General features: G+C 40.4%; 68 protein-coding genes and 1 pseudogene (2 of these 69 only partly in view). 53 read left to right on the plus strand and 16 right to left on the minus strand.

Annotation, left to right across the window (positions count from 1 at the left end; genetic code table 11):
* The 9 genes from dxs to O1450_RS01890 form a co-directional block, all read left to right on the plus strand.
* On the plus strand, positions 1–568 hold the 3' portion of the coding sequence (dxs, locus tag O1450_RS01850) for a 1-deoxy-D-xylulose-5-phosphate synthase (RefSeq protein WP_269229502.1). Its footprint begins 1,331 nt before the window's first position; the window shows 568 of its 1,899 coding nt (coding positions 1,332–1,899); its start codon lies off the left edge, out of view; it ends in the stop codon at positions 566–568.
* A 130-nt stretch (positions 569–698) separates the two neighbouring features.
* Entirely contained in the window at positions 699–1,529 is an 831-nt protein-coding gene (locus O1450_RS01855; protein WP_269229503.1) for an inositol monophosphatase family protein, read from the plus strand.
* A 209-nt stretch (positions 1,530–1,738) separates the two neighbouring features.
* Complete coding sequence (locus O1450_RS01860; protein ID WP_099475569.1) at positions 1,739–2,671, plus strand: IS5-like element IS17 family transposase; 933 nt, start codon at positions 1,739–1,741, stop codon at positions 2,669–2,671.
* 651 nt (positions 2,672–3,322) lie between these two features.
* Complete coding sequence (locus O1450_RS01865; protein ID WP_269229504.1) at positions 3,323–5,254, plus strand: DEAD/DEAH box helicase; 1,932 nt, start codon at positions 3,323–3,325, stop codon at positions 5,252–5,254.
* A 445-nt stretch (positions 5,255–5,699) separates the two neighbouring features.
* Entirely contained in the window at positions 5,700–6,518 is an 819-nt protein-coding gene (locus O1450_RS01870) for an ABC transporter ATP-binding protein (protein WP_269229505.1), read from the plus strand.
* Positions 6,515–7,294, plus strand: a complete 780-nt coding sequence (mlaE, locus tag O1450_RS01875; protein WP_269229506.1) for a lipid asymmetry maintenance ABC transporter permease subunit MlaE — start codon at positions 6,515–6,517, stop codon at positions 7,292–7,294. Before O1450_RS01870 ends, mlaE begins: the two co-directional genes overlap by 4 nt.
* The gene (gene mlaD / locus O1450_RS01880; protein ID WP_269229507.1) at positions 7,294–7,971 is read left to right on the plus strand and encodes an outer membrane lipid asymmetry maintenance protein MlaD; all 678 of its coding nucleotides are present in this window, start codon (positions 7,294–7,296) and stop codon (positions 7,969–7,971) included. The genes mlaE and mlaD overlap by 1 nt, the downstream gene beginning before the upstream one ends.
* A 19-nt stretch (positions 7,972–7,990) precedes the next feature.
* Positions 7,991–8,623: an MlaC/ttg2D family ABC transporter substrate-binding protein gene (locus tag O1450_RS01885; RefSeq protein ID WP_269229508.1), complete on the plus strand. Its 633-nt coding sequence runs from the start codon at positions 7,991–7,993 to the stop codon at positions 8,621–8,623.
* Positions 8,624–8,634: 11 nt separating this feature from the next.
* A complete protein-coding gene (locus O1450_RS01890) occupies positions 8,635–8,922 on the plus strand; it encodes an STAS domain-containing protein (RefSeq protein ID WP_004660311.1) in 288 nt (95 codons plus the stop codon).
* Between the two features lie 42 nt (positions 8,923–8,964).
* Here O1450_RS01890 and O1450_RS01895 read toward each other — a convergent pair whose 3' ends face one another.
* Positions 8,965–9,978, minus strand: a complete 1,014-nt coding sequence (locus O1450_RS01895; protein WP_046738987.1) for a CorA family divalent cation transporter — start codon at positions 9,976–9,978, stop codon at positions 8,965–8,967.
* A gap of 172 nt (positions 9,979–10,150) precedes the next feature.
* On the opposite strand from O1450_RS01895, the gene O1450_RS01900 reads away from it, so the two are divergent.
* Both O1450_RS01900 and O1450_RS01905 read left to right on the plus strand, forming a co-directional pair.
* Positions 10,151–10,735 (plus strand): TIGR00730 family Rossman fold protein, encoded by a 585-nt coding sequence (locus O1450_RS01900; protein ID WP_269229509.1) that lies wholly within the window; start codon positions 10,151–10,153, stop codon positions 10,733–10,735.
* Positions 10,736–10,744: 9 nt separating this feature from the next.
* A complete protein-coding gene (locus tag O1450_RS01905) occupies positions 10,745–11,140 on the plus strand; it encodes an NUDIX hydrolase (protein WP_269229510.1) in 396 nt (131 codons plus the stop codon).
* Here O1450_RS01905 and O1450_RS01910 read toward each other — a convergent pair.
* Together O1450_RS01910 and recG are read right to left on the minus strand one after the other, a co-directional pair.
* Positions 11,091–11,777: a ComF family protein gene (locus O1450_RS01910; RefSeq protein WP_269229511.1), complete on the minus strand. Its 687-nt coding sequence runs from the start codon at positions 11,775–11,777 to the stop codon at positions 11,091–11,093. The two genes, O1450_RS01905 and O1450_RS01910, sit on opposite strands and share 50 nt — an antisense overlap.
* Positions 11,770–13,815, minus strand: coding sequence for an ATP-dependent DNA helicase RecG (gene recG, locus O1450_RS01915; protein ID WP_269229512.1), 2,046 nt, complete (start codon positions 13,813–13,815; stop codon positions 11,770–11,772). The genes O1450_RS01910 and recG overlap by 8 nt, the downstream gene beginning before the upstream one ends.
* Before the next feature lie 18 nt (positions 13,816–13,833).
* Here recG and O1450_RS01920 point away from each other — a divergent pair, with 18 nt between their 5' ends.
* Both O1450_RS01920 and O1450_RS01925 read left to right on the plus strand, forming a co-directional pair.
* Positions 13,834–14,652 carry an NAD-dependent epimerase/dehydratase family protein gene (locus O1450_RS01920; RefSeq protein WP_269229513.1) on the plus strand — a complete coding sequence of 273 codons (819 nt, stop codon included), beginning with the start codon at positions 13,834–13,836 and terminating at the stop codon, positions 14,650–14,652.
* A gap of 125 nt (positions 14,653–14,777) precedes the next feature.
* Complete coding sequence (locus O1450_RS01925) at positions 14,778–15,758, plus strand: putative solute-binding protein (RefSeq protein ID WP_269229514.1); 981 nt, start codon at positions 14,778–14,780, stop codon at positions 15,756–15,758.
* Positions 15,759–15,809: 51 nt separating this feature from the next.
* Here the strand turns inward: O1450_RS01925 and plsB are convergent, their stop codons facing one another.
* A complete protein-coding gene (gene plsB / locus O1450_RS01930; RefSeq protein ID WP_269229515.1) occupies positions 15,810–18,365 on the minus strand; it encodes a glycerol-3-phosphate 1-O-acyltransferase PlsB in 2,556 nt (851 codons plus the stop codon).
* Between the two features lie 343 nt (positions 18,366–18,708).
* Here plsB and O1450_RS01935 point away from each other — a divergent pair, with 343 nt between their 5' ends.
* Positions 18,709–19,581: an acyl-CoA thioesterase gene (locus O1450_RS01935; protein WP_269229516.1), complete on the plus strand. Its 873-nt coding sequence runs from the start codon at positions 18,709–18,711 to the stop codon at positions 19,579–19,581.
* 135 nt (positions 19,582–19,716) lie between these two features.
* Complete coding sequence (locus tag O1450_RS01940) at positions 19,717–20,958, plus strand: dicarboxylate/amino acid:cation symporter (RefSeq protein WP_269229517.1); 1,242 nt, start codon at positions 19,717–19,719, stop codon at positions 20,956–20,958.
* Positions 20,959–21,012: 54 nt separating this feature from the next.
* Here O1450_RS01940 and O1450_RS01945 read toward each other — a convergent pair whose 3' ends face one another.
* From O1450_RS01945 to O1450_RS01970, 6 genes are all read right to left on the minus strand, one after another.
* Positions 21,013–21,957 (minus strand): metal-dependent hydrolase, encoded by a 945-nt coding sequence (locus O1450_RS01945; protein WP_269229518.1) that lies wholly within the window; start codon positions 21,955–21,957, stop codon positions 21,013–21,015.
* A 129-nt stretch (positions 21,958–22,086) separates the two neighbouring features.
* Positions 22,087–22,863, minus strand: coding sequence for a ribosome biogenesis GTP-binding protein YihA/YsxC (gene yihA, locus O1450_RS01950; protein WP_004660333.1), 777 nt, complete (start codon positions 22,861–22,863; stop codon positions 22,087–22,089).
* A gap of 74 nt (positions 22,864–22,937) precedes the next feature.
* On the minus strand, positions 22,938–23,390 hold the full coding sequence (locus O1450_RS01955; RefSeq protein ID WP_004660334.1) for an RrF2 family transcriptional regulator: 453 nt from the start codon (positions 23,388–23,390) through the stop codon (positions 22,938–22,940).
* 79 nt (positions 23,391–23,469) lie between these two features.
* Positions 23,470–24,681 (minus strand): NO-inducible flavohemoprotein, encoded by a 1,212-nt coding sequence (gene hmpA, locus O1450_RS01960; protein ID WP_269229519.1) that lies wholly within the window; start codon positions 24,679–24,681, stop codon positions 23,470–23,472.
* Positions 24,682–24,824: 143 nt separating this feature from the next.
* The gene (locus O1450_RS01965) at positions 24,825–26,372 is read right to left on the minus strand and encodes a helicase HerA-like domain-containing protein (protein ID WP_269229520.1); all 1,548 of its coding nucleotides are present in this window, start codon (positions 26,370–26,372) and stop codon (positions 24,825–24,827) included.
* 19 nt (positions 26,373–26,391) lie between these two features.
* Positions 26,392–27,585: a PLP-dependent transferase gene (locus O1450_RS01970; protein WP_269229521.1), complete on the minus strand. Its 1,194-nt coding sequence runs from the start codon at positions 27,583–27,585 to the stop codon at positions 26,392–26,394.
* A gap of 167 nt (positions 27,586–27,752) precedes the next feature.
* On the opposite strand from O1450_RS01970, the gene O1450_RS01975 reads away from it, so the two are divergent.
* The 32 genes and pseudogenes from O1450_RS01975 to O1450_RS02130 all read left to right on the plus strand — a co-directional run bounded on the left by O1450_RS01975 (position 27,753) and on the right by O1450_RS02130 (position 45,252).
* A complete protein-coding gene (locus O1450_RS01975; protein ID WP_269229522.1) occupies positions 27,753–28,481 on the plus strand; it encodes a type 1 glutamine amidotransferase in 729 nt (242 codons plus the stop codon).
* Positions 28,482–28,707: 226 nt separating this feature from the next.
* Entirely contained in the window at positions 28,708–29,019 is a 312-nt protein-coding gene (gene rpsJ / locus O1450_RS01980) for a 30S ribosomal protein S10 (RefSeq protein ID WP_000070912.1), read from the plus strand.
* 57 nt (positions 29,020–29,076) lie between these two features.
* Positions 29,077–29,715 carry a 50S ribosomal protein L3 gene (gene rplC, locus O1450_RS01985; RefSeq protein WP_004660344.1) on the plus strand — a complete coding sequence of 213 codons (639 nt, stop codon included), beginning with the start codon at positions 29,077–29,079 and terminating at the stop codon, positions 29,713–29,715.
* Between the two features lie 11 nt (positions 29,716–29,726).
* The gene (gene rplD, locus O1450_RS01990) at positions 29,727–30,329 is read left to right on the plus strand and encodes a 50S ribosomal protein L4 (RefSeq protein WP_004660347.1); all 603 of its coding nucleotides are present in this window, start codon (positions 29,727–29,729) and stop codon (positions 30,327–30,329) included.
* The gene (rplW, locus tag O1450_RS01995) at positions 30,326–30,646 is read left to right on the plus strand and encodes a 50S ribosomal protein L23 (RefSeq protein WP_004641070.1); all 321 of its coding nucleotides are present in this window, start codon (positions 30,326–30,328) and stop codon (positions 30,644–30,646) included. The genes rplD and rplW overlap by 4 nt, the downstream gene beginning before the upstream one ends.
* An 11-nt stretch (positions 30,647–30,657) precedes the next feature.
* The gene (gene rplB / locus O1450_RS02000) at positions 30,658–31,482 is read left to right on the plus strand and encodes a 50S ribosomal protein L2 (RefSeq protein WP_004660349.1); all 825 of its coding nucleotides are present in this window, start codon (positions 30,658–30,660) and stop codon (positions 31,480–31,482) included.
* 13 nt (positions 31,483–31,495) lie between these two features.
* Positions 31,496–31,771, plus strand: a complete 276-nt coding sequence (rpsS, locus tag O1450_RS02005; protein WP_004641066.1) for a 30S ribosomal protein S19 — start codon at positions 31,496–31,498, stop codon at positions 31,769–31,771.
* Between the two features lie 11 nt (positions 31,772–31,782).
* Positions 31,783–32,112, plus strand: a complete 330-nt coding sequence (gene rplV, locus O1450_RS02010) for a 50S ribosomal protein L22 (protein ID WP_004657676.1) — start codon at positions 31,783–31,785, stop codon at positions 32,110–32,112.
* 1 nt (position 32,113) lies between these two features.
* Positions 32,114–32,930: pseudogene (rpsC, locus tag O1450_RS02015) on the plus strand (30S ribosomal protein S3).
* Positions 32,870–33,283: a 50S ribosomal protein L16 gene (rplP, locus tag O1450_RS02020; RefSeq protein WP_004657678.1), complete on the plus strand. Its 414-nt coding sequence runs from the start codon at positions 32,870–32,872 to the stop codon at positions 33,281–33,283. Before rpsC ends, rplP begins: the two are co-directional and overlap by 61 nt.
* The gene (gene rpmC, locus O1450_RS02025) at positions 33,283–33,480 is read left to right on the plus strand and encodes a 50S ribosomal protein L29 (protein ID WP_004660354.1); all 198 of its coding nucleotides are present in this window, start codon (positions 33,283–33,285) and stop codon (positions 33,478–33,480) included. The genes rplP and rpmC overlap by 1 nt, the downstream gene beginning before the upstream one ends.
* The gene (gene rpsQ / locus O1450_RS02030; RefSeq protein WP_004641057.1) at positions 33,477–33,734 is read left to right on the plus strand and encodes a 30S ribosomal protein S17; all 258 of its coding nucleotides are present in this window, start codon (positions 33,477–33,479) and stop codon (positions 33,732–33,734) included. The genes rpmC and rpsQ overlap by 4 nt, the downstream gene beginning before the upstream one ends.
* Before the next feature lie 92 nt (positions 33,735–33,826).
* The gene (rplN, locus tag O1450_RS02035) at positions 33,827–34,195 is read left to right on the plus strand and encodes a 50S ribosomal protein L14 (protein ID WP_004657680.1); all 369 of its coding nucleotides are present in this window, start codon (positions 33,827–33,829) and stop codon (positions 34,193–34,195) included.
* A gap of 9 nt (positions 34,196–34,204) precedes the next feature.
* Positions 34,205–34,522, plus strand: coding sequence for a 50S ribosomal protein L24 (gene rplX / locus O1450_RS02040; protein ID WP_004641054.1), 318 nt, complete (start codon positions 34,205–34,207; stop codon positions 34,520–34,522).
* A gap of 15 nt (positions 34,523–34,537) precedes the next feature.
* On the plus strand, positions 34,538–35,074 hold the full coding sequence (gene rplE, locus O1450_RS02045) for a 50S ribosomal protein L5 (RefSeq protein WP_004660357.1): 537 nt from the start codon (positions 34,538–34,540) through the stop codon (positions 35,072–35,074).
* Between the two features lie 9 nt (positions 35,075–35,083).
* Positions 35,084–35,389: a 30S ribosomal protein S14 gene (gene rpsN, locus O1450_RS02050; protein WP_004660360.1), complete on the plus strand. Its 306-nt coding sequence runs from the start codon at positions 35,084–35,086 to the stop codon at positions 35,387–35,389.
* Positions 35,390–35,401: 12 nt separating this feature from the next.
* Positions 35,402–35,797 carry a 30S ribosomal protein S8 gene (rpsH, locus tag O1450_RS02055; protein WP_004660361.1) on the plus strand — a complete coding sequence of 132 codons (396 nt, stop codon included), beginning with the start codon at positions 35,402–35,404 and terminating at the stop codon, positions 35,795–35,797.
* Between the two features lie 13 nt (positions 35,798–35,810).
* Positions 35,811–36,344 carry a 50S ribosomal protein L6 gene (rplF, locus tag O1450_RS02060; RefSeq protein WP_004660363.1) on the plus strand — a complete coding sequence of 178 codons (534 nt, stop codon included), beginning with the start codon at positions 35,811–35,813 and terminating at the stop codon, positions 36,342–36,344.
* Positions 36,345–36,358: 14 nt separating this feature from the next.
* The gene (gene rplR, locus O1450_RS02065; RefSeq protein ID WP_004660364.1) at positions 36,359–36,709 is read left to right on the plus strand and encodes a 50S ribosomal protein L18; all 351 of its coding nucleotides are present in this window, start codon (positions 36,359–36,361) and stop codon (positions 36,707–36,709) included.
* Between the two features lie 2 nt (positions 36,710–36,711).
* Positions 36,712–37,209, plus strand: coding sequence for a 30S ribosomal protein S5 (gene rpsE, locus O1450_RS02070; RefSeq protein WP_004657688.1), 498 nt, complete (start codon positions 36,712–36,714; stop codon positions 37,207–37,209).
* Between the two features lie 6 nt (positions 37,210–37,215).
* The gene (rpmD, locus tag O1450_RS02075; protein ID WP_003653652.1) at positions 37,216–37,392 is read left to right on the plus strand and encodes a 50S ribosomal protein L30; all 177 of its coding nucleotides are present in this window, start codon (positions 37,216–37,218) and stop codon (positions 37,390–37,392) included.
* A 3-nt stretch (positions 37,393–37,395) separates the two neighbouring features.
* Positions 37,396–37,836: a 50S ribosomal protein L15 gene (gene rplO / locus O1450_RS02080; protein WP_004660366.1), complete on the plus strand. Its 441-nt coding sequence runs from the start codon at positions 37,396–37,398 to the stop codon at positions 37,834–37,836.
* A 45-nt stretch (positions 37,837–37,881) separates the two neighbouring features.
* Positions 37,882–39,201 (plus strand): preprotein translocase subunit SecY, encoded by a 1,320-nt coding sequence (secY, locus tag O1450_RS02085; RefSeq protein ID WP_171287530.1) that lies wholly within the window; start codon positions 37,882–37,884, stop codon positions 39,199–39,201.
* 20 nt (positions 39,202–39,221) lie between these two features.
* Positions 39,222–39,338 carry a 50S ribosomal protein L36 gene (gene rpmJ / locus O1450_RS02090; protein WP_000867907.1) on the plus strand — a complete coding sequence of 39 codons (117 nt, stop codon included), beginning with the start codon at positions 39,222–39,224 and terminating at the stop codon, positions 39,336–39,338.
* Between the two features lie 107 nt (positions 39,339–39,445).
* A complete protein-coding gene (gene rpsM / locus O1450_RS02095; protein WP_000090816.1) occupies positions 39,446–39,802 on the plus strand; it encodes a 30S ribosomal protein S13 in 357 nt (118 codons plus the stop codon).
* A 19-nt stretch (positions 39,803–39,821) separates the two neighbouring features.
* Positions 39,822–40,208, plus strand: a complete 387-nt coding sequence (gene rpsK, locus O1450_RS02100; protein WP_001040166.1) for a 30S ribosomal protein S11 — start codon at positions 39,822–39,824, stop codon at positions 40,206–40,208.
* A 12-nt stretch (positions 40,209–40,220) separates the two neighbouring features.
* On the plus strand, positions 40,221–40,847 hold the full coding sequence (gene rpsD, locus O1450_RS02105) for a 30S ribosomal protein S4 (RefSeq protein ID WP_004641035.1): 627 nt from the start codon (positions 40,221–40,223) through the stop codon (positions 40,845–40,847).
* 18 nt (positions 40,848–40,865) lie between these two features.
* Positions 40,866–41,873, plus strand: a complete 1,008-nt coding sequence (locus tag O1450_RS02110) for a DNA-directed RNA polymerase subunit alpha (RefSeq protein ID WP_004660372.1) — start codon at positions 40,866–40,868, stop codon at positions 41,871–41,873.
* A gap of 18 nt (positions 41,874–41,891) precedes the next feature.
* Positions 41,892–42,257, plus strand: coding sequence for a 50S ribosomal protein L17 (gene rplQ / locus O1450_RS02115; protein WP_004641032.1), 366 nt, complete (start codon positions 41,892–41,894; stop codon positions 42,255–42,257).
* Between the two features lie 147 nt (positions 42,258–42,404).
* The gene (locus tag O1450_RS02120; protein ID WP_269229523.1) at positions 42,405–42,848 is read left to right on the plus strand and encodes a hypothetical protein; all 444 of its coding nucleotides are present in this window, start codon (positions 42,405–42,407) and stop codon (positions 42,846–42,848) included.
* 283 nt (positions 42,849–43,131) lie between these two features.
* A complete protein-coding gene (locus O1450_RS02125; RefSeq protein WP_241306627.1) occupies positions 43,132–44,622 on the plus strand; it encodes a flavin-containing monooxygenase in 1,491 nt (496 codons plus the stop codon).
* A 123-nt stretch (positions 44,623–44,745) separates the two neighbouring features.
* Positions 44,746–45,252, plus strand: coding sequence for a DUF2059 domain-containing protein (locus tag O1450_RS02130; RefSeq protein WP_269229524.1), 507 nt, complete (start codon positions 44,746–44,748; stop codon positions 45,250–45,252).
* A gap of 54 nt (positions 45,253–45,306) precedes the next feature.
* Here the strand turns inward: O1450_RS02130 and O1450_RS02135 are convergent, their stop codons facing one another.
* A complete protein-coding gene (locus tag O1450_RS02135; protein WP_269229525.1) occupies positions 45,307–46,479 on the minus strand; it encodes an acyl-CoA dehydrogenase family protein in 1,173 nt (390 codons plus the stop codon).
* A 188-nt stretch (positions 46,480–46,667) separates the two neighbouring features.
* On the opposite strand from O1450_RS02135, the gene O1450_RS02140 reads away from it, so the two are divergent.
* The 6 genes from O1450_RS02140 to O1450_RS02165 all read left to right on the plus strand — a co-directional run bounded on the left by O1450_RS02140 (position 46,668) and on the right by O1450_RS02165 (position 52,189).
* Positions 46,668–46,925: an FAD assembly factor SdhE gene (locus O1450_RS02140; protein ID WP_269229526.1), complete on the plus strand. Its 258-nt coding sequence runs from the start codon at positions 46,668–46,670 to the stop codon at positions 46,923–46,925.
* Positions 46,912–47,307 carry a hypothetical protein gene (locus O1450_RS02145; protein WP_269229527.1) on the plus strand — a complete coding sequence of 132 codons (396 nt, stop codon included), beginning with the start codon at positions 46,912–46,914 and terminating at the stop codon, positions 47,305–47,307. Before O1450_RS02140 ends, O1450_RS02145 begins: the two co-directional genes overlap by 14 nt.
* A gap of 210 nt (positions 47,308–47,517) precedes the next feature.
* On the plus strand, positions 47,518–47,724 hold the full coding sequence (locus O1450_RS02150) for a hypothetical protein (protein WP_269229528.1): 207 nt from the start codon (positions 47,518–47,520) through the stop codon (positions 47,722–47,724).
* A gap of 359 nt (positions 47,725–48,083) precedes the next feature.
* The gene (locus O1450_RS02155; RefSeq protein WP_269229529.1) at positions 48,084–49,148 is read left to right on the plus strand and encodes a hypothetical protein; all 1,065 of its coding nucleotides are present in this window, start codon (positions 48,084–48,086) and stop codon (positions 49,146–49,148) included.
* Between the two features lie 76 nt (positions 49,149–49,224).
* Positions 49,225–49,806, plus strand: coding sequence for a rhombosortase (gene rrtA / locus O1450_RS02160; RefSeq protein WP_269229530.1), 582 nt, complete (start codon positions 49,225–49,227; stop codon positions 49,804–49,806).
* Between the two features lie 178 nt (positions 49,807–49,984).
* Positions 49,985–52,189: a TRAP transporter large permease subunit gene (locus tag O1450_RS02165; protein WP_269229531.1), complete on the plus strand. Its 2,205-nt coding sequence runs from the start codon at positions 49,985–49,987 to the stop codon at positions 52,187–52,189.
* A gap of 80 nt (positions 52,190–52,269) precedes the next feature.
* Here O1450_RS02165 and O1450_RS02170 read toward each other — a convergent pair whose 3' ends face one another.
* The 5 genes from O1450_RS02170 to O1450_RS02190 all read right to left on the minus strand — a co-directional run.
* Entirely contained in the window at positions 52,270–53,025 is a 756-nt protein-coding gene (locus O1450_RS02170; RefSeq protein ID WP_269229532.1) for a YegJ family protein, read from the minus strand.
* A 58-nt stretch (positions 53,026–53,083) separates the two neighbouring features.
* Positions 53,084–53,971 (minus strand): DMT family transporter, encoded by an 888-nt coding sequence (locus O1450_RS02175; RefSeq protein ID WP_269229533.1) that lies wholly within the window; start codon positions 53,969–53,971, stop codon positions 53,084–53,086.
* Positions 53,972–54,198: 227 nt separating this feature from the next.
* Entirely contained in the window at positions 54,199–54,645 is a 447-nt protein-coding gene (locus tag O1450_RS02180; protein ID WP_269229534.1) for a hypothetical protein, read from the minus strand.
* A 10-nt stretch (positions 54,646–54,655) separates the two neighbouring features.
* Positions 54,656–54,862 (minus strand): YheV family putative metal-binding protein, encoded by a 207-nt coding sequence (locus tag O1450_RS02185; protein ID WP_004657752.1) that lies wholly within the window; start codon positions 54,860–54,862, stop codon positions 54,656–54,658.
* A gap of 38 nt (positions 54,863–54,900) precedes the next feature.
* A protein-coding gene (locus O1450_RS02190; protein WP_269229535.1) for a M3 family metallopeptidase crosses the window boundary here: on the minus strand, positions 54,901–56,277 show its 3' portion. The gene runs 663 nt beyond the window's last position; 1,377 of the gene's 2,040 nt are visible here — the last part of the coding sequence; its start codon lies off the right edge, out of view; its stop codon occupies positions 54,901–54,903.

Genomic DNA, 56,277 nt, shown 5'->3' on the forward strand with positions numbered 1-56,277 from the left:
GAATATGGTGATCATGGCGCCAAAAGACGAAAATGAATGTCGTCAGATGTTGCATACGGCATATCACTATAATGGACCAACTGCCGTACGTTATCCACGTGGGGTCGGTACAGGTGTTGAAATTCAACAACAGATGACTGCTTTAGAAATTGGTAAAGCTGAAATTGTTGCAGAATTTAATGTAGATGCTGAACAGCAGATCAGTATTTTGGCGTTTGGTAGTCGAGTTGCGGCATCAATTGAAGCCGCAGAACAGTGTGCGAATAAACATGCAATTGGTGTGCGTGTGGTCAATATGCGTTTCGTGAAACCACTGGATGAACAAATGATCCGTGAGCTTGCAGAGAGCACCCAGCTTTTTGTTACTGTGGAAGAACATGCAGTGATGGCAGGAGCAGGCAGTGCGGTCAATGAATTTTTAGCACATGCGCGAATTTTAAAACCAATGTTGAATTTAGGTTTGCCCGATGAATTCTTACATCAAGCAACCCATCAGCAAATGCTGCAAGACTGTGGTTTAGATAGCAACGGTATTTTAGCTTCAATTAAACAAGCTTGGTTCTCATAAATAGAAGGATGTGAAAGCGGAAATAATTTTTCGCAACATTTTTCCCCTAAAAGCGCTTATATTTGATAGAATGTAGGCGCTTTTATGCATTATTCTTTGTCAAAATCTTCAAATTTGTAGTGGGTGTTCAATGGAACCTATGGTGGTTATGGCTGCGCGTGCGGCTCAAACAGTTGGTCAAGAGCTTTTAAAGGCGCATCAAAATCGTCATAAACTCGATTTACAAGTTGAAGAAAAAGGCATCGATGGTCCAGTAACGCGTGTTGACCGTTATATCGAGCAGCTAACAATAGATACGCTTCGTAAAAGCTATAAAAACCACAGCTTCCTTGGTGAAGAGTTTGGCATGCAAGAAGGTAAAGGTCACGATGCAGATTGGTGCTGGGTGATTGACCCTTTAGATGGTACACAAAACTTTATTCACGCTGTTCCTCATTTCTGTATTTCTATTGCTGTACAACATAAAGGTGTAACTCAACACGGTGTGATCTATGATCCAGTGCGTGATGAATTATTCTCTGCAAGTCGTGGTCGTGGTGCAGTCATGAACCAACGCCGTATCCGTGTCAATGTTAAAGACTCTTTAGAAAACACATTCCTTGCGGTAGGTCATCCTTATCGTGCGAAACGTAATGGTGAAATCGTTTCTTATGCAGAACAACATTTCGCTTCTTTGTTGGCTGTAACTAAATCAGGCGCGCAAATCCGTCGTGGTGGCTCTGCTGCTTTGGATTTAGCTTATGTCGCTGCAGGTCGTTTTGATGGTTTCTTTGAGCTTGGTTTAAAACCGTGGGATATTGCTGCGGGTGAGTTAATTGTGAAAGAAGCGGGCGGTGTAGTTGTTGATGCTCGTGGTGGTAATGAATCATTTGATAATGGTCAAGTACTTGCTTGCTCATTGAAAATGTTAAAACCATTGATGCAAACAGTTGTTCCTGCTTGGGGCGATGCTGCAAAATAATTTGTGGATTTTTAGAAAAGGAGTAGCGATTGCTACTCTTTTTTATGCCTAATAATAGAAACACATAGAACAAGATGAAAAAAGAATAATATAAATATATTCATCATATATGCCCACATAAAAGGTGGTGCATGCATAGCACTGCTATATGCAATGGCTTTGTTGCACAAACCTATCTGTAAAGGCTTTTTCAGCGATATAATTTTCAAATGAAGAAGCCTACACACAAAATCTACCGCACAACCAATTGGCCCGCATATAACCGAGCACTCATGAGTCGCGGAAATATTGCCATTTGGTTTGATCCTGCTACGCAATGGTATGCTCCATCAAAAGGCAAACAAGGGCGAAATCAAACCTACTCCGACGCAGCTATCCAATGCTGCTTAATGATTAAATCTCTATTCCGTTTGTCTTTACGTATGGTCACTGGCTTTGTGCAAAGTCTGATTAAACTTTGCGGATTAAATTGGACCGCACCAGATTACAGTACGCTTTGTAGAAGACAAAAGCATATTGATATTGCAATCAGCTACCAAAAAAGTAGCGATGGGCTGCATCTACTCGTAGACTCTACAGGCATGAAGTTTCTAGGTGAGGGCGAATGGAAACGCAAGAAACATGGAGCTGAATATCGTCGCCAATGGCGTAAACTACATATTGGTATAGATGCCAAAACCCTACAAATACGCGCTATTCAGCTCACAACCAATAATGTCAGTGATTCACAGGTGCTTGGTGATTTACTTAATCAGATTCCACAAGATGAGCAGATTGACTCTGTTTATACCGATGGAGCTTATGACACCAAGCAATGCCGTCAGGTCATTGCAGATCGGCAAGCGCATGCGGTGATTCCACCTAGAAAAAATGCGAAACCATGGAAAGATACAAAGAGTAGCTCGCTAGAGCGAAATGAATTACTTCGAACAGTTAAACATTTAGGCAGGACATTATGGAAAAAATGGTCAGGCTATCATCGCCGCAGTTTGGTGGAAACCAAGATGCATTGCATCAAATTATTAGGCGATAAATTAATGGCAAGAAGCTTTCCTAGTCAGGTGAATGAGATCCATGCACGTGTAGCAGTCCTTAACAGATTTACGGAATTAGGTCGCCCACTTACCCAAGTTACGCCTTAAATTTGGATCAATTAGGGGCGCTTTGCATTTCAAATCTTTGTGCAACAAAGCCAGTCGATTCTAGAAAATATGTAACGATAAAATAACTAGAAAAAAATAAAGAAATTAGGATTACACCACCTATGGGGTATTGATAAATATACTCTGGTTCACTCTTTATAAGGAATGGATTAAGTTGAAAACCAAAATAGATAATATTGAGGCATCCTAATAGCCATAAGATGAATAATAATTTTAGTAGCATAGAGGTTTTAAAATTTTTGTTTGTGTATAAATATATTTAAGCTAAATTCTTATAAAATCAATGAATAATCGAAATGGATAGAAAAAACCTATTAAAAAAGGTGACTTTTAAAATTATTCTGCTATAATCCGCCCACGCACTTAAATTCCAGTTCATTACCTGAACATTCAGTTCTATTCATCATAAAGCGCACGCTGTCCATCGAGAGGACCACATCTTGCGCCCAAATCGCTTAGCGATTCTTCAGGTTGAAGCAGTAATCAAGCGTGCGTTTAGTCCACATCGTCGTTATTCGGATCGCCGCTGAACTTCATCTATTTTCAGCTTGAGTCGCTTTGCCGCTTGTTGCCGATGTCTATTTTTTTTGAATTTATTAAAATGGAGCACCCATTAGGGTGAAACTCTCTATGAGCAAAACTTTTGCCGAATTTTCTTTACACGAAACCTTACAACAAGCGCTTGAAGGTTTAGGTTTTACCACACCAACTCCTGTGCAAGAACAAGCGATTCCCGCTGCGTTAGAAGGGAAAGATTTATTAGTTTCGAGCCAAACTGGTTCAGGTAAAACTGCTGCATTCTTATTGCCTACTTTAAACTCTTTGGCTGGTGAAGAAGCATTCGTTTCTTTCAAAGACCGTATGAAAGCCGTAACACAACCAACTATTTTGGTTATTTCTCCTACACGTGAATTGGCTCAACAAGTTAGCCAAGATGCGATTGCATTTGTACGTCACATGAAAGGTGTTCGTATTGCTGCAATTATGGGTGGTATGCCTTTTGGTAAGCAAATTCAACAGCTTAAAGGTGCTCAGGTTGTTGTTGCGACTCCAGGTCGTTTACTTGACCTTGTAAACCGTCGTCAAATTAAACTTGATAAAGTTGAATCATTAATTGTTGATGAAGCTGACCGTATGCTTGATCTAGGCTTCTCTGAAGACTTAGAGGCGATTGGTGAATTAGCTGCAAATCGTAAACAAACATTAATGTTTTCTGCAACATTTGCTGATCGTATTATCCGTCTTGCTGAACGCATGATGAATGATCCACAACGTATTGCAATTGAAACTGGTCACAGCACCAATACTGATGTAACTCAAACATTACATTGGACTGATGGTTTCGAACACAAGAAAAAATTACTTACGCATTGGTTATCTGATGAATCAGTAGATCAAGCTGTTGTCTTTGCAAGCACGCAAGAAGATACAGATATGCTTGCTGAAGAATTAGCTGAAGCGGGTCACTCAGTTGTTGCATTGCATGGTGCAATGCCACAAACCGTTCGTAACCGTCGTTTACGTAGTATTCGTGAAGGTCGTGCAAAAATCTTGGTTGCAACTGATGTTGCAGCGCGTGGTTTAGACGTACCAACAATCTCACACGTAATCAACTTCGGTTTACCAATGAAAAATGAAGACTATGTACACCGTATTGGTCGTACAGGTCGTGCGGGCCGTACAGGTCAAGCTGTTACTTTAGCGACTTACCGTGAGCGTGGCAAAATCCGTGCTTTAGAAGATTACTTAGATGCACGTTTAAATGTATCTGAAATCGAAGGTTTAGAGCCATCTCCACCTCCTGCTCGTTCAGGTCGTGATGGTGGTGGTCGTGGTCGTGATGGCGGTGGTCGTGGTCGTGGCGGCCGTGATGGCGGTCGTGGTGGTTTTGGTGGTGGTCGTCGTTTTGAAGGCGAGAGCAATTTCAAACGTCGTGAAGGCGGTGATGATCGTCCACGTCGTAGCTTCGATGATAAACCACGTGGTGAGCGTCCATCATTCGGTGGTGAAGATCGTCCACGTCGCGAGTTTAACTCTGACCGCCCACGTCGTGAAGGTGGTTTTGAAGACCGTCCACGTCGTAATTTTGATGATAAACCACGTGGTGAACGTCCATCATTTGGCGGTGAAGATCGTCCACGTCGCGAGTTCAATTCAGATCGCCCACGTCGTGAAGGTGGTTTCGAAGACCGTCCACGTCGTGAGTTCAACTCAGATCGCCCGCGCCGTGAAGGTGGTTTCAATGATAAACCGCGTTTTGATTCGAATGATGACAACCGTGGTAATCGTGTAGATTATAAACCGCGTCGTGAAGGTGGCTTCGGCGACCGTCCAAAACGTGATTTTGGTGATCGTCCAGCGCAACGTGAAGGTGGCTTCGGCGATCGTCCAAAGCGTAGTTTTGGCGGTGAAGATCGTCCAAAGCGTAGTTTCGGCGGTGAAGATCGTCCAAAGCGTAGCTTCGGCGGGGAAGATCGTCCAAAGCGTAGTTTCGGTGGTGAAGATCGTCCAAAGCGTAGCTTCGGTGATGACCGTCCAAAACGTAAGTTTGGTAGCGAATGATTATCGTCGGAAAAACGAATTTTAATCGTTAAAAACCGATGAAAAGAAGAAGCCAGTTGTAAAACTGGCTTTTTTATTTAGGATTAGTCATGTAAAATTCGAAAAATGTCTACTAATTCAAATTTTACAGAAGAAATGAATAAAGTTAAACAAAATAAAAGTCTTTTAAGTCAAATATGGTCATTCATTTGTGGTGAAGGGTTGCCATGTTTATTTGTTATTTTAATGCTTTGTAATGGGTTGTTTTTTGCATATGCACTTATTACACGCAATCATATCGATTCTTTGAATGCAAGCTCACAACATAAGTTGAGCACAGAAGTTGATAAAAAGAACAATTACATAAATTAATAATCTTCATACGTAGCATATCAAAATAAAAACAAGCGCTTAATCTTTCAGTGTATAGTATGCGTGCATAAAAAGTGCAGGAATGAATGCCAGTATGAATAACAAATCTCCTCTCGATGCTGAAGCCCTAATTGAAGTTAAAAACTTGAGCTTTAATCGAGGGGAACGTGTCATTTATGATGATATCAGTCTTAAAATTCGACGTGGTCAAATTACTGCAATTATGGGGCCTTCAGGAACAGGTAAGACCACTTTGCTCCGCTTGATTGGTGGGCAGTTAATCCCTGATTGTGGTGAAGTATTGCTCGATGGTAAGAATATTGCAGCCATGTCTCGTCCAGACTTGTTTGCTGCACGCGCACGTATGGGGATGTTATTCCAGAGTGGTGCGTTATTTACTGATATGTCAGTTTATGAAAATGTTGCATTTCCTATTCGTGCGCATACACAATTACCAGAACATTTGATTGCTGAGTTGGTCGCTTTAAAGTTGGAGTCGGTTGGGCTACGCGGTGCTGAACCATTAATGCCATCTGAACTCTCAGGCGGTATGAATCGTCGTGTTGCTTTAGCGCGTGCGATTGCACTTGATCCAGAATTGATTATGTATGATGAGCCATTCGCTGGCCAAGATCCAATTGTTAAAGGTGTTCTAACACGATTGATTCGTTCTTTGCGTGAAGCTTTGGACTTAACAACAATTATTGTCTCGCATGATGTCGCAGAGACATTATCGATTGCTGATTATATTTATGTGGTTGCTGAAGGCAAAATTCAGGGTGAAGGTTCACCTGAGCAGCTACAGGCACATGCTTCGCCATTTGTGCATCAATTTTTAACAGGCTCGGCTGAGGGGCCTGTCGAATATCAATTTACTCACCAAGCATATTTAGATAACGAGGTTCGTGCATGAATACGATTGCCTGGTTAGGTAGACTCGTTATTGAGCGAATAAAAGGGATAGGTGCTGCGTCACTTATGCTCATCCAGATTTTATTTTCAGCGCCTTCAAAAGGTGGCTTTCAACGCTTCATATATCAAATGCATCGTGTTGGGGTCATGTCCCTACTGATTATTGCTGTTTCAGGTTTATTTATTGGTGCTGTCCTTGGCTTGCAGATGTATAGCATTTTGGTCACTTTTGGTAGTGAAGCCATGTTGGGGACTGCGATTTCGTTAACTTTGTTGCGTGAACTCGCTGCGGTTGTTGCTGCATTACTATTTGCAGGGCGTGCAGGCTCAGCTCTTACTGCCGAAATTGGTTCAATGAAACAGAGTGAACAACTGGCCAGTATGGAAATGATTGGTGTTGATCCACTTCGTCAAATTGTGGCTCCGCGTTTGTGGGCAGGTATTGTTAGTTTGCCGATGTTGACTGTGATTTTTGCAACGATCGGTATCATTGGTGGCAAATTGGTTGGCGTAGATTTTTTAGGTGCTGATGAAGGTTCTTTCTGGGGTGGTATGCAAAGCACAGTTCAGTTTGGGCATGATATTTTTAATGGCACTATTATTAAAAGTATTGTTTTTGCGCTGATTTGTACATGGGTTGCGGTCTATCAAGGTTATGCTTGTGATCCAACACCAGAGGGTATCGCGACATCGATGACCAGAACAGTCGTATATTCTTCACTTTGTGTATTAGGTTTTGATTTCGTGTTGACTGCGGTCATGTTCGGAGGGATTTAATGAAATCACGTACTAGTGAGCTGGCCGTAGGTATTTTTGTGATTATCTTCGGTATCGCTCTATTTTTTCTTGCGATGAAAGTGAGTGGTTTAGTGGGTACAAATCTACGTGATAGCTATAGCATGACAGCGCAGTTTGATAACGTAAATGGTTTAAAACCAAGAGCAAAGGTGACCATGAGTGGTGTGAACATTGGTCGTGTAGAATCTATTACGCTTGATCCAGTAACACGTTTAGCAACAGTTAAGTTTGATTTGGATGGTAAATTAACCAGCTTTAATACTGAGCAATTAAAACAAGTGCAGAAAAATGCCTTAGAAGAATTGCGTTATAGCTCAGATTATCAACAAACTGATGCGGCGAAACAAAAAGCAATGGAACAGCAACTGATCAGTAACATGACCTCCATCACCAGTTTGGATGAGGATGCTTATATTATGGTCGCAACCAATGGCTTACTGGGTGAGAAATATTTGAAAGTTGTGCCAGGTGGTGGTGTGAACTACTTAAAACGTGGTGATGTGGTTTCAAATACCCAAGGCACAATGGATTTAGAAGATTTGATCAGTAAATTTATTACTGGTGGTTCGAGTAAAGCCACAACAGGCTCGGCAACAACAGAAAGTTCAGCATCACAGCCAGCAGCAGCTGATGCAGAGCCATCATTTGCTGAGTAATTCAGGTTAGGAGATTGAAGTGAATACATTATTGAAACAAACGTTAACAGCAAGTGTATTATCAACCATGCTTGCGAGTGCTGCATTTGCAGCACCAACAGAAACCCCACCTGATTTTGTTAAACGTGTTGCTGATGGTCTAATTACACGTTTAAAAGCGGACCATGCTAAATTACAGAATAACCCTGCTTTAGTTAAATCGATTATTCGTCAAAATCTTGATCCGTATGTTGATTCACAAGCATTTACACGTATCGTATTAGGTACGTATGCAAACAATCAATATACCACTGCTGCGCAACGTGCTCAGTTTGAGCAAAATTTCCGTGCTGTGATTATTGAAAACTACGGCGGTGCTTTCGCGAAATATACCAATGAAAGTTACACGATGCGTCCATTCAAGTCGACCAATAGTAAGAATCCAGTTGTTACATTAGACTTCTTACATAATGGTGAGAAAATCCCTGTATCGTTCCAGTTGACAGATAAAGGCGACCAATGGAAAGTCCGTAATATCAATGTGTCTGGTATTGATTTAGGCTTGCAATTCCGTAACCAGTTTGCTGCAACTGTTCAGCGTAATGGTGGTGATATGAATAAAGCGATTGCAACCTTTAAGCCAGATGCAGATGCTGCTGTTAACAAGAAATAAGTAGGTGACGGGTGATTCAGTATATTGATCAGCAGTTAATTGTTTCAAAAACAATTGATTTCTCGAATGCAGAACAAGTTTATCGCGCAGGTTTAAAGCATATCCAGCAACATAAGAGTTTTCCTCTTATTGTTGATTTGGGTCAGCTTGAACAAGGAAACACCCTTTCTTTGGCAGTATTGGTGCAGTGGTTGCGTCAAACGCCAAATAACAAAGGTTTACATTTTAAAAATGTGTCTGAGAAAATGCTGAAAGTCATCCAAGCTTGCCATTTACAAGATGATTTGAAATTGATATGAAAACAGTCTTGTAATAAAAAAGCACCGTAAGGTGCTTTTTTATTAAATCCATTTCTTCCAACGGAAGTACACCATTGGGAGGACCAAAAACGCCATCAAAATAGCAGTGACGATCCAAAAACTCAGACTGCCATGAGCAAACGGTAATACATCGGTATTCATCCCGTAAATACTAGCAATCAACATTGGTGGTGCAAGCATACTGGGTAAAATCGAGAATCGACGAATCGTGTCATTCTGTTCGGTGTTAATGAAGCCTGATGTGGTATCCAGTAAGAAGCGGACTTTCTGGAATAAGAAAGCATCATGTTCGACCAGTGAACGAACATCCTCACTTAATTCTCGAATATCTGCATCATAAATATGACTGCCTAAAGCTCGAGGACGAGAGAGAAATGTAAGTACACGACGTAAATCGATCAAACACAGTTGCGCCTTTCCAAGCATATCTTCTTGTTGTGCGAGTCGGGTAATCATGTCATCAAGATCGAGCAGGGTTTCACGATGATGATTATTGAGTACCTCTGTGGAGTATCTTTCCAAGTCTTTGTGGATATCTTCCAAGATATCCGCAAGTTCATCTAGTTTTGCTTCAAGTAAACCAAGCAATATCCAAGTGGGATCTTTATAGTCCATATCGTAATCATTACGGCGTGCACGCGCACGGAAGGCACGAAATGCAACTAATTTTTCGCCACGCATGGTAAACAAACGATCTTTATGCAGAATGAAGGCAACAGTTTGTACTGTTGCAAGCATATGAGATGACTCATCTGTATCGCCATCGACCTGATAATTTTTATTCTTTGTTAAAAAATATGTACTGATATGTAAAATGCCATCATCATCACGGTAAAATCGTGCAGATGAGGAAATGTCTTCAAGTGATTTTAATGTTGGTAAGTTTCGCTCGTAAGCATCAAATACCCACTGTTGTTCTTCTTGAGATGGAGCAATTAGATCAATCCAAACCAATTCAGGGTGGAGATCAAAACTCCCATTGATTGTTGCATCTTCTAGACTACCGCGCTCTGTGGCATAAAAGGCTTCAAGCATGTCTTTTTTCCTCGCGCAGCCAATGTGAGATTTTCAGCATTGTACCGAAAACCAGCGTGTATTTTAGACAAGGATGAAACGAAAAACACTTGCCTAAACGTTAATTTCTAAAAAATCTTGTTACACAGCCTACTTTATCAGCATGACAGTTATATAAAACGGTTTTAATTGTATGAATTCTATATGTGTTTTTTGCGGTTCTTCTCTCGGTAATGATCCCATTTATCAACAAATTGCACAGGCGACAGGACTGGCAATTGCACAGCAAGGTCAAACGCTTGTGTATGGTGGCGGTCGCTCTGGTTTGATGGGTGTAGTTGCAGACAGTGCAATAGCCGCAGGTGGGCAGGTCATTGGCATCATTCCACAAGCTTTAGTTGATCGAGAATTAGCGCATACGGGTTTGACTGAATTGTATGTGGTCAATGATATGCATGAGCGAAAAACGAAAATGGCAGAATTAGCTGATGCGTTTGTCGCATTGCCTGGAGGAGCAGGCACCATGGAAGAGATCTTTGAGCAATGGACGTGGAATCAATTAGGGATTCATCAAAAGCCTTGTGCATTTCTAAATGTTGAGGGCTTCTATGATGGCTTAATTCAAACGATCCAAGATTCTGTAGATCGCGGATTTAGTCAGGCAAAGTTTGTAGAAAACTTAATTGTCGCCGATAATATTGGCGAAATTTTAACTGCATTTTCAGTGTATCAGCCTGCAACACCAAAATGGATGTCAGCTGCAGATATTCAAGTTTAAGGGGATAATGTGAAAATCATAACCGTTGCTGCGGCGATTATATTGAATGAACAAAATCAATTGCTTTTGGTTCGTAAGCAGAACACACGAGCTTTTATGCAAGTAGGTGGCAAGCTAGAAAGTAATGAAGCGCCTGAAATTGCGATACAGCGTGAAATTTTAGAGGAAATCGCGTGTGAATCTGAGATCAAACAATTTGTCGGGCGCTTTGAAACGGCTGCTGCAAATGAGCCTGATCATCTGTTAGTAAGTTATGTTTATGAGGTGAAACTGAAACAAACACCACGTATCGCTGCGGAAATTGCGGAGATGAAATGGATTGATTTGCATGATCAATCGACTTTACTTGCACCTCTTACTCAACATGTGGTGATTCCATGGTGTCAGCAAAATCTAGTGTACTAGCTTGATGATTTACTGCAGCTGCTAAACAGATACTATAAATTTGTTGGCAGCCAAGTTGTTGTAAGACGTATGATAAAGCAGTGATCGAACTCCCTGTAGTCACAACATCATCGATGATTAAGACTTTTCGATAACGAAGATGATTGGGTGGTGCAGCCACGAATTGCTGTTCAATATTTTCTAGTCTTTCTATGCGTGACAAACCTTTTTGCGAATGTTGCGCCAAGCGTTGCACGGGTTGCCAGATGGGTACATTTAAGCTTTTACTCAGTGCTTGAGCGAGTAGCAATGTTTGATTGAAACCTCGTTCTACCAAGCGATCTGTTGAAATCGGCATTGGAACGATGGCATGAACTTTAGGAAGCTTTAGTTGTTGTAGCAGTCCTTCCAATAGTCGTTGATGATGCAGTTTTTGTTCATATTTAAATTGCTGAATGATGCGATCAATCGGATATTGATAATGGCAGGTAACAAAAATCTGTTGTTGGTTACGCTCGATGGATTGTTTTAACCACGGTAATTGTTCCCAACAACTTTGACACACGCCAAAGTGCCTTTTTATACCAATATCACACAGGCTACATGGGGTTAGATAATCAAAAAGCTGTCGTGTTGATCTGCTAATGAATTTAAACATAAGCATATCTTGGAGCTTTGGGCAGCCAACGTTTTAATAGTCCATCAGCATGTTGTGGGTAATCTCTTAAAATTTGTTCAGCGACATAATGTGCTTGTGTGAGTAAATGATCATCACGTTCTAAACGTGCCACACGAAAGCCCATATCTCCAGTTTGTTTGGTTCCTAAGAGTTCACCCGGACCGCGTATTTCCAAATCTTTTTCAGCAATCACAAACCCATCATTACTTTCACGTAAGATTGAAAGGCGTTCCTGACCATTTTGAGACAAAGGTACTTTGTAGAGTAGGGCGCAAAAACTAGCGGTAGCTCCACGCCCAACCCGACCACGTAATTGGTGTAATTGGGAAAGCCCCAAACGTTCAGCATTTTCAATGACCATGATTGAGGCATTGGGCACATCGACTCCAACCTCAATCACGGTAGTGGCAATTAACAGTTGTAATTGATTGTCTTTAAATGCTTGCATGACCGCTTGTTTTTCATCTGCTTTCATTTTGCCGTGGACTAGACCAATATTGATGTCTGGAAAGCGTTCTTTAATTTCTTGGTAGGTCGCTTCAGCCGCTTGAGCATCCAATGTTTCAGACTGTTCAACTAAGGTGCAGACCCAATACGCTTGTTTACCTTCACGACAATTGCTGGCAATCCGTTGCAGGACTTGTTCACGACGATCCAAAGGAATGGTGACTGTTTGAATCGGGGTACGTCCCGGGGGGAGTTCATCAATAATCGAGGTATCTAAATCACCATAAGCACTCATCGCGAGTGTGCGGGGAATCGGGGTTGCTGTCATGACCAACTGATGTGGGGTGAATTGGTCAGCCCCTTTATTTCTTAAGGCAAGACGTTGATCAACCCCAAAGCGATGTTGTTCATCAATAATGACTAAACCAAGTTTGGAGAACCCGACAGTATCTTGGAATAAGGCATGTGTTCCTACAATGAGCTGTGCATGTCCTTCTTTAATTTGTTGTTCGGCTAGAGTGCGCGCTTTGCCTTTTTGTTTGCCTGAAAGCCATGCCACTTGGATGCCTAGTGGCTCAAACCAACGTTTAAAATTTAAATAATGTTGCTCTGCTAATATCTCAGTTGGTGCCATCAATGCAACTTGCCAATCCGCTTCTAGTGCATGACAGGCTGCAACTGCTGCGACTAAGGTTTTACCTGCTCCCACATCACCTTGGACCAAACGGAGCATTGGTTGATCTTGCTTGAGATCTTGCAAGATTTCCTTAGAAACTCGTTTTTGTGCATTGGTCATTTGAAAAGGAAGACCATCTAATAATGCCTTAGCCAAGACTTTACTGCTATCAAAACGAGGTGCAGCAATTTGGCGAATATAGGCACGGCGTGTTAACAGACTAATTTGATGAGCAACCAGTTCTTCAAAAATTAAACGCTGTTGGGCAGGATGTGAACCTTGATTGAGTTGTTGCATGTTGGCATCAACAGGAGGCTCATGAATATATTCTAATGCTTGTTTAAGTTCATAGCCATTACTGTATTTACTCGGTAATAACTCAGCCAAGTCATCGCTATGGTGCTGTAAGGCTTGGCGTACATATTCACGTAGCTTGGGTTGAGTCAGTCCTTCCGTGCTAGGATAAATTGCCGTAAGTTGGGTTTTGGGTAATGGCGTATGCTGTTGGATGACTTGTATCTCTGGATGATACATTTCTAAGCCACGTGCACCGACACGAACCTCACCAAAAATTCGGAGCTGTTGCCCCATTTTGATCCGATCAGTTAAACCTTTGTAAATATGATAAAAACGTAAAGTGACCTTGCCAAAATCATCTTGTAATAAAGCGGCAAGAGATTTCTTTTTACCAGGGGGGAAATCCACTGATCGGACTTCACCTTCAAGCAGATAACTTCGTCCAACAACCAGCTGATTCATTGGAATAATAGTGCTACGATCTTCATAGTCACGCGGAAGATGAAACAGCAAATCATCCGTGCTAAAAATATGAAGCTTTTCTAATAGGGTTGCTGCGGCGGCACCAACACCTTGTAATTGCTGGACTGAAGTCATCTCTATTCAAGGGTGTATATGCATATTTTATTTATTGGTTATGGTAAAACATCTCAGCGCGTTGCTAAACACTTATTTGAGCAAGGTCACCACATTAGCACAATTAGCCGTAGTCAAAAAACAGATTGTTACGCAACACATTATCTTCAAGATATTCAGCAGCTCGATTTAGCACAACTTCGCCCAGTTGATGTGGTCTATGTGATTCTTGCACCTTCACAAAGTGGCATAGCTGCATATCAGCAAACCTATGTTGATAGCGTTGAACCGATTGCTAATGCTCTCAAAAATCATCCTGTTCAACGTATTATTATTGTTTCTTCCACCCGTGTGTATGGTGAAAATGCAGGGGAGCGAATTGATGATGAGTCAATGATTCAGCCAATCGATGAGCAAGGGCATTTACTTCGGAAGATGGAGTTGTTGTGGCAGGCTTACTATCCGCAACAGAGCATTATTGTGCGCCCAACAGGCATTTATGGCACATCGATTGCCCGATTAAAAAAACTTGCTGAGCAGACTCTTAGCTATCCAACCTTACATTTTAGTAATCGAATCCATATCGATGATTTGGCAAAGTTTTTAGCATTGTTGGCGACCTTAGACCAAGTGCAATCGAGCTATATCGTGACCAACAACACCCCTTTAGCTATGCATGAAATTTTACGTTGGTTTCAGCAATGCTTGAGTTTACCTGAAGTGGAGCTTGCATCTGAGCAAGTGACAGGTAAGCAAATTTATGCAACTCGGTTGGTGGAAACAGGGTTTAAATTTGACCATTTGATTTGCTTTAATGACTATGCCGAACTGTTAACGGCACATAGTAATGGAAAATAATTAGATTAAACTGCAAGACAGTTTGAAAGTTTGGTATGAATTTTGATGTTAAAATACCAACAGATTCCGTAAAGGAACTGCCTGAGTTGTACACATGGTTTGTGGTGAGGCATTAAGGGGGGAATATGAAAAAAATAATTTGTATGCTCATGCTGGGATTCGTGACTACAACCAGTTGGGCAGGTACGCAAACATGGTGTGTATTTGACCCACTTGGTACTCAGGGCGATATCAGTCGTCGTTTACAAGATATTCGTCTCTATGCACTTCAATATAAAACTCAGTTAAAGTTTGATACTTTTAAGGATGAAAAAGATGCGATTCAGGCATTTGATCAAAATAAATGTTCAGGTTTAGTGGCATCTAATTTTCATACCTATGGTTACAACCATTTTATGGGAAGTACCAGTGGAATTGGTTTGATTTCAAACAATCGTGTTGCACGTATGTTGTTGCAGTTATTGACCAATCCAAATGTCGAAAAACGTATGCTAGATCAAAATTATGAAGTGCTAGGCATGATTCCAATTGGCACGGCATATATGATCATGAATACTCAGCAGATCAGGAAAGTTTCACAATTAAAGAATAAGACCATTGGTATTCTGGAAAATAATCCACCTCAATTGGCATTGGTGCAAAGTGTGTCGGCAAAACCTGTTTATGTAGATTTTGCGACCGCTGTTGATTCTTTCAAGCAAAAGAAGATCGATATTTTGGCTGCGCCTGCGTATGGCGTATTACCTTATAATTTGAAAAAGGAATTTGGTGAATCGACCCAAGTTGTCAATTTTCCAGTCGCGTATTTCGCAATTAATATTGTGATCCGACCTCAAGCTTATCCCACTGGTTTTGGGCATCAGATACGAACTTGGTTTGTAAAAAATAGTAATGTTTTGGCCGCTCAGGCGATGCAATGGGAAAATCATTTACCAGCATATTATTGGGCTGATATTTCGGGTTATGAAAAGCAGGGCTATGAGGCGCTGGTTGCTAAGATTCGTAATCGTTATGTGGATTCAGGCTATTATGATGCGTATTTCGTGGAATTAATCAAACGACTAAGATGTCTAGATGATCCGAAATATTTAGAGTGCCGCAAATAAATTGGGTTAGCCAAATTTTTGACTAACCCATCAAAAGTGAATACTGAATAATTAAGCTTTCTTGCGTTTTAAACGACGTTTTGCCTGTTGAGAAGCCATTGCTTCTAAAGCGGTTGCAAGTTCTTCATCTGTAAATGTTGTGATGTGTTGCAACATTTGCAAGGTCGTTTCATCAAGTACTAACTGCGCACCTGCTGCCATTTCACTGAAATTATCATCATATTCAATGAAACCATGTTCATTATTACGAATATAATTTTGTTGTGTCAGAACCTTAATAAAGCTTTGGAACAAAGATTTATCAAAGAATTCAGGTGAGTTGAATTCATATAGAACAGATAAGCGCTGACCTAATAAGTGACTTAACTCTTCGACTTGTTTGGTTGAAATATTGCCAGAACCACGTTGGGTGATCAGTGCAAGCGTCATGTAGTAACGCTCTAAGCTTTGTTTAACAGGCATGCCTAATGTTAAAAGCTTCTGATGTTCCTCACTGTTTGGTGTTGGGCTAAATAAGTTACCATCATGATCTTGGAAAATGAGACCAATTTGAACGAGCGCATCGATATATGTATCAATGTGTTGTTGTAATTCAGCCGCTTGCCATTTCATAAACAGTTCAGCTTTTAAGAAAGGATATAAAGTCCGAATCACATTGCTTAAATCTGTTTTATTAATTTTACCGTTATGCTCAACCAATGATGCAACCAATGATGGTAATACAAAGGCATGTAAGATGTTGTTACGGAAATAGGTTAATAAAACGGCTTGGTTGTCTTCTATGGCAATAATATCACCTAGAACATGCTGCACGCGTTTAATCAGCTTGAGTTTTAAACCGTAGGCAATGATTTCTTTACCTGATAATGATGTTACTTGAGTGCGTTCATCATACGGTTGTTGAGTCGCTAAATCACGATAAATATCAAGCTGTTTTGCACAGATCTCTTCATCTAATGTATGCTTTGGTGTTGCTAATAAGATCAAAGACAATAATGAAACAGGATTGATGACCACTGCGCGATTAATATTTTCTAAAATCAGATTGGCTGAGCTAGAAACAACATGAGATACCTCAGCAGGAATCGGTGCATCATTTTTTTCAATCTGAATTTTATCTGCATTATGCTGCTTTAAAATATCATCGAGGAAAACAGGTTCACCAAAGTTGACGTGTACTTTGCCAAAGATTCTTTCAATTTTTCGTAAGGTTTTGACGATACCAAAAATTGATTCTGCTTCTTTTGGCTTACCTTGCATTTCACCTACATAAGTTGAGCCTTCCATCAAGCGCTCATACCCAATATACGTCGGTAAGAAGACGATCGGTTTCGCACGTCCACGTAAATGACCATGTACGGTCATGGCGAGCATACCTGTTTTCGGTGGAAGTAAGCGACCAGTACGTGAACGACCCCCTTCAATGAAGTACTCGATAGGCGTATTACGCGATAGAATACTGTATAAATATTCTTTGAATACAGATGTATATAGTGCATTTCCGCGGAATGAGCGGCGTATGAAAAATGCACCGCCTCCACGCAATAACTGACCTACAAAAGGTAAGTTCAGGTTATCACCCGCAGCAATATATGGAATCATCAAGCCACGTTTATAAATCACATAGGACAATAATAAATAGTCGATATGGCTACGGTGGCATGGTGTGTAAATAATTTCATAGTCTTTCGCAAGTTCGCGAACCGTACTGAAATTATGAACTTCAACGCCGTCATACAGTTGTGTCCATAATCGTGTTAAAGCCATATCTGCGAAGCGTACTGCTGACGCTGAATAATCAGAAACGATTTCATTGACATAGCCAATTGCGCGGCGTTCTGCCTCAAGCATGCTGATTTTATGCTGAATGCTTTCACGACGGATGGCATCTTGTACATCACGTGCTTTTACCACTGACTGCATCACATTACGGCGATCAGATAAGTCAGGACCTAGTACGACTTCACGTTGCTGATCTAGATAAGTATCTAAAGAACTTGAAATATAAGTTGCAGGGGAAATATTTGGATGATGTTTCTTGGCATAATCTACCAATTCACGTAGAGATTGAGGCTCATGGAATTCTAAATATGAATCACGCCCATGTAAGCCAATATTCATGAGTTGTTTAACTGTACCTGGTGTTGCCCAAGTATCAGAAAATAATAATTTAAACCATGAATCTTCTTTATCTGGTGAGCGTCCCCAGAGCACTGTAACGGGAACTAATTGAACATCTACTTCTTGATTTTGTTCTAATGCTTCGATCAATTGTAGAAGGCGTGGGGGATATGTTTGAGTATTAAAAAAGTTATTTTCATTTTGATGTAAAAATAGAACCGAGTTTTTTTCGTGATAAGTTCCAAAACTCATGGCATCCAAAGCTGGCTTTAGATGAAGGCGACGCGTTTCACCATCAACTACCAAAGCATTACTACGTGAATAATTTTGTAAAACATAGCAAATTACGGTATTTGAATCTGTTGTGTTTTGCTCAGTTACGGTGGACTCTGTAGGAACTTCACCAAGAACATGTGGGGTGACCACGAGGTCAAGTAACTTACTCGAAAGTTGGCGATACATTTGACCAAATCCAGTCTTGGACATTACAAACTCCTAAATGATAACCCTGAGCATGAGGTGTTGTTATAGTGCTATAAGAAAGCGCAGCTTAAAGTGCAGCGCAAGGCGAAGCTCGATGAACACAAACGTCAACATGACATTTTGCGATATTCTGCCATGAAACGATATGTTATTTTCTGACAAAATATAGCGTATTTGGTAGATTTTATCGTTAAAAATCGTATTTTTAGCAGTTATAAATAAAGATTAATGTGACGGATGAATCATTTTATCCTGAGCATATTTATTGGAATTTGTGGCACAATCGAAATGATCAATCCTGAATGGATTAGTTGATCTCTCCTCATTGATGTTGGAAGGCTATTACATGAATGCGTTAACTCAAGAACTGGTTGAACTTTTGACTTTGGAAAAGTTGGAAGAACATATTTTCCGAGGCAACAGTCGCAATTTGGTTGGGAAACGAGTATTCGGTGGACAAGTTCTTGGACAAGCATTAAGAGCAGCGTCATATACCACAAACCGTCCAGCACATTCGTTGCATGCTTATTTTTTATATGGTGGTGATGTCGATGCACCGATCATTTATGAAGTTGATCCATTGCGAGATGGTAAAAGTTTTGCAAGTCGACAAGTGCGTGCGATCCAACATGGACGTACAATTTTCTCGGCGATGGTATCTTTTGCCAATCCAGAAGAAGGCTTAAATTATCAACATAAAGAACCAGAGTATGCGAGTCCTGAAGAGCTGAAGTCTGAGAAAGAATTAAAAGAAAGTATGCTCAATTTCGTCCCAGAAAATGCACGTACGAGTTTTATGCGCGAACGTCATGTTGAAATCAGACCAACTCGACCAGTTAATCCTTTTCAGCCGCAGCCTGAAGCGCCATATTATGCGCACTACATTCGTACCCATGATCGTATTGCAGAAAATGTTGATGACGTTTCATTACATCAAGCCATCGTTGCGTTTTATTCAGACTTTACTTTGATGACTACAGCACTGCGTCCACACGGGTTATCTTGGATTTCGCCAAATTTACAATGTGCAAGCATTGATCACACCATTTACTTCCATCGCCCGTTACGTGCTGATGATTGGATGCTTTACGATATGGAGGCAACAATTAGTGCCAGTTCACGTGGTCTGAATTTTGGACGCATGTGGCAGAATGGTCAACTGGTATGTAGCACTGTACAAGAGGGTCTAATTCGATTGAGAGAAATTGAAACCCAGTAAATTAGATCTGAGAAACTCAAATTAAAGCCATCGTTTAGATGGCTTTTTTGTCATAAGGTTGTGACAAAAAATTGCTCGATTCTTCAATATGGGCGTGCCATAGTACCCACAAGCTAAAATATTTTATTAATCAGAATGAATTTAAATACACAAATTCTAATCGCAGCCGTACTGGGTGTTATATATGGGTTCTTCTTAACTTTGTATCCGCAGACTAGTTTTGCTGAACATAGTTTGTATGGGCTGGGGATTTTAAGCAGTATTTTTATTGGTTTACTCAAAATGTTGCTCATCCCACTTATTTTTAGTTCGATCGTTGTGGGTGTTTCAAATTTACAGGCTGGTGGACAATTTGGACGAGTTTGGAAAATTACAGCATTAAGCTGTCTCACGACGACAACCTTAGCTTTGATTTTAGGGATTAGTTGTGCACATCTATTTGAAGTAGGCAAAGGTGTAGATATTCAAATCTTCCAAGAAGCCATGCAAAACCACCAAACGCCAGATACGTTGACGCCTTCAAGTTTTCTGACCAATTTTATCCAAAATACCTTGATCAATCCTTTTAAAGCATTTAGTGAAGGTAATGTACTTGCAGTTGTGGTCTTTGCGTTATTCCTTGGAGTCGCATTAGTCAAAGGTGGTGAAAGCTTTAGCTTGGTTCGCAATACTTGCCAACAATTCTTTGTCATGATGATGATGCTTGTGGGTTGGGTGATGAAGCTAGCTCCAATCGGTATTTTTGCACTGCTTGCTAAATTGATCGCGACTGAAGATCTTTCTGTGTTAAGTCGTTTAGTTGAATTCGCAGTGGTTGTCACGGGAACAACGATTTTTCACGGTGCTGTTGTTTTGCCTGCATTACTTTGGATTTTTGGAAAAATGAATCCAATCACTTTCTTTAAAGGCGCACGCACAGCTTTAGTTACTGCATTTGCGACCAGTTCAAGTTCCGCGACAATGCCACTCAGTATGAAATGTGCACAAGAAAATTTAGGTGTGCGACCACAGACGGCAGGATTTGTGATTCCTTTAGGAACACAATTAAATATGGATGGTACTGCACTTTATGAGGCAGCCGCCGCTTTATTTATTGCAAATTTGATGGGCTTGGACTTGAGTTTAACCCAGCAAATTATTGTATGTTTAACTGCCATGATTGCTTCATTGGGAGCACCAGGTATTCCCAGCGCAGGTATGGTGACCATGATTATGGTTTTACAATCAGTTGGTTTGCCTGCGGAAGCGATTGCGATTTTATTACCGATTGATCGAGTATTAGATACTGTACGAACAGTAGTGAATGTACAGGGTGATATGATGATCAGCGTTGTTGTTGATCGTTATGCTAAGCAAGCAGAAGTTGAATCAAGTTGATGGATTTAAGAAATAAAAAAGCAGGAGAAGACTCCTGCTTTTTTATTGAAATGCTTATGCAGCTTGTTGTAAAGCGCGTTTTGCTGCCGGTGAATTATTTAAATAATTCACAGCATCTTGAGTATTACCTTCTTTCACAGGATCATACCAAGGCATGAGATAGTCGATTTGTTGAGCGACTAACCAAATTGGATTTGGTAAAACCTGATTATCTTGACGACCAATTTTGTACCATTCCATCCAAACCCATGGTCTAAATAAGCTCGGTTTTTTGTCGGCAAAACGATGATCTTGACCCATGATATGTGCCGCGCCATCAACCCATAAACCGAGTACACCCACGATTACAGCGACACTCATGTAATAACGTGCAATATAACCACCACCTAAATGACGATATAGATCAAAAGCAACGGTACGATGTTCGATTTCTTCAGAACCATGCCATTTAATCAGATCAATCATTTCTGGATCAGCACCGAGTTCTTCCCAACGTTTGTTGTACAGTGCGTATTTACCCAATACACACGTCATGTGTTCAACTGTTGCAATGACGCCTAGACGGAACAAATCCCATTGATGGTCAAGTATTTTAGGAACTTCTTTACCAAAAGGCTTATCAGCTAAAGCTTTGTTAAATACGAAATCCATAATATCGAGATTACGCTGAATATCAATATTACGTTGGCTAAGATATTCTTTGTTCGCAGACGTATGTGCAACCGCATGCATCGCTTCTTGGCGAATAAATGCTTGAACGTCTTGTTTTAATTTTTCATCAGTAATTTCTGGAAGAACTTTGTTGTATAAGCGGCAGAACCAAAACTCACCAGCAGGCAAAATATTGTTAATTTCATTAATAAAATAACTGGCATAAGGCTGGTTTGGAATCCAATCCACTGGTGTTTTTTCCCAGTCAAACTTCACTTTGCGTGGGAGAATTTTATAGTCAATCGAAGAACCAAGAACTTTGTTCTTCATAAATGATAGTAATTTCATCGTTTAGTCCTAATCGATAGTGCAATGAACCAACACTAAGCAGTATATGAAAACTACCTAGTGTTTGTGTTTAGCAATTCAGGACAATTAGAAATTATTTAATGCATCAAGTTGCATAAAATGCATTATTTATTCTTCGACGTCTATTTCTGAAGCTTCTGGGATCTGATCAAGGTCAAATTCTGCTGGTTGATCAAGTGTGAAATTTAAACGGCCACCCATGACGCTTGCCAATTCTTCTAAACCAATTCGATTGAGTGAAGAGAATAATTGAATCGAGAAATCAAGTTTCATTTTCTTCAACTGCTGCTTAATTTCTAATAGTACTTTATTGGCAGGGCCACGGTTTAATTTATCTGCTTTGGTGAGCAGGATGTGTACAAATAAATGACGTGAATGTGCCCATTCCAGCATCATTAAGTCAAAGTGTTGTAATGGATGACGGATGTCCATTAACAGTACCAAGCCTTGTAAGCTTTTACGATGGATCAGATAGTTCTCAAGTTCTTTCTGCCATACGATTTTCATCGCTTCAGGTACAGCCGCATAACCATAACCTGGTAAATCAACTAAACGTTGATCTGGATTACCTAAGCTAAAAAAGTTAATCATTTGCGTGCGCCCAGGTCTTTTTGAAGCACGTGCGAGTTGCTTTTGATTAGTTAAAGCATTAATTGCACTAGATTTTCCTGCATTAGAACGACCTGCAAATGCGATTTCATAACCTGTATCTTCTACGCACAAATCCAGTTTAGGCGCACTCATCAAAAATTCAGCTTGGCGTAACCAAGTCAAAGACTGCACTGCATACGCGGTTACAGCAGGATCAGTCTTTTTTTCATAACTGATTTTTTGTTTAGGTGCGAGTTTGGCTTTGGTGTCTTTCGATTTTTCACTACGACGCATAGAAGCTTACTTTTTGAATTGAAATAGCAACGACTATTATAAAGGATGTGAGAGATTCGTGCGAATCTTGATGTTTAGGCTTTTTGAACGAGTTGTAAAAAGTCAATATTTGAATTTGTAGAAGAGGGAAGAATGCCATATTGCACCACTTCTCCAAGTGTATATTGATCTAGGCTTTGATAAAAACATTCTAAAGCTTGATCCAAAATACTTTTAAGTCCGCAATGAGAGCGTAAAACACAAGGTGGCGTATTACATTCTACGATTTGATGATTGCCTTGTAGGATACGAACAATTTCACCTAGTTTTAAACTTTTGGCTTCTGGATTTAAACGAAGTCCACCACCTTTGCCGCGAATTGTTACGATCCAATGCTGTTTTCCCATGAAGTGAACGATTTTTACTAAATGGTTTTGGGATACATGCAAGTCCCGTGCAATATCTGCAATCGTATACGGTACATCACTCGGACGAGCGACATACATTAAGATTCTGAGCGCATAATCAGTAAACTTATTGAGTTGCATGGGTTTTCACTCAATCTATTGCTTTAAACAGAAAGGGCTAGTCTAACATAGACTAGCCCTATGCAAAACGCAGCACCGATTAGCTGAGTTTTACGCCACCCGTACCGAATGCTTCGCTATGAATATTTTCAGCAGGGATACCACGAGCAACTAAAGCTTTATGTTGCTCTGCCATAAATGGCATTGGACCACATAGATAATAGTCTGCATTGGCTGGTAATAATCCAGCATCCATTGACACTAAATCTAAGCGACCCGCTGCATCAAAATCTTCGCCTAACACGTCACCTTGATGAGGAAACTCATAAGCAGTGAATGTACTCAGACGTGGATACTTTGCTTTTAGTTCATGAATATGCTTTTTCATGGCATGCACTTGGCTGCTGCGGCAAGCATGAATAAAGCTCACAGGTTGCGGCATATCTAAAGTCACCAATTGATTGAGCATTGCAATCATTGGGGTTAAGCCCACACCACCACTAATGAATACATTGCGTTTTCGGCTGTCAATCAGATAGAAATTACCTGTTGGCGCAGAGACTTCAATTTCTGAACCTTCAGCTAAGCCATGTAAAGTGCTAGACACCCAACCGCCTGCTAACTCACCTTTTTCATCCTCACGTTTGACTGAAATACGTAAGTAATCTGCTTGAGGACTCGTCGATAGGGTGTATTGACGTGGCTGTCTTAAATTGAGTTCAGGCACAAACACGCGAACTGAAATATATTGACCTGCTTCATATTTTGGTAGTTCACCACCATCTACAGGAGCTAGATAGAATGAAGTAATTTCATCACTCTCAACTACTTTTTTGGCAATTTTGAAATTACGCCAACCCAACCAACTGCCTTTGGTTTGTTGATGTTGATCATAAATGGCTTTTTCAGTGCTAATAAATAAGTCAGCTAATTGACCATAAGCGGCAGCCCATGCCCCAATCAATGGATCTTCCATTGAGATATTCAGTACTTCACTGATTGAATGAAGTAGGTTCTCACCCACAATACCGTAATCAGGTGATTGAATATTTAAGCTGACATGTTTATGTGCAATTAACTCAACCACAGGTAAAAGTACAGAAGGGTCTTCGATGTTTTCTGCATACGCCAAAACTGCACCAGCAAGTGCTTGTGCTTGTGCGCCGCTACGTTGATGCCCCATGTTAAAGGTTTCTTTTAATTCTGGGTTGTTGCCTAACATGCGATTGTAAAAGTAACCCGTGAGCGCTACACCATTTTCACGGAGTACAGGAACAGTTGCTTTTACGAGGTCAATTTGCTGCGGAGTCATGGGTGATCTCTCTTGGCTATCATTTATAAGATATATTTAAAATATACCTTATAAGATTTATTTGCAAGATTAGTTTTTATTAAAACCATAAAAAAAATAGGGGATAAATAATTATCCCCTGATTTTTAAAATAATAAAGATTTTTATTTACCAAATAATGAACCGAGTAAACCGCGAACGATCTTTTGACCTGTAGAGCCGCCTAAGCTACGAGCCGCACTTTTTGCAAAAGTTCCCACAATATCTTGGGTGAGTTTTTCGCGATCCCGCTGGGCTTTCTCTGCGGCTTTTTGTTGCTCTTTCGCAAAGCGTTCTTGCTCTTTGGCTTGTTGCTTGGCCAAAGCATCTTGCTCTTTGCTTTGCTGTTTGGCTAACTCATCTGCTTCTTTCTGTTGCGACTGTTGCAGCACTTTTTTCTGTAGCATTTCATAAGCACTGTCTCGATCAACGGCTTGGTCGTAGACACCTGCCACAATACTTTGCCCGATAATTACTTGACGTTCTTCAGGCGTGATCGGGGTAAAGGAGGAGTAAGGAGGCATCACCCAACCGCGCTCCACAATTTGTGGCGTCCCTTGTTCATCTAGGCAACTAATCAATGCTTCACCAACGGCAAGTTCAGTAATGGCTTGATCGACTTTAAACTCTGGATTGGCACGGAAAGTATCCGCTGCGGTTTTGACTGCCTTTTGATCTTTTGGAGTAAATGCACGTAAGGCATGTTGTACTCGGTTGCCCAATTGCCCTAAGACACTTTCTGGTAAATCCAGAGGATTTTGAGTAATAAAATAAATTCCCACGCCTTTCGAGCGAATGAGACGTACGACTTGCTCAATCTTTTGTTGTAAGGTTGGACTAGCATTATCAAACAATAGATGCGCTTCATCGAAAAAGAATACCAACTTTGGTTTGTCCATATCACCCACTTCAGGCAACTGTTCAAACAGTTCTGACATCATCCATAGTAAGAATGTGGCATAAAGCTTTGGAGTATTCATGAGCTTGTCAGCGGCTAAGATATTGATATAGCCATGACCATTGGTATCGGTCTGAATAAAATCGAGGATATTCAGGCTAGGCTCACCAAAAAATTGCTCTCCACCTTGATCACCTAAAGCCAATAAATTACGTTGAATTGCACCTAGACTAGCTGGAGAAAGGTTGCCATATTCGGCTTTTAATTCGGCTGCATTTTCGCTGACATAGGTCAGCATTGCTTTAAGGTCTTTGAAATCAATTAATAAAAGCCCTTGATCATCTGCAACACGGAAAACGGCCGAAAGAACACCTTCTTGTGTGTCATTCAGATTTAGCATTTGTGCCAAAAGTAACGGACCAATTTCTGAAATTGTGGTACGGATTGGATGACCTTGTTGCCCAAATAAATCCCAAAAAATAACAGGCGAAGCAGCAAATGGAATGGGTTCAAGTTGTAAGTTTTTTAAACGCTCATCAAATTTGAGGTTGCTACTTCCTGCTTTAGCCAAACTAGAGACATCACCTTTAGCATCTGCCAAAAAGACAGGTACGCCCAGCCGTGAGAAACTTTCGGCTAGTACCTTCAGAGTCACTGTTTTACCTGTGCCTGTCGCACCTGCAATTAAACCGTGGCGGTTTGCAAATTGAGAATGTAAAACAATATCTTGCGTTGTATCTGTGGTTTTTTTTGCAATAATAATGGGTGTATTCATTCTTCACCTATGCTTTATTTCATTCGAGTTGTTTTAGTGCGTTTTGAATATCTTGGATTAAATCGTTTGGATCTTCTAGTCCTATGCAGAAGCGAACTAATAAACCTTGTTGTAAATGTGTATTTTCTAGTTCTCGCATCTGTTTTAAATCATAAAGCATAACAAGACTGATAGGGCCGCCCCAACTAAACCCAAGCTTAAATAAAGTTAGGCTGTCACAGAATTTACGAATTGCTGCGAGATCATACTCAGGCTTGAAAATCACACTGACTAAACCTGCACTTTTTCCTGTTTCACAGACTTGTTGCCAAAATAAATGACCTGCTGAATTGGCATCACTTGGATGTAAAACTTGGCAAAATTGAGATTGTTGCTTTAGCCAATCAAGCACTGCTATTGCACTGTTAGATTGTTGTTCATAACGAAGTGGCATATGAGCCAAGCTGCGTTGAATTTGTGCGGTATCATCGCCTGAAACACAGATCCCTTGGGTTGCATGCATACGATACAGTTTATGATGTAACAGTTGGTCTCGTGTGACTACCGAACCCATTAAAATATCACCACCACCGCTTGGGTATTTGGTCAGTGCGTGTACGGTTATATCAACACTAAGATGTTCGTCTGAAAAATCAAATGCATTAAAGGCAAGCCCCGCACCCCATGTATTATCCAGTGCTGTTAATACATTGGCTTGCTGTGCTTTTTTAACCAGATTTTTGAGGTCGGGAAACTCTAAAGTGACAGAACCTGCCGCCTCTAGCCAGATCAATTTAGTTTTTTCAGTTGGCTGAAAGCTATTTGCATCAATTGGGTTGTAAATTTTGACGTGAATGCCGTAGCGGTCTTGCAGATTCTTTAAGTGTTCCAGATTCGGGCCATAAATATTATCTGCAACCCAAACTTCATCCCCTGAGCTTAAAAAAGTACTATTTACTAAATTGATTGCAGATAAGCCACTGGGTGCAAGTAAACAATAATTTCCACCTTCAATTTGAGCAATATTATCTCCTAATGTAAACGTCGTCGGTGTACCGTGTGTGCCATAACTATAATCATAAGGGTCAGTCCAGTGGCGATCAAAAAGGTGCGCTGTTGTTTTAAAAATAATCGTTGATGCACGAAATAGGGGAGGTTGAATCGTTTCTATGTATTGGGGAGCTTGGCGTGGTGCATGAATGAGTGTGGTTTGTAAGCTATTTTGTTTAGTCATGGGGCAAAATTAAATCAATAGAATGATTTAGGTTAAGAGAAAATATCGAATCCTGCTAGTCATTTGCATATTTTGTACAGAATCGTTACGAATCAAAGCTTTTAGTCAAAACTGGCTCTATTTTTGCTAAGACTAATTATCATTCTAACTACAATAGGTTTACGCGCATGAAGTCGCATTTAAGAGTGCATTATTTTCAGCACATTGCTGGTGAAGGTTTTGGCAGTTGCTATGACTATTTGAAGGCACATCAAGCAAAAATTACCGCTACAGAGTTCTTTGCTTTACCCGTTGATTTATCTCTTGAATTGGAGGCTCTACCGCATATTGATGAAGTTGATTTACTAATCATTATGGGTGGAACCATGAGTGTGAATGATGAAGCAAATTATCCTTGGTTAAAATTGGAAAAAAGATGGTTGAGACGTTATCTCTCTGCGGGAAAACCTGCGATTGGTTTATGTTTAGGGGGGCAACTGATTGCCAATGCACTCGGTGCATCTGTAAGTCGAAATCAACATCAAGAATTGGGGTGGATGGATGTGGGTAGAGTTTCACACGTCCCTGAAAATTATTTTCAAATCCCTGATAAGCTTAATATTATGCAATGGCACAGCGAGACCTTTGAGATTCCCCGTGGCGGCGTCCGTTTAGCAGAAAATAAGGTCTGCCAAAACCAAATGTATCAAATTGGGCGTAATGTGCTTGGCTTTCAATTTCATCCTGAAATGACACCCCATGCTTTGCAATTGTTGATTGAAAATGAAGAAGATAGTGCGGTGTTTAATGGTCAATATGTTCAGCCAATCGCAGAATTAAAAAAAACGATTAAAAGTAAGTTTGAACAGGGTAATCAATTACTAAATCAAGCAATAGAGTATGTGGTGAATGCTTAATCAAGTATAAAACTAAAAAAATAAAAGAAGAATTGCATAAGACTTAAACAATCGTTATAATGGGCGACCCTCAAATGGAGGGCGTTCACTACGAAGAAAGTAGTCAACGCATTACAGTCGTGGCATCGATCATGACCTTAGTGATTTTCACTGCCCTTGACACTTACCAATAAGGTGAGGTGCGTCATGGGTGATTCTTTATATTTTTGGCTTGGAGTTTACTGGTATGTCTAACCAGAGAATTCGTATCCGTTTGAAGTCTTTTGATCATCGCCTGATTGATCAATCTGCTCAAGAGATCGTAGAAACCGCTAAGCGTACTGGCGCACAAGTGTGTGGTCCAATCCCGATGCCTACTCGCATCGAACGCTTCAACGTTCTTACTTCACCACACGTCAACAAAGACGCTCGTGATCAGTACGAAATCCGCACTTATAAACGTTTGATCGACATCGTTCAACCTACAGATAAAACTGTTGATGCATTGATGAAGTTAGATCTTGCTGCTGGTGTTGATGTTCAGATCGCTTTGGGTTAAGGCTTTCGGTTAATTAACATTAAGTTAATTAGGCCGCTTTTTTAGAGGTTTATGCACATGGCTATTGGTTTAGTCGGTCGCAAATGTGGTATGACTCGCGTCTTTACAGATGCTGGTGTATCTGTACCTGTTACAGTTATCGAAGTCGATCCAAACCGCATTACGCAAATCAAAACACTTGAAACTGATGGTTATCAAGCAATCCAAGTAACTACTGGTGAACGTCGCGAATCGCGCGTAACTAACGCTCAGAAAGGTCACTTCGCGAAAGCGGGTGTTGCTGCTGGTCGTTTGGTTAAAGAGTTCCGTGTTACTGAAGCTGAGCTTGAAGGCCGTGAAGTTGGTGCTTCTATCGGTGTTGATTTGTTCACAGTTGGTCAAATTGTTGACGTAACTGGTCAATCAAAAGGTAAAGGCTTCCAAGGTGGTGTTAAGCGTTGGAATTTCCGTACGCAAGATGCTACTCATGGTAACTCTGTATCTCACCGTGTATTAGGTTCTACAGGTCAAAACCAGACTCCTGGTCGCGTGTTCAAAGGCAAGAAAATGGCTGGTCACTTAGGTGATGAACGCGTAACAGTTCAAGGTCTTGAAATTGTATCTATTGACGCTGAACGTTCTGTTTTAGTTGTTAAAGGTGCTGTTCCTGGTGCAACGAATGGTGACGTTATTGTACGTCCTACCATCAAGGCCTGAGGGGAAATACTGTGAATTTAAAAACTGTTTCCGGCTCTGCTGTTGAATTGTCTGAAGTTGCTTTCGGACGTGAGTTTAACGAAGCGCTTGTACACCAAGTTGTTACAGCTTACTTAGCTGGTGGTCGTCAAGGTTCGAAAGCTCAGAAATCACGTGCAGACGTTTCTGGCGGTGGTAAAAAACCATTCCGTCAAAAAGGTACTGGTCGCGCTCGTGCGGGTTCTATTCGTAGCCCGATCTGGGTTGGTGGTGGTAAAACTTTTGCTGCTCGCCCACAAGATTGGTCTCAAAAAGTAAACCGTAAGATGTATCGCGGTGCAATGCAATGTATCTTAGCTGAACTTGTTCGCCAAGATCGTCTTGTATTAGTTGAAGAGTTTGCTGTTGCAGCTCCAAAAACTAAAGACTTGCTTGCAAAACTTACAGACTTGAATGCAACTCGTGCATTGATCATTACAGATGCTGTAGATGAGAACTTGTATCTTGCAGCTCGCAACCTTCCACACGTTGATGTGGTTGATGCTACTGCTATTGATCCTGTTAGCTTGATTGCATTTGATAAAGTTGTAATGTCTGTAGCTGCTGCTAAGAAAATTGAGGTAGAACTCGGATGAACAACGAACGTATCTATCAAGTCCTATTAGGACCAGTATTCTCAGAAAAAGCACAAGTTTTAGGTGATACTGCTGGTGTTCAAGTGTTCAAAGTTGCATTAAATGCAAACAAACTTGAAATCAAAAAAGCAGTTGAGCAGCTCTTTGGTGTTGAAGTTGTAAAAATCAATACAACGATCACTAAAGGTAAAACAAAACGCTTTGGTAAAACATTAGGACGTCGTTCTGATGTGAAAAAAGCATACGTCACCCTGAAAGCTGGCCAAGATGTAGAAATGGCTGACTTGGGCGATACCGCTGAAAACGCAGCGGAATAAGGACGAGAATTATGCCAATTCAAAAATGTAAGCCAACGTCTCCAGGACGTCGCTTTGTAGAGAAAGTGGTTCATGACCATCTTCACAAAGGCGCTCCTTATGCACCGTTGGTAGAAGCTAAAAAACGTACTGGTGGTCGTAATAACAATGGTCACATCACTACACGTCACGTGGGTGGTGGTCATAAGCAAAACTACCGTATTGTTGACTTTAAACGTAACAAAGATGGTATTCCAGCGACTGTAGAGCGCATCGAGTACGATCCTAACCGTACAGCTCATATTGCTTTATTGAAATATGCTGATGGTGAACGTCGTTACATCATTGCACCTAAAGGCTTACGTGCTGGTGATAAAGTACAATCTGGTAACGATGCTCCAATTCGTCCAGGTAACTGCTTACCACTTCGCAATATGCCAATCGGTTCTACGCTTCACAACCTTGAACTTAAAATCGGTAAAGGTGCTCAATTAGCACGTTCTGCTGGTACTTCAGTTCAGTTGTTGGGTCGTGATGGTTCTTACGCTATCGTTCGTTTACGTTCTGGTGAAATGCGTAAAGTACACGTTGAATGTCGTGCTGTAATTGGTGAAGTTTCTAACCAAGAAAGCAACCTTCGTTCATTGGGTAAAGCTGGTGCTGCGCGCTGGCGTGGTATTCGTCCTACCGTTCGTGGTATGGCGATGAACCCGGTAGATCACCCGCACGGTGGTGGTGAAGGACGTAGTAAAGGTATTCAACCTGTAAGTCCATGGGGTCAAAAAGCTAAAGGGTACAAGACACGTACCAATAAGCGTACGACTAAGATGATTATTCGCGACCGTCGCGTCAAGTAAGGGAATCTGAATAATGCCTCGTTCATTAAAAAAAGGTCCATTCGTCGACGCGCATTTGTTCGCTAAGGTTGAAGCTGCGATTGCTGCTAACAACCGTAAGCCGATCAAAACATGGTCACGTCGTTCAATGATCCTTCCAGACTTTGTTGGTTTAACAATTTCTGTTCACAATGGCCGTAACCACGTTCCAGTAATTGTTACTGAACACATGGTTGGTCATAAATTGGGTGAATTCGCGCCAACTCGTACCTATCGTGGTCACGGTGTTGATAAGAAGTCTAAACGTTAATAGGTGCTATGATGGAAGTAACTGCTAAATTACGCGGTGCCGCTATCTCGGCACAAAAAGCACGTTTAGTTGCTGATTTGATCCGTGGTAAGTCGGTTGCACGTGCGATAGACATTTTGAACTTCAGCAACAAGAAAGCAGCTGTGCTCGTTAAAAAAGCACTTGAATCTGCAATCGCGAATGCTGAACACAACAACAGCTTAGATGTTGATGACCTTAAAGTAACTACGATTTACGTTGATGAAGGCATGAGCCTTAAACGTATCATGCCACGTGCTAAAGGCCGTGCAGATCGTATTACTAAGCGTACTTGTCACATCACCGTTAAGGTAGGGGTTTGATATGGGTCAGAAGGTTCATCCAATCGGTATCCGCCTAGGTGTTGTGAAACGTCATAACGCTAACTGGTATGCGAGTCCGAAACAATACGCTGAATACTTGCTTAAAGATCTTCAAGTTCGTGAGTTTTTGCTTAAAAAACTTAAGAATGCGATGGTCAGCAATATTCTTATCGAACGTCCTACAGGCGCTGCTAAAGTAACAATTAGCACTGCTCGTCCTGGTATCGTTATCGGTAAGAAAGGCGAAGATATTGAGAAATTACAGCGCGAACTCACCAACATTATGGGTGTTCCAGCTCAAGTTAGCATCAATGAAATTGATCGCCCTGACTTGGACGCACGTTTAGTTGCTGAAGCAATTGCTTCTCAATTAGAAAAGCGTGTTATGTTCCGTCGTGCTATGAAGCGTGCGGTTCAAAACACAATGCGTGCTGGCGCTAAAGGTATCAAAGTTGAAGTTTCTGGCCGTTTAGGTGGTGCAGAGATCGCTCGTACTGAGTGGTATCGTGAAGGTCGTGTACCTTTGCATACACTTCGTGCTGACATCGACTATGCTACTATGCGTGCAGAAACAACATACGGTACGATCGGTGTTAAAGTTTGGATTTTCCGTGGCGAGATTTTAGGTGGCATGAAACAAGTCATGAACCCTGCTCCTGCTGAAGAGCGTCCAGCTAAACGCGGTCGTGGTCGTGGTGAAGGTCAAGAGCGTCGTGGTCGTCGCGGTGACCGTGCTGCTGACAAGGGAGAATAATCCATGTTGCAACCTAAACGTACCAAATTCCGTAAAGTGCACAAAGGCCGTAACACTGGTCTAGCGCATCGTGGTAGTACAGTATCATTTGGTTCGATTGCAATTAAAGCAACTGAACGTGGTCGTATGACTGCGCGTCAGATTGAAGCTGCACGTCGTACCATTAGCCGTCGTATTAAACGTGGTGGTAAAATCTTCATCCGCGTATTCCCAGACAAACCAATTACCGAAAAACCATTAGAAGTTCGTATGGGTAAAGGTAAAGGTAGCGTGGAATACTGGGTTTGTCAGATTCAGCCAGGTAAGATCCTGTACGAAATTGAAGGTGTTAGCGATGAGTTAGCGCGTGAAGCTTTTGCTTTAGCTGCAGCTAAACTCCCGTTTAAAACCACTATCGTGACTCGGACGGTGATGTAATGAAAATTAAAGATCTACGTGAAAAGTCGGTAGAAGAGTTGAAAGCTTTGCTTGATGAGCAACAGCTTAACCAATTCCGTCTTCGTATGGCGAAAGCAACTGGTCAATTAGGCAAATCGCATGAAGTGCAAATTGCTCGTAAGACAATTGCTCGTATCAAGACACTCCTTACCGAAAAACAGGGGAACGGACAATGAGTGAAAAAACAGTCCGCACGTTAACCGGCAAAGTTGTAAGTGACAAAATGGACAAGTCTATTGTTGTGCTTATTGAACGCCGCGTTCAACACCCGTTGTACGGCAAATCAATCCGCCGTTCAACTAAATTACACGCTCATGATGAGAACAATGTTGCTAAAACTGGCGACTTAGTGACCATCAAAGAAAGCCGCCCAATTTCTAAAACTAAAGCTTGGACTTTAGTGGAAGTCGTTGAAGCAGCTGCTGAGTAATTAGACGTTCTTGTTGCATCATCGGACAATTTCGAGTACTCTTTGAGCCTTTCGAAATTGCGACCGGTGATGCTCGGTTTTGGAGTAGGGCAATGATTCAAACCGAAAGTATGCTCGACGTAGCAGACAACAGTGGTGCACGCCGCGTACAATGTATTAAAGTACTTGGTGGTTCACACCGTCGTTATGCTTCAGTTGGCGATATTATTAAAGTTACTGTAAAAGAAGCAATTCCGCGCGCACGTGTTAAAAAAGGTGACGTGATGAATGCTGTAGTTGTACGTACAAAATTCGGCATCCGTCGTCCAGATGGTTCAGTTATTCGTTTCGACGATAACGCAGCTGTTATTTTGAACAACAACAAAGCTCCGATTGCTACTCGTATCTTCGGACCAGTGACTCGTGAACTTCGTACTGAACAGTTCATGAAAATCATTTCATTGGCTCCTGAAGTTTTATAAGAGGCAATCATGGCTAAGATTAAAAAAGGCGATCAAGTAATTGTGATCGCAGGTAAAGAAAAAGGCAAACAAGGTGTTGTTTTGTCTGTTTCTGAAGATCGAGTTAAGGTCGAAGGTCTTAACTTAGTGAAGAAGCATCAAAAGCCAAACCGTGTAACTGGCGCTGAAGGCGGTATCGTTACTCAAGAGGCAACGCTTCATATTTCAAACGTGGCAATTTTTAATGCTACAACCCAAAAGGCTGACCGTATTGGTTACCAAGTGATTGATGGCGCGAAAACTCGTGTTTATAAATCAAATGGTGAATCAGTGGCGGTAGCGAAGTAATAGGTTGAATAGGCGATGGCCAGACTTAAAGCACGTTATAACGACGAACTTAAAGCGAAGTTACAAGAAGAACTTGGCGTTAAGAATGTGATGGATATTCCTCGCATCACGAAAATCACTCTTAACATGGGTGTAGGCGCAGCTGCAACTGATAAGAAATTATTAGATGGCGCTGTTGCTGATATGCAACTCATTGCTGGTCAAAAACCAGTTGTGACACTTGCACGTAAATCAATCGCTGGTTTTAAAATCCGTGATGGTTGGCCAATTGGTTGTAAAGTTACTTTACGTGGCGACCAAATGTACGAATTCTTGGATCGTTTGATCTCGATCGCTATCCCTCGTATCCGTGACTTCCGTGGTTTCTCTTCGAAATCATTTGATGGTCGTGGTAACTACTCTATGGGTTTAAAAGAGCAGATCGTTTTCCCTGAAATCGATTTTGATAAAATTGATCGTATCCGTGGTTTAGATATCACTATTACGACCACTGCTCGTAGCGATGACGAAGGCCGTGCGCTTATGCGTGCATTCGGCTTCCCGTTCAAATAAGAGGTCGATATGGCTAAGAAAGGTATGATTAATCGCGAATTGAAACGCGAAAAGACAGTTGCTAAATACGCTGCAAAACGTGCTGAATTAAAAGCAACGATTGCAAACGTAAATGCATCTGATGAAGAACGTTTCGAAGCGATGATGAAGTTACAAGCATTACCACGTAATGCATCTCCAGTACGTCTTCGTAACCGCTGTGGTTTAACTGGTCGTCCTCATGGTTACTTCCGTAAGTTCGGTTTAAGCCGTAACAAATTACGCGATACAGTAATGCAGGGTGATGTACCAGGCGTTGTTAAAGCAAGCTGGTAAGGAGCGACTATAATGAGTATGCAAGATACCGTTGCCGACATGTTAACGCGTGTTCGTAACGCTCAAATGGCAAAGAAACAAGTTGTTTCTATGCCTTCTTCTAAGTTGAAGGTTGCTATTGCAAACGTTCTTCAACAAGAAGGTTATATTTCAAATGTAGAAGTTGCTCAAGAAGATGCAAAAGCTACTTTGACTATTACGTTAAAATATTTCGAAGGCAAACCAGTTATCGAAACTGTGAAGCGCGTAAGCCGTCCAGGTCTACGTCAGTATCGCGGTAAAGATGCACTTCCAAGCGTTAAGCAAGGTTTAGGTATTGCAATTGTTTCTACAAGCAAAGGCATCATGACTGATCGCGCTGCACGTGCTGCGGGCGTTGGTGGTGAAGTTATTGCTTTTGTTTCTTAATAGGTGATTCCTCATGTCTCGTGTGGCTAAAGCCCCAGTAACTGTACCTAATGGTGTAACAGTTACTCAGAACGGCCGGCAGGTCGAAGTGAAAGGCACTAAAGGTACATTGTCTTTCAACCTGCATGCGCTGGTCGAGCTAAAACAGGAAGAAGGTAAACTTCAACTTGCTCCAGTTAAAGAGTCGAAAGATGCTTGGATGCAAGCTGGTACTGCTCGCGCTGTATTGAACAACCTTGTAAAAGGTGTTAGCGAAGGCTTCGAACGTAAGTTACAGCTAGTTGGTGTTGGTTACAAAGCAGCAGTTAAAGGCACTGTCGTTAACCTTGCTTTAGGTTATTCACACCCAATTGACTACGCTTTACCAGAAGGTGTAACAGCGGAAACTCCAACTGCAACTGAAATCATTTTGAAATCAGCAAACAAGCAGTTGTTAGGTCAAGTAGCAGCGGAAATCCGTGCATACCGTTCTCCTGAACCATATAAAGGTAAAGGTGTTCGTTATTCGGATGAAGTTATTCTTCGTAAAGAAGCTAAGAAGAAATAAGGCGCGAGGTTCTTATGAACGAAAAGAAACAAACCCGTTTGCGTCGTGCAAAAAGCACACGCTTGCACATTCGTGCATTGGGTGCGACTCGTTTGTGTGTAAACCGCACTCCGCGTCACATCTATGCTCAAGTTATTTCAGCAGATGGTGGCAAAGTTTTAGCGCAAGCTTCAACTTTAGATGCATCTTTGCGTAGTGGTGCGACTGGTAATATCGATGCAGCAACTAAGGTTGGTGCTTTAATCGCAGAACGTGCTAAAGCAGCTGGCGTTACTAAAGTTGCATTTGACCGTTCTGGTTTTAAATATCATGGTCGTATCAAAGCCTTGGCTGATGCTGCTCGTGAAGGCGGCTTGGAGTTCTAATCATGGCGAAAGTTGAACAAAACGAAGGTCTCGTTGAAAAGCTGGTTGCCGTTGATCGTGTAGCCAAAGTTGTTAAGGGTGGTCGTATCTTCTCTTTCACAGCATTAACTGTTGTGGGTGATGGTAATGGTCGTGTAGGTTTTGGTCGTGGTAAAGCGCGTGAAGTTCCAGCTGCTATTTCTAAAGCACTTGAAGCTGCACGTCGTAACATGATTACTGTAGACCTTGCGGGGACTACTTTACAACACCCTGTGAATGCTCGTCATGGTGCAAGCCGTGTATACATGCAACCTGCTTCAGAAGGTACTGGCGTAATTGCTGGTGGCGCGATGCGTGCTGTTCTCGAAGCTGCAGGTGTACATAACGTACTTGCTAAATGTTATGGTTCTACAAATGCTGCTAACGTAGTAAACGCAACTTTCAAAGGTTTGCGTGATATGACTTCTCCTGAGAAAGTCGCTGCGAAACGTGGTCTTTCAGTAGAACAAATTCAAGGGTAATCAATCATGAAAACGATTAAAGTTACCCAGACTAAATCTTCTTCGCATCGTTTAAAAAATCATAAACTTTGCTTACAAGGTCTAGGTCTGCGTCGTATTGGTCATACTGTAGAAGTGCAAGATACGCCTTCTAACCGTGGTATGGTCAACAAAGTTTACTATATGGTTAGTGTAGAGGAATAAGCCATGACTCTGCGTTTAAATGAACTTGCACCTGCTGAAGGTGCTAAGCGTGAAAATCGTCGTCTAGGTCGTGGTATCGGCTCTGGCGTTGGTAAGACTGGTGGTCGTGGTATCAAGGGTCAAAACTCACGTAAAAGTGGTGGTACTCGTCCGGGCTTTGAAGGCGGTCAAACAGCGTTATATCGTCGTTTACCAAAATTCGGTTTCACTAGCCAAATCGCTTTGAAAACTGCTGAAGTACGTTTGTCTGAATTGAATAAAGTTGAAGGTGATGTAATTAGCCTTGAAACTTTAAAAGCTGCGAACGTTGTTCGTCGTGATCAAATTCGTGCTCGCATCGTTCTTTCTGGTGAAATCACTCGCGCATTCACTGTTCAAGGTGTTGTGTTGACTAAAGGCGCTAAAGCTGCTGTTGAAGCTGCTGGCGGTAAAGTCGAGGAGTAATCTCGAGTGTCTATGACTCCTAGTTCTTCAGGTCATGTAAACATGATGAAAGGCCAACCATTTCATGTGAAATATCGTGAAATTATTCGTCGATTAATGTTTTTGATTGGCGCGTTATTGGTCTTTCGACTAGGAGCGCATATTCCGTTGCCAGGTATTGATAATATAGCGCTAGCACAGTTTTTTAAGGCGAATGAAGGTACCTTCTTAGGCTTATTTAACATGTTCTCTGGCGGTGCATTAGAACGCATGTCGATTCTAGCGTTGGGAATTATGCCGTACATTTCTGCATCGATTATCGTGCAGTTAATGTCTACGGTTGTTCCTTCGTTAGAAGCTTTGAAAAAAGAAGGCGAGCAAGGCAAACGAAAGATCAATCAATATACACGTTATGGCACCTTATTCCTTGCACTCGTGCAAGGTGTAGGGATGTGTGCTGGTTTGATTAGTCAAGGTATTACTTTGACATCAGGCTTAGCATTCTATGTTCCTGCAGTTACTTCGTTAGTTGCGGGAACAATGTTTCTGATGTGGTTAGGAGAGCAAATTACCGAACGTGGTGTTGGTAATGGTATCTCGATGATCATTTTTGCAGGTATTGTGGCAGGTTTGCCAAATCTTGTAATACAGTCGTTTACGTCTGTAGATAATGGTCAAGGTAGTTTAATTGGTTTAGCTGTATTTGGCTTACTCTCATTAGCCGTTTTAGCTGCGATTGTGTTTATTGAAAAAGCACAACGTCGTATTCCAGTGAACTATGCACAAAAGCAACAAGGTCGTCGTGTTTTTACTGCACAGCAGACGCATTTGCCATTAAAAATAAATATGGCAGGTGTGATTCCAGCGATTTTTGCAAGCTCATTGTTATTATTTCCAGCGAGTTTGGGGCAATGGTTAGGTAGTGCTGATCCAAATGCAGGGATTGTGAAGCGTAGTCTACAAGATCTGGCATTGGTGTTATCGCCTGGACAGCCGTTGTATTTAATGCTGTTTGGTGCGTTAATTATTTTCTTCTGTTATTTCTATACAGCGCTAGTATTTAGCCCGAAAGAAGTTGCAGAGAACTTAAAACGCAGCGGAGCATATGTGCCTGGTATCCGCCCAGGTGAGCAAACGGCTCGTTATTTAGATCATATTCTTAACCGTTTGACTTTTATTGGTGCAATTTACATTACTGTAGTGTGTTTAATGCCTATGGTGCTACAAAGTTCGTTTAGTATTCCATTCCATTTGGGTGGAACATCTTTACTGATTGTAGTTGTAGTAGTAATGGACTTTATGGCGCAACTTCAAGCGCACCTTACTTCGCATCAATATGATAATCAAACGTTAATGAGAAAAACGACTGCTCATCCTAAGGGATAAGCGCACTTAGAGGTTTCATCATGAAAGTACAAGCTTCTGTAAAGAAAATTTGTGGTAGCTGCAAAGTTATCCGTCGTAATGGGGTTATTCGCGTGATTTGTAGCGCAGAACCTCGTCATAAGCAGCGTCAAGGTTAATTTAATTAAGACCTGTTGATTTCAGTAGGCTAATTAGGTTATTATCCGCCCCTCAAGATTTTTGTGGGGCGGTTGATTATCTTGACTGCCTTTTTGGAGAAAATTGAATGGCTCGTATTGCCGGTGTAAACATTCCGGATAACAAGCATGCTGTTATCTCTCTCACGTATATTTTTGGTATCGGTCGCCACACTGCTAAGAACATCTTAGCGACTGTAGGTATCACTGAAACTACAAAAATTCGTGAATTAGATGATGCTCAGCTTGATGCGATTCGTGCAGAAGTTGCTAAGGTTCCGACCGAAGGTGATTTACGTCGCGAAATTTCCATGAACATCAAACGTTTAATGGATTTAGGCTGCTACCGCGGTCTTCGTCATCGTCGCAGCTTGCCTGTTCGCGGACAACGCACCAAAACTAACGCACGTACCCGTAAAGGTCCGCGCAAACCGATTAAAAAGTAAGATTTCTGGAAGCTAAAAGATGGCTAAAGATACTCGCACACGCAAGAAGGTCACTCGTACCGTCTCTGAAGGTGTTGCACACATTCACGCGTCTTTTAATAACACCATTGTAACGATTACCGATCGTCAAGGTAATGCATTGGCTTGGGCTACCTCAGGTGGACAAGGCTTCCGTGGTTCACGTAAATCAACTCCGTTCGCTGCTCAGGTAGCTGCTGAAGTTGCTGGTAAAGCAGCTTTGGATTACGGTTTGAAAAACCTAGACGTCCTTGTAAAAGGTCCTGGTCCAGGTCGTGAGTCTGCGGTTCGTGCATTAGGCGCAGTGGGTTATAAGATTAACAGCATTACCGATGTGACACCAATTCCTCACAACGGTTGCCGTCCACCTAAAAAACGTCGCGTGTAAGGAGAAACATTCATGGCTCGTTATATTGGTCCAAAATGCAAACTCTCTCGCCGCGAAGGGACAGACCTGCAACTTAAATCAGGCGTTAAACCGTTTGATGTAAAAACCAAAAAACACAATAAAGCACCTGGTCAACATGGTCAGGCTCGTGGTGGTAAGCAATCTGAGTATTCACTACAATTACGTGAAAAACAAAAAGTACGTCGTATGTACGGTGTGTTAGAGCGTCAATTTAGTAACTACTATAAAGAAGCAGCTCGTGTTAAAGGCGCAACTGGTGAAAACTTGTTGAAATTGCTTGAAAGCCGTCTTGATAACGTGGTTTATCGCATGGGTTTTGGTTCTACACGTTCAGAAGCTCGTCAGTTAGTATCTCACCGTTCTATTACTTTAAATGGTCGTCGTGTAAACATTGCGTCTATTCAAGTAAAAGCGGGTGATGTAATTGCAGTGCATGAAGGTGCTAAACAACAATTGCGTATCAAAAACGCTATTGAATTAGCTGCTCAACGTGGTATCCCTGCTTGGATGGAAGTTGATCATTCTAAGTTGGAAGGTACGTTTAAAGCTGCACCAGATCGCTCTGATTTACCTGCTGAAATCAACGAAAGCTTGATTGTAGAATTGTATTCTAAATAATCCTTGAGGTAGCAATAAATGACGCGTACTGCAAACGAGTTTCTAACTCCGCAAGCGATCAAGGTCGAAGCGGTGAGCGGGACCTCGGCAAAAGTGATTCTTGAGCCTTTAGAGCGTGGTTTTGGCCATACTCTAGGTAATGCTTTACGTCGCATTCTATTGTCTTCTTTACCTGGCGCTGCTGTGGTTGAAGTTGAGATAGAAGGCGTCGAGCACGAGTACAGTACTTTAGAAGGCTTGCAGCAGGACATCGTCGAGCTCTTGCTGAACCTAAAAGGATTGTCTATTAAGCTGTTCGATCAAAATGAAGCATATTTAACATTAGAGAAGCAAGGTGCAGGTGACGTAACAGCAGCTGATCTTCGTTTACCTCATAATGTTGAAGTGGTTAACCCTGATCATTTAATCGGTACTTTGAGTTCTTCTGGTTCATTGAAAATGCGCCTTAAAGTAGCTCAAGGTCGTGGTTATGAGACATCTGACTCTCGTTTCCCAGAAGGTGAAACACGCCCAGTAGGTCGTTTACAGTTAGATGCTTCTTATAGCCCAATCAAGCGCGTTTCTTACACAGTAGAAAATGCTCGTGTAGAACAGCGTACCGATCTTGATAAGTTAGTGATCGATCTTGAGACTAACGGAACTGTTGATCCAGAAGAAGCTATCCGCAAAGCGGCAACAATCTTGCAACAACAAATTGCAATTTTTGTTGATCTTCAGAAAGATCAAACTCCAGTCGCTCAAGAACCTCGCGAAGAAGTTGACCCAATTTTGCTTCGTCCAGTAGATGATCTCGAGCTTACTGTTCGTTCTGCTAACTGTTTGAAGGCAGAAAATATTTACTACATTGGTGATCTTGTTCAACGTACTGAAGTTGAGTTGTTAAAAACTCCTAACTTGGGTAAAAAATCGTTAACAGAGATCAAAGATGTTTTGGCATCGAAAGGTTTACAACTCGGCATGCGTTTAGAGAACTGGCCACCAGCTAGTCTCCGTATGGATGACCGATTTGCCTATCGTAGCCGTTAATTAAGTAGGACTATCACCATGCGTCATCGTAATAGTGGTGTGAAATTAGGCCGTACAAGCAGCCACCGTAAGGCGTTGTTTCAAAACTTAACAAATGCTTTAGTAGAGCATGAGTTAATTAAGACAACTTTGCCTAAGGCGAAAGAACTTCGTCGTGTTGCTGAGCCTTTAATCACTTTGGCTAAAAACGATACTGTTGCAAACCGTCGTTTAGCGTTTGCTCGTACTCGTTCAGCAGCAACTGTTGGTAAATTATTTACCGTTCTTGGCCCTCGTTACAAAGAACGTAACGGCGGTTATCTTCGTGTTCTTAAAGCGGGCTTCCGTGCAGGTGATGCTGCACCGATGGCTTACGTTGAACTCGTTGACCGTGAAGTAAAATAATACTTCTACGTGTAGAACAGTCAGTTGTTCCAAAAAAGGTCGGTGTAATAACCGACCTTTTTTATTGTTTAATAACGCTTATAATAAAATCATTAAGATACAATTAGATGAGTCAATAAGATTATTACTACTATAAATGAGACGATCATGGATTCTGAAAAATATTGTTTTATTAATGGATTGAAAAGGCGGCATGCTAATTTAATATTTGGATACAATGGAAATTTGTATGATAGACAGCTATTAGGATTCATTACAGCCGAAGCAGCAGCTCTAAGTCCAAATTCAATAAGTGTAAAAAAATTATCCAATATTTGGTATGTTGTATCAGAATATGATTGGATAAATAATTTATCTGATGATGAAAGCTATCTTTTTAAGCCGAATTATTTACCAGATGCTGATAATTTCTATCATTTATCTGGTGCTATTCTGTCTGCATTTTCTAATGGTGTGGGGCTAGCATTAAACGGAGAAATAACAACTTCATATAATCTCAGTGACAATGATCTAAGTGAAATCAAAAATGAAGTTGAACAACTAAAAAGTAGAGTTGTCTTTTTTAAAAGTATTGATACTTCAAGCGAATAAACAAATTAATGGCTTTTCTACGGAATTGAGGAACTTTTTTTAATGTGTTTTATAAAGTTTATTTTTCTTAAAAATTATATAAAGATTTATTCCTAATTTTTTGTATTCAATACAACATAGTTTAAACGTAAACCCAAGTAAAAATATCAAGATTTTTTAGCTTCGTTTTTTCTCAAAATGTCCCGAACTGATATAAAAAAACCGATGAATGACTAAACTTGACATTGTGTATTGTCAAATTTGTGCTTTAATAAAGACATGATTTACACAGGGTATAAAAAAAATGGAAAAGCAAGTTGATGTATTAATTATTGGTGCAGGTATCTCTGGAATTGGGTTAGCTGTGCATCTCTCTAAGAACTGTCCACAACGTAAATTCGAAATTTTAGAACGTCGTGAAAGTTTCGGTGGAACTTGGGATTTATTCCGTTACCCTGGTATTCGTTCTGATTCGGACATGTCAACTTTTGGTTTTAACTTCAAGCCATGGGCAAAAGATAAAGTTCTTGCAAGCGGTGCTGAAATTAAAGGTTATTTAAGCGATGTGATCAGTGAAAATCAGTTAAAAGATAAAATTCACTTTGGTCATCGTGTCCTTTCTGCAAACTATGATTCTACAAAGAAAAAATGGTTAGTTGAGATCGAAGATAACAATAAGAAAAAACAAACTTGGTCTGCAAACTTTGTCATGGGTTGTACTGGTTACTATAACTATGATCAGGGTTATGCGCCAAAATTTCCGAAACAAGAAGATTTCAAAGGTCAGTTTATTCATCCACAACATTGGCCAGAAAATTTAGATTACACTGGTAAGAAAGTGGTCATCATTGGTAGTGGTGCAACTGCAATTACACTTGTACCTTCAATGGTGAAAGGTGGAGCAGGGCATGTCACAATGTTACAGCGTTCACCAACTTATATTGCAACGATTCCTTCAATTGACTTTATTTATGAGAAAACACGTAAATTTATGTCTGAGGAAACGGCGTATAAATTTACTCGCGCACGTAATATTGGTATGCAACGTGGTATTTATGCATTAGCGCAAAAATACCCGAAAACTGTACGTCGTTTATTGTTGAAAGGTATTGAATTGCAGCTTAAAGGTAAAGTGGATATGAAACACTTTACACCAAGCTATAATCCATGGGATCAACGTTTATGTGTTGTGCCAGATGGTGATTTATTCAAATCTTTACGTGAAGGCAAAGCAAGTGTTGAGACAGATCAAATTGAAAAATTCACTGCAAATGGTATCCAATTAAAATCTGGAAAACATTTAGAAGCGGATATTGTGATCTCAGCAACTGGTTTGGAGATCCAGATCTTAGGTGGAGTTCAAGGTTCAATTGATGGTAAGCCAATGAACACATCTCAACATATGCTGTATCAAGGCGTGATGGTGAGTGATGTCCCTAACATGGCGATGATCATTGGTTATATCAATGCTTCATGGACATTAAAAGTTGATATTGCGGCTGATTATATCTGTCGCTTAATCAATCATATGGATAAAAATGGTTTTGATGAAGTGATTGCGCACGCTGATCCTTTACAGCGTGAAAATGATACGATCATGGGTAAAATGTCTTCTGGTTATATCGCACGTGCAGCTGATGTAATGCCTAAGCAAGGTAAACAAGCACCGTGGAAGATTACTAATAATTACCTAGCTGATCGTAAAGAACTGAAAGATGCTAAGTTTAATGATGGGGTTTTAGAATTCCATAAGCGTGGCGATCAAACAAATCGTAAGCCAAAATTAGTATCATAAGTTTTTGTTTGAATATTTTGGAACCCTATGCAGTTGCATAGGGTTTTTTATTTGAGTGGCTATTTAAATATAAAAAATATCGCGTATATTGAGCGCAATAACATTTAAAACAGGGATGACTGAGTGAAAAAGCTATTAATCTTGGGGACATTATTATTCAGTACATTTGTTTTTGCTGATGATGTAAAACAGAAAGAAGTTATTGCTCAAAAATTGGTATCTGTAGATGGAACCGAACAAGGTTTACAAAACACCGATAAAATGATTTTAGAGCAAATCCGAATGCGTTTGCCTAAAGATATACCTGAAAATTTTTACGTAGATTTGATCAAAAATTTAAACAGTGAACAGCGTAAGCAATTCATTATTCAACGCTATGTTGAAACATTCAGTCAAAAGGAACTACAAGCTGCATTAACCTTTTATCAATCTACAGAAGGGAAAGCATGGGCTAAAAAAGCCAGTGAGATAGGAAGTGAAGTTGCACATTTCACTACGCAAAATGCACGCACTGCTTTAAATGTCACTATGCAGCAACATATTGATAATCCAACGGTAAAGCAACTAATGGCACGAATGAATCCAACGCCTACGCCAGCTCAAACAACTGAAAAACCTGGAACTAAATAAATAAAAAAGGGATCGTGTAATTAAACACGATCCCTTTAACTTTCCAATTTATGTTTAAAGTGTACGAGAAATTAATTCTTTCATAATTTCATTTGTTCCCGCATAAATACGGTTAGCACGGTTATCGATGTAGGCACGCGCAATTGGATATTCCAACATATAGCCATAGCCACCATGTAACTGTAAGCAATCATCCACAACTTTTGAGAACATATCTGAAATTCTGTATTTAGCTGCCGCTGCGGCATCCACACCTAAGCTTTCTTCAAGTTGTAATTCCATACAACGATCTAAATAAGTACGGCAGAAATCAATTTCAGTACGTAATTCAGCTAATTTAAACCGTGTATTTTGGAAAGTACTAATCGCTTTGCCAAATGCTTTACGATCTTTGGTGTATTGAACAGTATGTGCAAATGCTGCTTCTGCACCTGCTTGGCAAATAATCGCAACCAACATACGTTCCCATGCCAATTCTTTCATCAACATGATGAAGCCCATACCTTCCATACCAAGTAGGTTTTCCTTAGGTACGCGCACATTGTCAAAGAACAATTCACAAGTATCTTGTCCTTTCATGCCGATTTTATTCAAAGGTTTACCTTTACTAAAACCAACACGATCCGCTTCAACGATGATCAATGATAAATTGGCTGAACCTTTTTCATTGTTGCCTGTTTTACAGACGACAATTGCCATGTCACATAAATAACCATTGGTAATAAAGATTTTTGAACCATTAATGACATACTCATCGCCATCAAGTACAGCTGTAGTACGAACTGCTTGAAGATCCGAACCTGTACCCGGTTCAGTCATGGCAATCGCTGTAACTGTTTCACCTGTTGCCATTTTTGGCAACCAATGTTGTTTCTGTTCCTCATTACCAAAGTTATTGACATAATTGGCAACGATGTCTGAGTGTAATGAGAAACCTGTACTTGAGTCCATTGCATAAGCTTGTTCTTCAATCAGAATCATACTGTACAAACGATCAACCCCAGAACCACCATATTGTTCTGGCATTGTGGTACAGAGTAAGCCTAGTTCACCTGCTTTGTTCCATAAGTCACGATCAACATGTTGTTGTTTCTCATATTTTTCAATATTTGGCACAACTTCTTTTTCATAAAATTTACGTACAGTTTCACGAAATGCTTCATGATCAGAAGTAAATAGTTTACGTGGCAACATATTTGGAATTGGACGAATTGCACCTGATTGCATTTGTTATTTTTTCCCTAGTCATTGGATTTAAACGATGATCATCACGATACAAGAAATTGAAAATAGTGAACAATGTGATCAATGCTCAATTTGATTGATGTATTTGGTCACTTGAGAAAAAACGCTGCGAAGTTAATGGGGGATCGAGTACACTATGATTATAAAATTGTTGCATAGTGGAACAAATAATGTCTGATGAAATAAGTTTGGAAGAACGTAAGGTCGTTTATCGCGCACGTCGTGGTTTAAAAGAAATTGATGTGTATTTCGATCCTTATGTTAAAAACTATTATTTAACCGCCGATGCTGATGAAAAGGCGCTATTTGCAGAGTTGGTTGATCAAGAAGATCCAGACTTGTTGGATTGGTTTATGGAAGTGGGTGAGCCGCCTCGCGTTGAGTTAAAAGATTTTATTTTAAAATTAAAACATTATGTACACGGCTAATCGTGTTTTTGAGTTGCAATACAGTCGGTTTTCCTTTGTATTGCAACTTTTAGTTTTTGTCACTGTTCTCATTTTAGCCTACCAATTGCTAGCTCTTTCATTTTGGCTGCTTAGCCTTGTTGTGATGGTTTTATTTTGGTTTCTATTGTTACGGCGTCCTTTAATAAAGCGTTTTGAGTATTTGGATCATCAGCATTGGTCATTTGAGTTTGTGGATACTTCTATCGCAATCCAAGGTCGAACAATCACTAAAATTATTGATCACCAAGCTTATATTACGATCTATTTTTCTGATACTCAGTACCAACCTTTAACGATTTGGTGGGATCAATTGTCAATTTCGCAGTGGCAAAACTTAAAATTATTAATAAAAATGCTTTAATTGTTAGACAATTTTACAACTGTATATAATTAATTATATGTTTTTTTTCAATTATTTATATTGTTTTTACTTTACGTTTATTTAAATTGTTAGATTAAATACTCTAAAATTTCGTGAAAATCTGAATTGTCAGACAATATGACCGTCAACTCGTATTCATTTTCGTTAAAGTACAAACACCAACGTAAAGTGTGGTGGAGCTCCAAAGTGATGGAAATTCCAACATGGTCGTTTCTGGTGATTGCAATTTTTTTTGCAATTGTTATAGGAAGAGCAGGAACTTTACTCAGGGAACTTCTTGAATCGCATCAATCTAAAGTTGTTGTGACCAAGAGAAAGAGATTGAAAGTGTCATCAATATATCATACTCCCGTGAATACTGATGACGAACGCCAATCTAGTATCTATCAAAAGTAGATACGCAATGTTGTAGGAGGTCTCTATGGAGATTTCAATGTGGATGTTTCTAGTAATTGCAATTGTTATGGCGATTGTTGTAGGAAGAGCTGGAACATTACTCAAGGATTACTTTCAACAAAACTAAAAGATAAAGAGTTTCACGTTTTTACCAGTTAATAAGTAGCATGTGCTGAACCGTCGCAATGCTACTTTTTTTTGCCTAAAATTTTTGTATTTTCAACTCTCTGTCAATTCACCTATCTGTGAATTGTGTCAAAATGCACATGTTAAATTAGAGCAATTACTCTTTAATTCAAGTATTGCATCTGATAAGGTACATCTAAAAGGAAAAACAAATTAATTAGAGGACAGGAAGAATGTCTAAATTCCAAAAAATGGGACAGGGTGTGGCGGTTGCGTTACTCACAACATCAATATTATCAGGGTGTTCACAAATCATTAAAACAGGGGCTAATGTCGCATTAAGTTTTAGTGAAAATCATATTGTTCCACCAATTTTGGCGATGGATGACGCCGAAATGGTGTGTAATTCAGGTAATGCCTTAACTCCAGCGGTGATGTCAACCAAGGATATGGGTGCTGATCCAACACGTATGGCGGTGTTATTGTATACCTCAGCAGGTATTTGTGCTGAAAATAAAGCTTTAGAAGCGGAACTCCGCTATTTGCGTGCTTCAAAAGCAGGTCAAGTTTCTGAAGCTCAAGATGCTCGTATTGAACAAAAACGTTGGGCGGGGATTGCTGCTGAACGTCAATATGCAGGTTATCAACTTTTTGCAAATCGTTGGGAATCAAAATATAAATATAAATTGGGTGATTCATGCCCAACAATGCGCAATGATTTAGATCAGACAGTTTACCTTTTAGGGATGGTAAGTGGTCTGCAAGCGATGACCAATGATATTAACTCTGGTGGCGCGATTAATGTCCCGAAAGATATTGCGGGTATTGTTGAGCGTGGCATGACCTGTTTGGATAATGAAAAATTCTGGGGCGCGCCGATGGCGACGCGAGCAGTGATTTGGACTTTATTACCAGGTGCGGGTGACGGTAAACCTGAACCTTATGCAACCATGAAAGAATCAATGCAAATTGGTGAGAAAAAAGGTGTTCGTTTATCACATGCATTATATGCAGTCGCTGCACAAGCAAGTGGTGATGATGCCAAACTGCGTGACGCTTTCCGTTCTTATGCTGCTGCAACAGGTGAAGACAAACCAGCCAATCCTCAATTTAGATTGATCGATAAGATGGCTGGTTTGATGGTCCGTGGTATAGCTGATCGTTATTGGACTGAAAATACAGGTGTACGCTCTGGTGATGAAGGTTTGACTTCTTTCTGGGACGATAAGAAAGAAAGTTCATCTGAATTGGATGCGTTATTTGATGGTGGAGATGGCGCATCAGCACCAGCAGAGTAAACTTGAATTAAATGACCTTTTACAAGTGAAACATTTAAACTGGTAAAAGGTCAGTTTTTTCATGGGGTGGTAATGGATGAAAGATCACGTATGGATACCGAAAGTTATTTTAATCGCTGTATGTGTTTCTATATCAGCGTGCTTGCAAGTATTTGCAGATCACTTCATTTATTGGAAACCTAGTTTACTCGCTGAATTTTGGCGTTTATGGACTGCACATTGGGTTCATGTTGGATGGATGCATTTTTTCTTAAATATGTTGGCATTCGCATGTTTACCTTTTATTTTTCCTCATGCTCGTAATTGGCACTTATGTGTTCTGCTTTTAATCCTTCCTCCGTTTATTAGTCTTATCTTTTATTTCTACTTACCTTATATCGATGCATATGCTGGTCTTTCTGGGGTGTTGCATGGATTATATGTTGCTGTTGGCCTCGTGTATCTGAAATATCCTAGAGAAAGAAAATTTGCCTTATTGGTCTTGTTGCTGATCTCAGCAAAATTAATATGGGAAAATACTTTTGGTCAGACAGGTACTGCACAGTTAATTGGTAGTCCTGTTTTGACAGAAGCTCATTTGATTGGTGCGATTGGTGGTTTGTTCTGTGGGTTAGGTTATTCATTGTTAAGAAGGATAGAGAGAGAACATATAAGTTGATAAAAAAAACCAACAAAAAAGTGATTGTAGTCATTCTTTTTTGGAAAAGATTGCTGCAAATTTAGGCGGTTAAAAGGGATTGGTTACGAAGAGGGTAAATTCACTTATCTATCAACCATGGACATCGCATGATTCAACATCTTTGGATGGGTGTTGATAACAATAAACTGGAATAGACATGCAAAATGATCAAGAGAAAAAGTCTGGATTAGCCCGACTGGGTTATATCTGGAATGATTGGATATCAACATTCATCATTCTTGCTTTGTTGCTAATGACTTTGCTTATTGGTACTGGCGAGATGATTCACGGTCAAATGCTCCGTATGGGGGAGCGTTTGTACGGTGATGAAAAAATAGGAATGCAGTATTCGTTTTTACGAGCTGAACCTGAAAAACCATCTTGTGATCGACATCCTAATATTGAAGCACAAGTTCAAGAGCAGATGAAAGCAAATGCTGCTGATGAGTTTGCAAGTATGTTTGGTACAGCATCTGAATCAGATGTACGCGCTTCTTTATTAGCTGCACAACAACAGTGTGAAGAAAAATATCAATTCTACGATAAAGCCATGAAACATTTGGATGCTCATCCAAGTATTCGTACTTATCGTCAAGTTGAAACCACTTTCTTTGGTATTTTTAAGTTAGGTTCTGAAAATCAGACTGTACTTTTACTGATCATGGTGTTGTTCACCTCTATCACAGCTTCTTTACGTTATCACCACATTGGTTTACGTGCACCTAAGACGAAGATGGACTATCGTGTCTATTCAGCATTTATGGTTGCAGGTAATGCCTTACTGAGTTTATCGACAATTAGTCAATATAACTCGTTGCTGAATTCTGGCGTAGAATTGACTGCGAAGACATTGACGATTTCATGGTTATGGATAGCACTCTTTGTCTCTTTAACCGTAATCAGCTTAGTGCAATTATTTTTAATTCCTAAAACAGCGCAACCTAAAGGTAATTTTGGTTTGGCGGTGCTGAGCGTACCATTGTATGCACAGATGTCACTGATCACGGGAATAATCTTTACTTTCTTCATGGATTATCCAATGGGGCAAGGGATCTACTTGGGAATTATTGTTGAGTTCTCTGGTATTTTCTTAAACCTTGCATTGTTTATTTGGGCAGGTATGTTACTGACCCAAACGCGTGTGATGGATTTATTCTTAAATATCCTGCGTCCGTGGAATCTAGCACCTGAAACTTTAACTTGGTTAATCTTAATTGCAGCGGCAATTCCAACAGCATATACAGGCGCTTCTGGTATTTTCGTTATTGCCGCAGGTGCAATCATTTATAAAGAGGTTTGGAACTCTGGAGCACGCCGTCAATATGCATTAGCTGTATCGGCAATGTCGGGTTCTTTAGGTGTGGTGATTCGTCCATGCTTACTTGTAATTTTGATTTCAATGTTAGATAGCCGCCATGTAACGTCTACAGAATTATTTGATCATGGTATCTATGTTTTCTGGTTAACTGCATTTATTTTCCTTGGCGTTTCATTGATTCTTGCTGAAGAAAAATTCCGTGTAAATTCACCAAAAGTTGCTGTACCTGGAATGTTACGCGCATGTGTGCCTGTGATTCCATATGTAATCATTGGTTTCGCTGTTGTGTTGTTCTATAAATTTGCTTTAGATACATCGATCAATGAGTTTACCGCGCCAATGATTTTACCATTGGTGTTGATTGCAATGATTTTGTTTGACAAATTGTTTGCAGCAAAACTTGCACCAGCTCCAGTTGTTGATGCAAAGCATGAGGCATTAGTTCGTGAACATGAACAGAAATCAGACTTCTTAAAAAGCCATGATCCTCATGGTGCTAAGAGTTTTGGTTTTGGTGGGGCTATACGTTTTGCAACCTCAGAAACAGTTGGTCATATCGGTGCGTTGATTCTACTGATGGCATTATCTGCGAGCGTTGGTGGTTTAATCGAGCGTGCTGAAGTGGTTGAGTTATTACCAACACACTTGGGTAATATCTACATTTCTCTTGCCTTTATTGCAATGTTACTTGCAATTATTGGTATGACGACTGATCCATTCGGTGCGGTAATCTTAGTTGCTGCGACAGTAGCGCCAGTCGCCTATGAGAATGGTATTCATCCGATTCACTTCTGGATGATCGTATTGGTTGCATTCGAATTTGGTTATGTAACACCACCTGTTGCATTGAACCACTTGCTGACGCGACTCTCTGTCGGGGATGAAGAAGTATCGGCTGCTGATAAGGAAGCGAAAGAGAAATATACAAGTTTCTATTATCGTTATGAACGTTGGTTATTACCGATTATCGTATTGTTCTCATCTTTAGTATTGGTGACCTATGCACCCTATGTCTTCCAAATGTTTGGTTGGTATAAACACTAAAAGTTGAAATTTAAAAAAGCAGCTTCGGCTGCTTTTTTATTGCTGTCTATAAAACGGGAATTTTTATAAGTGGTTGAAAATTAATATAATAAGGTTGTAATATTTTCCCATCCCATTTTTCTAGCAAGGTCTAAGGCGGTCATTGATTGGTTATTTAGAATTGATTTATCTAGTTTATATTCCAATAAGGCTTGAACGAATAAAAAATTACCTGCAATGGCTTCACGGTGTAATAGTTGATTACCATGTTCATCTCTTTCATGAAGTGCAGTTGGGTTGGTTCGGATAAAGTTTAAAAAATTATCTAACATTTTCCCACACATAGGATGCTCAATTAGATTCTCTGGATGTGCCTCTTGATCATAGACAAATAAAGTCTTATTGGGATCGCCAAAATCTATTCCCCATGCTTCATCATATTCTTTTTGCTCAGAATCATTTAGTTGCTTACGATATTCTTGAATTGTGAAGCCTCCATAGATTTGATCTTGAGTTAAAAACATCCAATCAACGATAGCTTCAAATGGTTGTTTTATATTTTCACCTACTTGTACATTGTTGATGTAGTTTGGTTGATTCATTAACTGACCATAAATAGTTGTTCCATCAAAATCAATTTGCTCTACCCACATATATTCAACTAGAGGTGAGTTTGGTGAATCGATATGCTCTTGTGTAAATGCACATTTAACATAAGCAAGATCAAAAGCAGGAACTATTCTTCGATATTCCCAATAGAGCTCTCGCCAAAAGTATTTAAAGGTTTCTTGAGCCTTATCGAAGGCTAAGATCATTTCATGGGATTCATTTGCAAAAATAGGATTTTTTATTGTCATCAACTTGAATTTTCTGTCTCTGTAGTGTCGCTAGTCTATCTAAAATAATGAAATATTATCAACGTTTGAAACGCCATTTCTTTTCTCTTCGCGTCAATGGACTACATAATAAAATTGCCAGCAAAATAATACAAAATCCAATCACGCTGTATAAATCAGGTACTTCATCCCAAAGTAAGAAGCCCCATACACCTGCAAAAATAATTGCCATATAATTCACAGGTGCAATTTGTCCTGCTGGCGCAAGTCGATAAGCATGAGACATAAAAATTTGGCTGACATTAGCAAGTATCCCTGCGCCAATCAAAAAGAATAATTCTTTTAGATGATATGTTCGCCACATCCAAAACATTGGAATCACAGAAAGTGCTGATCCTATCAAGCAGAAATAAAATACGATGCGTTCAGGTGGTTCGGTTTGAGTTAATGCCCGAACGGTTACAAAAGCCATTGATGCAAGTAAGCTTGAGACAATACCAATCACCGAAATCCAGTTCAGTAGACCTTGATCGGGTTTAGCAACACAAAATACACCAATAAATCCTAAAACAGCTGCACAAAGCATAGCAATGGTGATTTTTTCTTTTAGAAATAGCCATGCAATAACTGGAATAAAAATTGGGGAAGAGTAGGTAAATACCATTGCATTTGATAACTTTAAATGCGCAATTGCGTAAAAGAAACCATACATGGCTGCAAGTCCAACAATACTACGCCAAGTATGCATCCATAGTTTTTCTGTTTTTACAAAGCCAATACCTTGTTTAAAAATAAAAGGCAGAAATAGGATGAGTCCAACTATGTTGCGGAAAAATACAATTGTATAGTTATCAACCGTATGTGATGCATAACGAATACAGATACCCATGATCGAAAAGAGAAGGGCCGAGGTTGTCAGGCAACCAATCGCAAGTAAAAGGTTGCGATTAGTTTGAAGTGAATTCATATTAGACACGAAACTTTGAGACTAAAGTTATTGTATGCTTGTCAAACGATGAAAGAAATGTGCTTTTAAACTGGATTTTAGATTTGTTGAGTAACTTATATCCATCATACCGCAATCAGTGTAAATACAAACTTATCAGGATCTGTATGAAAAATTGCGATTAGAAATATGAGATTGATATTTAAATGAGTAAAAAGCTTTAAATCGGATTAAAGCTTTTTTTTGTTTTAAGATTTATGTTGTGCGGAGATTTGAGCCTCCAAAAGTTTAATTTGATCTTCTTTGAGCTTAAGTAAAGTATCAACATCGTTATTTTGTTGTTTCAAGTCACGCTGTTGCTCTTGCAGTTGCTGATGAATATCATCTAGCTTTGCAATCTCTTCTTTGGCTAAACTATCATTGCTCGGAAGTGGTGATTTGACAATTGACTCTTCAACTAATTGTATTGGTGCAGCAACTTCACTGCTCGCCGTATTTATATCTGGACTAACAGTTGTTTCTGCCTTGGATATAATTGTTTTTTCGGCAATTGGTTGTGTAGCTGTGGTTGTCGATTGCTGATCTTTTTGTGATAAAAACCATTGAATTGCAAGAAACAAAACCACAACAACGCTAATTCCACCAATTATCATCCATAATAATTTGGAATTTTGAGTTTGGTATGTGGACATCATTTTTAACCTTCTAGTCAAAATGACGAGGTTTGAATTGTATCACCCCAATCTCATCTGGCTCAGCGGGTTGCGCCTGTTCTACGTGGGTCGGGCGTTTTTCGCTATAAGCACATTCGATACATTCAATCCACTCGTCATCCACAGTGATGATCTTAACCACACGATCTAAGGCGCCACATTTAGGGCATTTTGCACCCGCGATGAACTGTCTTTTCATGTCAGTTAATTACACCCTGTGAACAATAATGACGTAGTTTAAGCGGTTTTATTGGTGTTCGTCCAACCTTGATGGCGTAATAATGCATCTATTTTTGGTTCTCTTTTTCGGAAATTGCGAAACGCATCAAGTGCTGTATCTTTTCCGCCAACTGCTAGAATAAACTTTCTAAACTCTTTTCCTGTCTCAGTGTTAAAAATACCTTCACTTTCGAAGCGATCGAAGGCATCACTGGCTAAAACTTCTGCCCATTTATAAGAGTAATAACCTGCTGCATAACCGCCTGCAAAAATATGGCTGAAACTATGTTGAAAACGATTATAAGGTACCGCAGGAACCACAGCAAATTTATCGCGAATATCGTCCAGTGTGGCTTGGATTTGTTGACTGTTTAAGGCAGGTGTCTGACGGTGAATGCTTAGGTCAAACAATGCAAATTCTATCTGACGTAAGGTTTGCATTCCTGATTGGAAGAAACGCGCATTGAGTAACGCAGATAGTAATTCTTGGGGCAAAGTTTGCTTGGTTTCGATGTGTTCACTGAGTACATCTAAACTTTCATTGTCCCATGCCCAGAATTCCATAAACTGGCTTGGTAACTCCACCGCATCCCATGCCACGCCGTGTGTGCCTGCAACTGAGATGTTATCCACTTCAGTGAGCATATGATGTAAGCCATGTCCAAATTCATGAAACAAGGTAATGACTTCATCGTGAGTTAATAGTGCAGGTTGATCGCCAATCGGTGGGGTAAAGTTACACACCATATAGCAAATTGGTTTTTGTAGACCATTGGCTGTTTGCACACGAGAACGGAAACCACTCATCCATGCGCCACCGCGTTTGCCGTTACGGGCATATAAGTCAAAATAGAAACCACCGACCACTTGACCTTGATCTTCAATTTCAAAATAACGTACATCATTTTGCCAAACAGGGGCTTGGCGTTCGATGATTTGAATACCATAAAGGCGTTGCACGATCTGGAATAAACCATCCACCACTTTTGGCGCAGGGAAATATGGTTTAAGTGCTTCTTGGGACAAGTTGAATTGCTGCTGTTTCAACTTCTCAGAGTAATAGGTTGCATCCCAAGGTTTGAGTTCATCAATGCCATCTTGTTGCGCAATGGTTTTTAGTTCTGCAATTTCAGCTAGTGCAGGGGTACGCGCATGCTCTGCCAAATCCACTAAGAATTGATGAACAGTTTCAACATCAGGTGCCATTTTGCTGGCAAGGGAATATTCAGCAAAGTTGTTAAAGCCAAGCAGTTGTGCCATTTCTTGACGTAAGCTCAGGATTTCTTCCATCACAGGGGTATTGTCAAATTCAGTGTGATGGGATTGTTCTGAGGCACGGGTGACATAAGCTTTGTAGAGTTCTTCTCTTAATTCACGATCATCGGCATAGGTCAT

It is taken from the genome of Acinetobacter sp. TR11 (assembly GCF_027105035.1).
Classification (GTDB): domain Bacteria; phylum Pseudomonadota; class Gammaproteobacteria; order Pseudomonadales; family Moraxellaceae; genus Acinetobacter.

Bases quoted from the DNA above. Each gene is read 5' to 3' on its own strand.
- O1450_RS01855 (WP_269229503.1), top strand. From the start codon at position 699: ATGGAACCTATGGTGGTTATGGCTGCGCGTGCGGCTCAAACAGTTGGT.
- O1450_RS01860 (WP_099475569.1), top strand. From the start codon at position 1,739: ATGAAGAAGCCTACACACAAAATCTACCGCACAACCAATTGGCCCGCA.
- O1450_RS01865 (WP_269229504.1), top strand. From the start codon at position 3,323: ATGAGCAAAACTTTTGCCGAATTTTCTTTACACGAAACCTTACAACAA.
- O1450_RS01870 (WP_269229505.1), top strand. From the start codon at position 5,700: ATGAATAACAAATCTCCTCTCGATGCTGAAGCCCTAATTGAAGTTAAA.
- mlaE (WP_269229506.1), top strand. From the start codon at position 6,515: ATGAATACGATTGCCTGGTTAGGTAGACTCGTTATTGAGCGAATAAAA.
- mlaD (WP_269229507.1), top strand. From the start codon at position 7,294: ATGAAATCACGTACTAGTGAGCTGGCCGTAGGTATTTTTGTGATTATC.
- O1450_RS01895 (WP_046738987.1), bottom strand. From the start codon at position 9,978: ATGCTTGAAGCCTTTTATGCCACAGAGCGCGGTAGTCTAGAAGATGCA.
- O1450_RS01900 (WP_269229509.1), top strand. From the start codon at position 10,151: ATGAATTCTATATGTGTTTTTTGCGGTTCTTCTCTCGGTAATGATCCC.
- O1450_RS01910 (WP_269229511.1), bottom strand. From the start codon at position 11,777: ATGTTTAAATTCATTAGCAGATCAACACGACAGCTTTTTGATTATCTA.
- recG (WP_269229512.1), bottom strand. From the start codon at position 13,815: ATGACTTCAGTCCAGCAATTACAAGGTGTTGGTGCCGCCGCAGCAACC.
- O1450_RS01920 (WP_269229513.1), top strand. From the start codon at position 13,834: ATGCATATTTTATTTATTGGTTATGGTAAAACATCTCAGCGCGTTGCT.
- O1450_RS01925 (WP_269229514.1), top strand. From the start codon at position 14,778: ATGAAAAAAATAATTTGTATGCTCATGCTGGGATTCGTGACTACAACC.
- plsB (WP_269229515.1), bottom strand. From the start codon at position 18,365: ATGTCCAAGACTGGATTTGGTCAAATGTATCGCCAACTTTCGAGTAAG.
- O1450_RS01935 (WP_269229516.1), top strand. From the start codon at position 18,709: ATGAATGCGTTAACTCAAGAACTGGTTGAACTTTTGACTTTGGAAAAG.
- O1450_RS01940 (WP_269229517.1), top strand. From the start codon at position 19,717: ATGAATTTAAATACACAAATTCTAATCGCAGCCGTACTGGGTGTTATA.
- O1450_RS01945 (WP_269229518.1), bottom strand. From the start codon at position 21,957: ATGAAATTACTATCATTTATGAAGAACAAAGTTCTTGGTTCTTCGATT.
- yihA (WP_004660333.1), bottom strand. From the start codon at position 22,863: ATGCGTCGTAGTGAAAAATCGAAAGACACCAAAGCCAAACTCGCACCT.
- O1450_RS01955 (WP_004660334.1), bottom strand. From the start codon at position 23,390: ATGCAACTCAATAAGTTTACTGATTATGCGCTCAGAATCTTAATGTAT.
- hmpA (WP_269229519.1), bottom strand. From the start codon at position 24,681: ATGACTCCGCAGCAAATTGACCTCGTAAAAGCAACTGTTCCTGTACTC.
- O1450_RS01965 (WP_269229520.1), bottom strand. From the start codon at position 26,372: ATGAATACACCCATTATTATTGCAAAAAAAACCACAGATACAACGCAA.
- O1450_RS01970 (WP_269229521.1), bottom strand. From the start codon at position 27,585: ATGACTAAACAAAATAGCTTACAAACCACACTCATTCATGCACCACGC.
- O1450_RS01975 (WP_269229522.1), top strand. From the start codon at position 27,753: ATGAAGTCGCATTTAAGAGTGCATTATTTTCAGCACATTGCTGGTGAA.
- rpsJ (WP_000070912.1), top strand. From the start codon at position 28,708: ATGTCTAACCAGAGAATTCGTATCCGTTTGAAGTCTTTTGATCATCGC.
- rplC (WP_004660344.1), top strand. From the start codon at position 29,077: ATGGCTATTGGTTTAGTCGGTCGCAAATGTGGTATGACTCGCGTCTTT.
- rplW (WP_004641070.1), top strand. From the start codon at position 30,326: ATGAACAACGAACGTATCTATCAAGTCCTATTAGGACCAGTATTCTCA.
- rplB (WP_004660349.1), top strand. From the start codon at position 30,658: ATGCCAATTCAAAAATGTAAGCCAACGTCTCCAGGACGTCGCTTTGTA.
- rpsS (WP_004641066.1), top strand. From the start codon at position 31,496: ATGCCTCGTTCATTAAAAAAAGGTCCATTCGTCGACGCGCATTTGTTC.
- rplV (WP_004657676.1), top strand. From the start codon at position 31,783: ATGGAAGTAACTGCTAAATTACGCGGTGCCGCTATCTCGGCACAAAAA.
- rplP (WP_004657678.1), top strand. From the start codon at position 32,870: ATGTTGCAACCTAAACGTACCAAATTCCGTAAAGTGCACAAAGGCCGT.
- rpmC (WP_004660354.1), top strand. From the start codon at position 33,283: ATGAAAATTAAAGATCTACGTGAAAAGTCGGTAGAAGAGTTGAAAGCT.
- rpsQ (WP_004641057.1), top strand. From the start codon at position 33,477: ATGAGTGAAAAAACAGTCCGCACGTTAACCGGCAAAGTTGTAAGTGAC.
- rplN (WP_004657680.1), top strand. From the start codon at position 33,827: ATGATTCAAACCGAAAGTATGCTCGACGTAGCAGACAACAGTGGTGCA.
- rplX (WP_004641054.1), top strand. From the start codon at position 34,205: ATGGCTAAGATTAAAAAAGGCGATCAAGTAATTGTGATCGCAGGTAAA.
- rplE (WP_004660357.1), top strand. From the start codon at position 34,538: ATGGCCAGACTTAAAGCACGTTATAACGACGAACTTAAAGCGAAGTTA.
- rpsN (WP_004660360.1), top strand. From the start codon at position 35,084: ATGGCTAAGAAAGGTATGATTAATCGCGAATTGAAACGCGAAAAGACA.
- rpsH (WP_004660361.1), top strand. From the start codon at position 35,402: ATGAGTATGCAAGATACCGTTGCCGACATGTTAACGCGTGTTCGTAAC.
- rplF (WP_004660363.1), top strand. From the start codon at position 35,811: ATGTCTCGTGTGGCTAAAGCCCCAGTAACTGTACCTAATGGTGTAACA.
- rplR (WP_004660364.1), top strand. From the start codon at position 36,359: ATGAACGAAAAGAAACAAACCCGTTTGCGTCGTGCAAAAAGCACACGC.
- rpsE (WP_004657688.1), top strand. From the start codon at position 36,712: ATGGCGAAAGTTGAACAAAACGAAGGTCTCGTTGAAAAGCTGGTTGCC.
- rpmD (WP_003653652.1), top strand. From the start codon at position 37,216: ATGAAAACGATTAAAGTTACCCAGACTAAATCTTCTTCGCATCGTTTA.
- rplO (WP_004660366.1), top strand. From the start codon at position 37,396: ATGACTCTGCGTTTAAATGAACTTGCACCTGCTGAAGGTGCTAAGCGT.
- secY (WP_171287530.1), top strand. From the start codon at position 37,882: ATGAAAGGCCAACCATTTCATGTGAAATATCGTGAAATTATTCGTCGA.
- rpmJ (WP_000867907.1), top strand. From the start codon at position 39,222: ATGAAAGTACAAGCTTCTGTAAAGAAAATTTGTGGTAGCTGCAAAGTT.
- rpsM (WP_000090816.1), top strand. From the start codon at position 39,446: ATGGCTCGTATTGCCGGTGTAAACATTCCGGATAACAAGCATGCTGTT.
- rpsK (WP_001040166.1), top strand. From the start codon at position 39,822: ATGGCTAAAGATACTCGCACACGCAAGAAGGTCACTCGTACCGTCTCT.
- rpsD (WP_004641035.1), top strand. From the start codon at position 40,221: ATGGCTCGTTATATTGGTCCAAAATGCAAACTCTCTCGCCGCGAAGGG.
- O1450_RS02110 (WP_004660372.1), top strand. From the start codon at position 40,866: ATGACGCGTACTGCAAACGAGTTTCTAACTCCGCAAGCGATCAAGGTC.
- rplQ (WP_004641032.1), top strand. From the start codon at position 41,892: ATGCGTCATCGTAATAGTGGTGTGAAATTAGGCCGTACAAGCAGCCAC.
- O1450_RS02120 (WP_269229523.1), top strand. From the start codon at position 42,405: ATGGATTCTGAAAAATATTGTTTTATTAATGGATTGAAAAGGCGGCAT.
- O1450_RS02125 (WP_241306627.1), top strand. From the start codon at position 43,132: ATGGAAAAGCAAGTTGATGTATTAATTATTGGTGCAGGTATCTCTGGA.
- O1450_RS02135 (WP_269229525.1), bottom strand. From the start codon at position 46,479: ATGCAATCAGGTGCAATTCGTCCAATTCCAAATATGTTGCCACGTAAA.
- O1450_RS02140 (WP_269229526.1), top strand. From the start codon at position 46,668: ATGTCTGATGAAATAAGTTTGGAAGAACGTAAGGTCGTTTATCGCGCA.
- O1450_RS02145 (WP_269229527.1), top strand. From the start codon at position 46,912: ATGTACACGGCTAATCGTGTTTTTGAGTTGCAATACAGTCGGTTTTCC.
- O1450_RS02150 (WP_269229528.1), top strand. From the start codon at position 47,518: ATGGAAATTCCAACATGGTCGTTTCTGGTGATTGCAATTTTTTTTGCA.
- O1450_RS02155 (WP_269229529.1), top strand. From the start codon at position 48,084: ATGTCTAAATTCCAAAAAATGGGACAGGGTGTGGCGGTTGCGTTACTC.
- rrtA (WP_269229530.1), top strand. From the start codon at position 49,225: ATGAAAGATCACGTATGGATACCGAAAGTTATTTTAATCGCTGTATGT.
- O1450_RS02165 (WP_269229531.1), top strand. From the start codon at position 49,985: ATGCAAAATGATCAAGAGAAAAAGTCTGGATTAGCCCGACTGGGTTAT.
- O1450_RS02170 (WP_269229532.1), bottom strand. From the start codon at position 53,025: ATGACAATAAAAAATCCTATTTTTGCAAATGAATCCCATGAAATGATC.
- O1450_RS02175 (WP_269229533.1), bottom strand. From the start codon at position 53,971: ATGAATTCACTTCAAACTAATCGCAACCTTTTACTTGCGATTGGTTGC.
- O1450_RS02180 (WP_269229534.1), bottom strand. From the start codon at position 54,645: ATGATGTCCACATACCAAACTCAAAATTCCAAATTATTATGGATGATA.
- O1450_RS02185 (WP_004657752.1), bottom strand. From the start codon at position 54,862: ATGAAAAGACAGTTCATCGCGGGTGCAAAATGCCCTAAATGTGGCGCC.